The following is a 44821-nucleotide window of genomic DNA, read 5'->3' as shown; positions in this document are numbered from 1 at the left end:
TCGCAAGTCAGTCTCTGGCACCTGGGCACGTTGATCGTGCTGGCGGTGCTCACCTACCGCGCCCAGGGCAATGTGGCGCGCATCCTGAAGGTCGATTGATGTTCACCAATACCCAGCTCGCCTCGATCATGCAGTGCTCGGTCCAACGCGCTCAGCGCTGGCACGGCCCACTGCATGCCGCCGCCAACCGCTTCGGCATCACCACCAAGCGCCGCGCCGCGCACTGGCTCGGCCAGGTCGGTCACGAAAGTCTGAGCCTGTCGCGCATGGAAGAAGGGTTGACCTACACCACCAGCGCCCGGCTGCTGGAGGTGTTTGGCGCACGTGTCACGCCTGCCCAGGCACCCAAGTTCCTGCGCAACCCGGTCGGCCTGGCCAACTTCGTCTACGCCGACCGCCTGGGCAACGGCAACGCCGCCAGCGGCGACGGACACCGCTATCGTGGCCGTGGCCCGATGCAGCACACCTTCCGGGGCAACTACCGCCGCATCGGTGTGCTGATTGGCTTGCCGGTGGAAGATCAGCCAGATCTGCTGCTGCAGATCGAGCCGAGCGCCCTGGGCGCCGCAGCGTATTGGCAGGACAACGGCCTCAACGTGCTGGCCGATGCGGGCGATGTGCTCGGCCTGGGCCGCAAGATCAACCTGGGCAACGTACGCGCCAAGCGCTTGCCGGAAGGCTACAGCGATCGCGTCACGCGCACGCAGCGCGCCCTGCAGATCCTGGGCGTCAACTGATGGTCACGCGCCTGATCATCCTGCTGGCGCTGATCGCAGCGCTCGTTGGCGGCTGTGTGTGGCAGGAGCAGCGCGTCAGCGCCGCGGAGAAAGACCGCGATGCCGCGCTGCAGGCAAAGCGCCAGGCCGAGGCGGAACGCGACAGCGCCAAAGGCTCCACCACTGTCGTGACGCAATACGTCGACCGCGTGCAGATCGTGCGCGAAGCCGGCGCCACCATCACCCGCGAGGTCCCGATCTATGTCACCCAGAAAGCAGACGCTGCTTGCGTTATCCCTGCTGGCTTTGTGCGGCTGCACGACGCCGCCGCCACGGGCAACCCTGCCGGGCCGCCCGCCGGAGATCCTGATGCGCCGGCCGCCGGCATTACGCTCTCTGCCATCGCCGGTACCGTCGCCGACAACTACACCAGCTGCCACGCCACCGCCGCGCAGCTGAACGCGCTGCAGGACTGGATCGATCTGCACGCACAGGAGTCGGAGCCATGATCAAGCCCGCCAGCCTGCGCGCGCATCTGGTCGCCGCCTTGCCGGACCTGGCGCGTGACGCCGACCGGCTGCTGGTGTTCATTGATGCCGGCAGCCTGGTCAGCACGTTCCAGCCGGGGCTCTCGTTCGAGTACCAGTACACGCTCAACCTGATCTTGACCGACTACGCCGGCCACCCGGACAGCGTGATGCTGCCGCTACTGGAATGGGTGCAGGTCAATCAGTCCGAGCTGCTGTCCAATACATCGCGCCGTGGCGAGATTGCCTTCGAGGCCGATATCCTTGCCAACGATGCGGTGGACCTGTCGATCAAGTTGCCGCTGACCGAACGCGTGGTCGTGACCGCGAAGGACGGTGGCGGCTATGACATCACCCATGCACCCGAGCCGGCGATCGATCCGACATGGATGAGCTGATCGCAATGGAGAACTGGGCCGCGCCGTTGCTGGCCCGCCTGCAGCCGGGCGAATGCCGCACGCTGGCCAGGAAGATCGGAACGGAGCTGAGGCGCTCGCAGAGCCAGCGTATCGGTAAGCAGCAGGCGCCCGATGGCTCGACTTACGCACCACGCAAGCAGCAGCTGCGGCAAAAGGCCGGACGCGTCAAACGCGCAAAGATGTTTGCCAAGCTGCGCCAGGCCAAACACTTCAAGGTCAGCGCTAACCCCAACTCTGTGAGCGTTGGATTCGTGGGGCGCGTGTCGCGCATTGCCCGGGTGCATCAAGAAGGGCTGGCTGAGCGAGTGCGGCCCGGCGGCCCCAGGACCCGTTATGAAAAACGCGTGCTGCTAGGCCTTTCCGCTGAGGATCGACACATCGTACGCAATCAACTCCTGAATCACTTCGGAGAGTGAAGCAGCCAAGTCAGAAGCATGACAGCCCGTGCGAGATACGCGAGCGAAGATGACCATGCTCACACTAAAAGCGTCGGGTTTTTGACGCAGGAATGGAATGCGGGTAGTTTGCCCTTGGGGAGGCAACGGAATGCTGCAGCGACCCGGGGCTTTCCCATCCCCCGAAATCATGGAGTGATTTATGAAGCGTTTCTTTCATGGCAAGTCAGTAAGGCTGCTCCCCGAACTTCGCTACGCGTGTGCAGCTGTCGCGATATCAGCAGCCCTGACAATTGGCTCGCCGGTGCTCGCAAGCCCTGCGACCCCTAGCATGGCAAGCCTGACTACTCAACAAAAGGCAGACCTCAGTAAGATGCTGACGGCTGAACTTCAGCAGGTGGTCAACAAGCAAAAGAGGCTTCCAGGACAGAAAGTGCAGCCGATTGCCGTGCGACTTGATAGTCAGACCTCAGCTGTGATGATTGAGATGGGCCGCGATTTCATCCCGAAGGGCGACAAGTACATCTCAGGAGATGTGGAAGAACAGCTTCATCAACTCGAATTAGTGGCGTTCCAGATAGTGGGCGATTCCTTCGTCGTCGAAGGCATCACCTTTACCTTCGGCGGCGTGCCTGGGGACAAATTGTTCGCACCTACGGAATGGAAACCCAAACACCTGAGAAATAAAACAAGCGTAAACCCTTCTGCTGCTGCGGATAGCCCAGTGGTTGTCTCTGCTGGACACGGTCGAACCAAGGTAACCGGCGGATGGGGATGGCAGCGACCTGCAATGAACGGCTGGCATGAGGATGTCGACAACCCAACGCTAGCAACGAAGCTCGCGGAATTCCTTCGCACACGAGGCGCGGAAACGGTCGTATTCCCCCGATCCACATCATCAACCATAGAAGGGCAAACCAAGCTCCCGTGGTGGCAGCTTGCTGCCAAATACCATTTGGCACGGATTTTACCGGCAGAGACAGACATCTGGAACAGCACTTCAGTCACCTCAGAGAAGGACAAGGATATTCTCTCTCGTCCGAGATATGCACGCCACCTCAATGCAAAAGCGATCATAAGCTTGCACACTGATGCGACAGACGACACAACGGTAAGGGGAACCAGAGTCATTTACCAAACTGGCAGAGCAGCGAGCCAAGCTTTGGCGACAGCGATATCCTGTTCGATGAAAGAAATTATCAACGCTACTCCTGGTTATGAAACCTGGCGGGTCAACAATCCGACGGCGGGAAACTATGGAGAGAATAGAGAGGCTGTTGAGGTTCCAGCGACTCTTATTGAGGTTGGATTTCACTCAAATGTAGAGGATGCAGCAGCGTTCGTTGATCCTGTATTTCAGGATGCTGCAATGAAAGGCGTAGAAAAGGGCTACAGAGTAAACAGCAAAGGTAAGACCTGCACCCCACAGAAGATCTCTGTTGCTAACGCCTCGGCCGTGGTCAATGGCCCCAAGATTCAGATCGTAACTAATTTCGTTGGAAATCCTCAATTCCCCCTTTCCTTCGAACGTAAATTTACTACTTGCCCAACCGGCTGGACGTGTCCTCCTCGCACGGCCACTTATGCAACAGAGCAAGCCTCTCCATTGAAAGATGAGTGGTACTGCACTGGATCAAGCAGCACGAAGACAACGGCGTTTGAGATGCTTACAACGATCATTGATGCAGATGGGGTAAAGACAGAGGGCAAGAGCACCTTCACCTGCAAGGCTTCTGCATAGACCTGATAGGTCTGTAGCGTGTTTTTTTACGTATAGCACAGCTATGTCATGCCGCTCCAAGTGCGAACAATAGATCGTTCGCACTTGGAGTTTGCATGGCATCGTTTACTGCTGTCGACCTGTCCAAGCTACAGGCGCCAGATCTCATCGAAGTGCTGGACTTCGAGAAGATCTTCACCGAGGCACTTGCTCAGTTTCGCCGGCTGCTTCCAGAATTCTCAGCTATCACAGAAGCTGACCCGGTTTACAAGATCCTGCAGCTGTTCGCGGCCCGCGAGCTGCTGATCCGTCAGCGCGCCAACGACAAGGCGCAGCAGACCATGCTGGCCTTCGCGACCGGCACCAACCTCGACCACCTGGGCGCATTGTTTGGCGTCGCTCGCCTAGTGCTTAACCCCGGCCAACCTGATAACGGGATTACGCCGACCTACGAGTCGGACGTGGACTTCCGCCGACGCATCCAGCTGGCACCGGAGGGCTTCAGCGTTGCCGGCCCCGAGGGCGCGTACATCTATCACGCGCTCAGCGCGGCGGCCGATGTCATGGACGCCAGCGCCACCAGCCCCGCGCCTGGGCAAGTGCTTGTCACCGTGCAATCGCGCACCGGCGATGGTACCGCGCCGCAGGAACTGCTGGATGAAGTGGCCGCCGTCCTCACCGATGCCGACGTGCGCCCGTTGACCGACGAGGTAGCTGTCCAGAGCGCCGAGATCGTCCTGTACGCCATTCGTGGGCGCGTCTACACCTACGCTGGCCCCGACTCGGCGGTGGTCATGCGCGAGGCGATGCGCAGCCTTATGGCCTATCTCGCCGAGGCCCACCGCATCGGCCGCGACGTCCCCGAGTCCGCCATCAAGGCCAAGTTGTTTGTCGATGGCGTGCAGCGTGTTGAACTGGACTCGCCTGCAGCCGACATCCGGATCAGCCGCACGCAGGCCGCTTACTGCATCGCGATCGACATCGTGCACGCCGGCATCGATGAGTAGCCCTCTGCCGCCCAACGCCACGCCGATGGAGCGCGCCCTGGCGGCCGTCACCGCTCGCCTAGAAGCGATCCCGCTTCCGTACCCGGATCTGTGGAATCCGGACACATGCCCGGCCGGTCATCTGCCTTGGCTGGCCTGGACGCTATCGGTGGACGACTGGAAAGCCGACTGGAGCGATGCGGTCAAGCGCTCGCGCCTGCGTAGCGCCATGGCGATCCAGCGGCGCAAGGGCACTGCCAACAGCGTCCGCATGGTGGTCGAGTCGTTTGGCGGCGCTGTGGCCATCCGCGAGTGGTGGCAGACCGAGCCGCGCGGCCGGCCGCATACCTTCGAGCTCACGCTCACGCTGACCGGCACCGACGGCCAAACCGCCACCTCTCGCTTCGTCAATGAAGTCATTGCCGAAGTCGAGCGCACCAAGCCTGTCCGTTCCCACTTCACTTTCACCCAGGGATTCCAAGCAGAAGCCCGCATCGGCGTACTCGCCGTTGCGCGGCCAGCCGTCTATCGGCGGTTGCTGATGGACGCCCAGTAACTGGACACCGACATGCCCGGTCTCAAGCTCCAAGTCACCACCGCTGGCCGTGCCGCGCTGGTCAATGCTCCCAACACCGGCACCAATGCGGTGCTGATCAGCCATGTTGGCATCGCGAACGCGCCGTTTAGCGCCTCGGCCGCGTTGACCGCGTTACCTGGCGAAATCAAACGGGTTGCTGCAGTCGGCGGGACCATTACCGCCGACGACACCATCCACGTGTCCATCCGCGATGAGTCCGATGCCGTCTATGACTGCTACGGGTTCGGCCTGTACCTGTCCAACGGCACATTGTTCGCCGTTTACAGCCAGCCGGCGCTTCTACTGGGCAAGGCGGCCGCAGCCATGATGCTGCTCGCTCTCGATGCGGTGTTTGCTGACATCGACGTACAGCAAATCACATTCGGCGGCACCAACTTCACCGATCCGGCCGCCACGACTGAGGTCGCCGGGATCGTTGAGCTAGCGACAGAAGAAGAAGCCACTGAGGGTACCGACAAAATCCGTGTCATCACCGCATGGCTGTTGAAGAAGATCTTGGACGCACGGCTGGGTGCCGGTGCGCCATCTACGTTCATTCGTGGACTGCTGGGCGTAACAAGCGCCGCGCTGCTGCGCACCGCACTCGAATTGAAGGGCGCAGCCCTCAAGGACGAAGGTGCCGGCAACAATTTGGATGCCGACAAGCTCGATGGGCAGCATGGCGCTTACTACCGCGCGTGGGAGAACTTGACCGGCATCCCTACCACCGCGAGCACGTGGCCAACCTGGGAACAAGTTGGCAATAAGCCGCAAACCTTCACGCCTGCGGACCACTCACACGCCAACTACGTGGCTAAGTCAGGGGACACGATGACCGGACAGCTCACCGTCACGCGTTTGGGGATCAACATCAGCGGCGGCGCACAGGGGGCGTTTGACGCCGTCGTTTCTAGCGCCGGCCGCGTGCTCATGCGTGACTACGGTAACGGCACACCAGTGTTGGATTTCGTCAATACGGCGAATAACGCTTGGGTCGCGGGCCGTATTCGAACAGGCGCTAACCCGCTCTACCTCGAAACCACTCAAATCGCGGTCTCGGGGGCGGGCTCCTTTGCCGGATCGGTGCAAGCAGATAGTTTAGGCTCCGCATCGGGCTATTTCATCAGCAAAAGTAACCTCACTGTCCTCGGGGCCGAGGGCGGGGCGAGCATCTGTCTTCGTCCCAATGGCGCTTTCAACTCCACCGCAGAAGCAGTACTGAACACGGCAGGCACCCTATCACTGCGCTCGACCGTGAGCCAACCAGGCTACGGCGTCAACAGCTTTGCGTGCCTAAGCTCAGGCAGCTTTGGCGGTGGTTTTGGGCTGATCGATGGTGGTTACAACATCGGCTTTTGGAGCGAGAACGGTCATCTGCGTATCGGCATGGCGACTAACAACGGAGCCTTGCAGCAGCGCATGGGGTTGACTACCTCCGGCGCACTATCGGCCGTCGGGGGCTTTGACTTCGGCTCGTCTCGCAAGCTCAAAAACATCATTGGCGCGTTGCCCTATGGCTTGGCCGAGGTGGAACAAGTCACCACACTGCTTGGGCGCTACAAAGAACAGTACAACCCGGATGGACGGGTGCGCCTGTTCTTCGATGCAGAGCAGCTGCTGGAACTCATGCCCGAAACAGTGGACGCGCAGGGCGTGAGCTTTGACGGTGAACTGGTGCCATCGGTCCACATCGATCAGCTCCTGCCGATCGCATTTAACGCCATCAAACAACTGTCCACCGCCGTTCGGCGGCTGCAGGCAGACCTCGCTGACCTCCGACCCATCCACTGATTCATAGGCTTACCCCATGACCAATTCTCGAATTCGCACACTCGCACCAGGCGTTGACGTTGAGCGCATTGCGGTGGAGTCCCATTTCTTCTACGACCCGTTGACCGGCGTGGCAAACGTCGTTTTCCAAGGGATGGAGTTTCTGCTGCTCGATGGTGCTGTCAACAAGATGCTGGACGGCCGGGAGCCGCTTACCACCACCTCAGATGCCATCGCGACCCGCACATTTGCTGCTGGCCTCTCCGATCCTGTGACCGGCCAAGATCTGTCCAATGTCAGCGCCGCCGGCGTGGTCGTGTATCTGAAGGCCGTCTATGACCGCCTCCACAACGAGGCAGCTGCGGTCCAGCCACCGGCGGCCGCCTAGTCATGGCAACGGGCTACCGCTCAGGTGCAGGACTCGACTTCGACGATGTCTTTGACCTCTACGTGCAAGGCGATATTGGCGGCGTATCGGGCTACCGCTCCAGCGACGGCAACGATTTGCACCGCCGGTATGCGCCCTTGGCGTTTGGCAGCAGAGCGTCGGACGTCGGCTACCGCGACAATGCCGGTTCGGATCTCAGCAACCGTTGGGCGAGGAAGGGAAGCGCCGTCTATTCACTCTCCAACAACGGCGTCCGCTACTACGCGAGCAGCCAGGCACTCACGTCCGAAGGCGGTAGCCAGACGGCAAGCGTTTCGTTCTCTATTCGGGCAAATGGCACCTGGGCGATTGGCCTCTCTGGAAAAGCGGTGGGCGGCTCGCCAATCTCCGGAACTTGGCTACCCAACGGGCAACCGGCGAGCAACTATTCTGTGCAGCTAGATTTTGCCGTGTCCTGGCTGCGTGGCAACCGCAATGGATCGTCCTCCAACACGGCTGCGAACTACTCTGCGATGACCGGCGATTACAGTTGCAGCATCACGTCCACAGCGCTGTCAGGGTCTGGCAACGAGTGCTATGGAGAAGGCAAGCTGACGATTCGGATCCGCAACAATGCCACTGGCTATGTTTCTACCACTGCCATTTCCCTCGTCGCTGAAGCAGTAGGCTTCGCCTGACGCTTGGTCCAGCGCATACTGGATCGCAGAGTGCGGCGCGTGCCTTCGCTTGATTGGATGCACCCGACCGCGATCCGTGTAGGTACGCGTTGTACGCATCAATTCGAGTGCGCCACAGCACGCAGCCGCTGACCATGGCTGCATGGGCACCGCATCCTCCGCACTGAGTAACGCCATTCGCCTCGGCACTGTGGCCGAGGTGAATCTCGCCACGGCGCGATGCCGCGTGCAGGTCGGCGAGATGCTGACCGACTATCTGCCCTGGGTGGTCACGCTAGCCGGCACCACCATCGTTTGGTCGGCGCCGGCAATCGGCGAACAGGTCGTCGTGCTGTCGCCGGTCGGCGACCTGGCCGATGGCATGGTGCTACGCGGGCTGTATTCCGACCAATTCGCAGCGCCTGCCGCCTCCGACACACTGCACGTGTTGCGCTTTGCCGATGGCGCGCAGCTGCAGTACGACACCGACGCGCACGCACTGCAGGCCACGTTGCCCAGCGGCGGCACCGCCACGATCACCGCCGATGGCGGCATCACCCTCAACGGTCCGCTGACGGTCAACGGCAACACGCAGATCAACGGCGACGCCGGCATCACCGGCACGGCCACGGTCGACACGGACGTACTCGGCGGCGGGATCAGCCTCAAGAACCACAAGACTACCGGCGTGACTGCCGGCAGCGCTCTCAGTGGTGGCCCGCAGTGATCGGCGTCGATGCCTCTACCGGGCGCGTGATCGAGGGCGAGCAGCATCTGGCGCAGTCGATCGTCTGCATCCTCACCACACCCATCGGCACGCGCGAGCAGCGCCGCGACTTCGGCTCGCTGCTGCCCGAACTGATCGACCAGCCGTTCAACGGCGCCACCCGCACGCTGCTCTACGGCGCCACCGCCACCGCATTGATGCGCTGGGAACCTCGCCTGCGCCTGACCCACGTCGACCTGGTGCTCGGTGATGCGCCTGGCAGCTTCGTACTGACCATCGAAGGCGAACGCACCGACGTTGCCCCCGCCAATGCGCGCTCGCGCATGACCATCCCGCTCCGCTTCCGCTCGTCCTGATCGAGGAACCTATGTCCACTGCCTACCACCACGGCGTCCGCGTCATCGAAGTCAGCGCGGGCACGCGCACAATTCGCACCGTCTCCACTGCTGTCGTCGGCCTGGTCGCCACGGCATCCGACGCGGATGAGAAAGTCTTCCCACTGAACAAGGCGGTGCTGATCACCGATGTGCTCGGTGCGATCGCCAGCGCTGGCATCCAGGGCACCTTGCGCGCCACGCTGCAGGGCATCGCCGACCAGACCAACCCGGTCACCATCGTCGTACGTGTGGCCGAGGACGCGGATGCGGCCAAGACCACCAGCAACGTCATTGGCGAGGTCAAGTCCAGCGGCTACACCGGTCTGTATGCCTTGCTCGCCGCACAGGCACAGCTTGGCGTGCGCCCGCGCATCCTGGGCGCGCCGGGGCTGGACACACTGGAGGTGGCAAAGGCGCTGGCGACCATCGCCAAAAAGCTGCGCGCCATGGCATATGTGCGCCCTGTCGCCGATAACGTGGCCGATGCCATTACCTACCGCGGGCAGTTCGGCGATCGCGAGCTGATGATGATCTGGCCGGACTTCCTGGCCTTCGATACCGCCAGCAGCACCATGAAGGCGGCGTATGCCACCGCACGTGCGCTCGGCCTGCGCGCAAAGATCGACACTGAGCAGGGCTGGCACAAGAGTCTGTCCAACGTGCCGGTGGCGGGCGTCACCGGCATCTCCAAGGACGTGCACTGGGATCTTCAGGATCCGGCGACCGATGCGGGCGTGCTAAATGAGGGCGACATCACCACGTTGGTCACGTTCAACGGCCAGCGCTTCTGGGGATCGCGCACGTGCGCGGAAGACACGATGTTCGCCTTCGAGACGGCCACGCGCACCGCGCAGATCCTGGCGGACACCATCGCCGAGGGTGTGGCGTTCTACGTCGACAAGCCGATGCATCCCTCGCTGATCAAAGACCTGATCGAAACGATCAACGCCAAGTTCCGCGACCTGAAGGCGTCGGGCTATCTGATCGATGCCAACGCCTGGTACGACGGCACCGTCAACAGCGCAACCACGCTGGCCGATGGCGCGCTGCGCATCGACTACGACTACACCCCGGTACCGCCGCTGGAGAACCTGCAGCTCTACCAGAAGATCACCACCAGCTACCTGGCCGACTTCGCCGAACGCGTCAACGCATAACGCACCCGCCTTAGATACCGGAGAACCCCATGGCGTTGCCCAAGAAACTCAAAGCGCTCAACCTGTTCAACGACGGTGAGAGCTATCTCGGCCAAGTGGTCGAAGTGAAGCTGCCTACGCTGTCCCGCAAGATGGAGGAATACCGCGGCGGCGGCATGAATGGCCCGGTCGATATCGACTTCGGGCAGGAGAAGATCGAGCTCGAATGGAAGTGCGGCGGCCTGATGCGTGGTGTGCTGAACCAGTACGGCGCCACCACCCACAACGCCGTGCAGCTGCGCTTTGCCGGCGCCTACCAGCGCGATGACACCGCCGAGGTGGATGCGGTGGAAGTGGTCGTGCGCGGCCGCCACAGCGAGATCGACCCGGGCACCGGCAAGTCCGGCGATGACACCGAGTTTTCGGTCAAGACCTCGGCCAGCTATTACAAGCTGAGCATCAACGGCGCCACTGTGATCGAGATCGATTTCGTGAACATGACCGAGATCGTCAACGGCGTGGATCTGCTCGCCGCCCAACGCCGCGCCATTGGCGCCTGACCCTTCCGGCCTGGCGCCGCCAGGCCTTCGCCCTGAGACCTTTCGATGACCCCGACCTTTTCCCCAGCCATTTCCCTCGACCAGCCGATCACGCGCGGCGAACAGACCATCACCGACCTCAAGGTGCGCAAGCCTGGTGCGGGTGAGCTGCGCGGCCTCAAGCTCACCGACGTGCTGCAGCTGGATGTCACCGCGCTGGCGACGCTGCTGCCGCGAATCTCTTCGCCCACGCTGACCACCGCCGACGTCAATGCGATGGATCCGGCCGACCTGCTGGCGGTCGGCCAGGAGGTGCAGGTTTTTTTCTTGCCGAAGGCACAGAGGGAAGCGAACTTCCCGACTGCGTAGAGGATGCGATGGCCGACATCGCGGCCATTTTCCACTGGCCGCCGTCTGAAATGGACGGCTGGTCGCTGCACGAACTCACGGCGTGGCGCGAGCGTGCCCGCCTGCGAAGCGGAGCCGAATGATGCCCCACCCAACGCACCAGGCCGCCTAAATGGCGGCCTCCGACAATCTGCGCCTGCAGGTCATCCTGGCCGCCGTCGATCGCGCCACCGGCCCGTTCAAACGCGTGCTCAGTGGTAGCCGTGGCGTTGCCACCGCACTGCGCAACCAGCGCGATGCGCTGCGTCAGCTCAACAGCCAGCACCGCGATATCGGCGCCTACCGCGAACAGGTGGCGATGGCACAGCGTGCCAAGGTTGCGCTCGATGCGCAGCGGCAATCGGTGCGCACGCTTGCCCAACAGATCAAGGCCACCGGCACGCCCACCGCTGCCATGAATGCCGAATTCGAGCGCGCCGTGCGCACCGCACGCGAACTCAAGACCACGCACGGTGCGCAGGAGGCCGGCCTGCAGCGCCTGCGTGGTCGGCTCGAGACGGCCGGGATCAGTACGCGCGAGCTGGTCACGCATGAGCGCCGTTTGCGCAGCGAGATCGAGAGCACCAACACCGCGATGCGCGCACAGCAGCAGCGCCTGGTGGCGATCGACGCGGCACAGCGTCGCAGCGCCCGGATCCAAAGCGCCGGTCTGCAGGCGAGCGCCTACGGCGCCGGCATGGCCTTCGCCGGCCAGCGTGCTTTGGGCGCGTCTGTGCTGCCGATCAGCGATGCGATGGAATTCGAGTCAGCCATGGCCGATGTGCGCAAAGTCGTGGACTTCAAGACGCCGCAGCAGTTCGCGCAGATGGGCCGCGATGTCGAGAACCTCTCCATGCGCCTGCCCATGCTGCCGGCCGAGATTGCCAAGATCGTGGCGGCTGCCGGCCAGGCCGCCATCCCGCGCCAGGAGCTGGTCCGCTTTGCCGAGGACGCGGCCAAGATGGGCGTGGCCTTCGACAGCAGCGCCGAGGAAGCCGGCCAGACCATGGCCACCTGGCGCACCGCTTTCCGAATGGGCCAGGACGAGGTCGTCGTGTTGGCCGACAAGATCAACTATCTCGGCAACACTGGACCTGCCAGCGTCAACAAGATCAGCGCGGTGGTGAACCGCATTGGTGCCCTGGGCGAGGTCGCCGGCCTGCAGAGCGGGCCACTGGCAGCGCTGGGTACCACTGTCGCTGGCATGGGCATCGAGTCGGAAGTCTCGGCCACCGGCATCAAGAACATGCTGCTCACTCTGGCCTCGGGCGAGTCGGCCACCAAGAGCCAGCGCGAGGCCTTCGACAAGCTGGGCATCAAGGCCACGACCATGGCCCAGGTCATGCAGAAGGACGCCGGCGGGGCGATCATGTCGGTGCTGCAGAAGCTGCGCGCACTGCCCAAGGCCGAGCAGGCCGCGACCATGACGCAGCTGTTCGGCCGCGAGTCGATCGGTGCGATCGCGCCGCTGCTGACCAATCTGGAACTGCTGCAGGGCAACTTCGCCAAGGTCGCCGATGCGCAGCGCTACGGCGGCTCGATGTCGGCTGAGTACGCATCGCGAGTGGCCACCTCGGCCAACTCGCTGCAGCTGCTGAAAAACACCGCTGTGGTGGTGTCACAGTCGATCGGCCAGGTGCTGCTACCGCAGTTCAAGGAACTGACCGAGCGCACGGCTGCGGTAGTCGGCCAGGTCACGACGTGGATCCGCGCAAATCCGGTGCTGGTGGGTGCGATCGCCAAGACGGCGATCGTCGGCGCCGCGCTGGTCACGATCCTGGGCGGCCTGCTGGTCGCCGGGGGCGTGGCCGCGATGGCGTTTTCGCAGATCCACGGTGCCGTGGCGCTGCTGTCGGGCGGTGGCGGCTTCGGTGCGCTGCTGCGGCAGGGGCTGGCGTTCGGCGGCCGCGTGCTGCCCATGCTCGCCAATGGCGCGCGCCTGCTGCTACCGCTGCTCGGCGGCGTCAGCCTGCCGGTGCTGGCGATCGCTGCGGCCGTTGCGGCGGTCGCGCTGCTGGTGTGGAAGTACTGGGGGCCGATCAAGGCCTTCGCCATCGGCGTGTGGCAGGGCATCGTCGATGTCGCCGCGCCGGTGCTGGCCGAACTGCAGGCCGCACTCGCGCCGCTTGGGCCCGTGTGGGACACCGTGGCTGCGGCGATGGGCCAGGCTTGGGCGTGGGTGAAGCAGCTGCTGACGCCGTTCGAGGCCACCACGGAGCAGTTGCACGGCGCAACTGACGCCGGTCGCGGCTTTGGGCAGATCCTGGGCGCGGTGCTGGTCGCCCAGCTTCAGTTGGCAGTCAAGGCGATCGGCTGGCTGGTGCAGGCGTTCGTGGTCGTGTTGCCGGTGATCAAGCAGATCCTCGGCGGCGTGTGGCAAACCGTCCAGGGCACGTGGTCGCTCATCGTGGGCGTGTTCACCGGCAACGGCGATCGAATCCGCCAAGGGCTGCTGCAGCTGTGGGCCGGCATCAACCTGCAGCTGGCCAACTGGCCGGCCCGAATGCTGCAGGCCGGCGCGGACATGATCAGCGGCCTTGTCCAGGGCATCCGCTCCAAGCTCGGCGCCGCTGCCAATGCGATCGCCAGCGTCGGCACGGGTGTGGTCGATCGCTTCAAGGGCCTGCTGGGCATCCATAGCCCCTCGCGCGTGTTTGCACAGCTGGGCGACTTCACCATGCAGGGCCTCACCGTGGGCCTGCAGCGCGGCCAGGGCGCGCCTGTGCAGGCCATCACGGGGCTCGGCAACCGGATGCGGGCGATGGGGGCCGGACTGGCCTTGGCGACGGCTACGGCGCCGGTGGCGGCGATCGACAGCCGGGCGCCGCTGTCGGCGCCTGTGCGCGCAGCCAGCGCCCCTGCAGGCGGCAACAACTACGTCATTCACGTCCATGCCGCACCTGGCATGGACGCCAACGCACTGGCGCGCGAAGTCGCCCGCCAGATCGAAGACCGCGAACGGCGAACGATGGCCACCCGCCGCTCCAGCCTACGCGACGACTGAGGATCCGCCCCGATGATGATGTCTTACGGCACGTTCGTGTTTTCCCTCGACAGCGCCGCCTTCTTGCAGTTGCAGCGGCAGATGAGTTGGCGCCACGCCACCAGCGAGCGCGTCGGCGCGCGGCCGGCCAGCCAATTCCTCGGACCAGGCGATGACAGCATCGACATATCTGGTCTGATTGCTCCCGAACTCACTGGCACCCGCGCGTCGCTGGACACCTTGCGCGAACTTGCCGCAGATGGTGAGCCGCTACCGTTGGTCGATGGCGCAGGTGTGGTCTACGGGCCGTATCTGCTGCTGTCGATCAACGAGACAGCCTCGCTGTTCTTCGAGGACGGTACGCCGCGACGGATCGAGTTCCAACTGAGCCTGCGGCGTGCAGACGACTTCACCCCGGAGGCAGCTTCCGCATGAGCTACCCGACTCCGCAGTGGCGCGTGGTGCTCGATGGCATCGATCTCACCGAGCGCATCGCGCCGCGCCTGCGCGATCTCACCCTCACCGAATGCCGAGGTGGCGAAGCCGATCTACTAGACCTGAGTATCCACGACCACGACAGCAAGATGGCGCTGCCCAGACGCGGGGTGCGCCTAGCCGTTGCGCTGGGCTGGAAAGCCACGGGCCTGGTCGACAAAGGCACCTTCATCGTGGACGAGGTGGAGTACAGCGGTGCGCCGGACATCATCACCGTGCGCGCGCGCAGTGCGGATCTGACTGCAGATATGCGCACGCGCCGCGAACGCAGCTGGCACAACACCACGCTAGGCGCCGTGCTCAACGCGCTCGCCGGCGAGCATGGACTGACGCCGCGCGTGGCCGAGGCGCTGGCGCGCACCAAGCTGCCCCATCTCGACCAGGCCAACGAGAGCGATATGAATCTGCTCACCCGCCTGGGGCAGCGCTTCGATGCGGTAGCAACAGTGAAGGCAGGTGCTTTGGTTTTTGCGCCGATCGGCGCCGGCACCACCGCGACCGGCAAACCGCTGCCGACCGTCACCCTGACGCGGCGCGACGGCGACCAGCACCGCTACTCGGTGGCCGACCGCGATGCCTACACCGGCGTGCGCGCGTACTGGGTAGACAAAGGCAAGGCGCGGCGGCAGTCGGTGCTGGTGGGCACGGACGACAACGCCAAGCGCCTGCAAGAGTCGTATGCCGATGAGGCGACGGCACGCCAGCATGCACACGCTGAGCTGGAGCGGGTGAAGCGTGGCGTAGCGAAACTCGACTACACGCTGGCGATCGGCCGGGCGGATCTGTTCCCAGAACACATCGTCACGGTGAGCGGCTTCAAACCGGAGATTGATGGGCAACGTTGGTTGATTGCAAAGACCAACCACACGGTGAGCGGCTCCAGCGGCTTTAGCACGGCACTCGAACTGGAAGCCACGCCGTAAGCGCTCACGCCACGCTGCTTACCCGGCAGCGGCATCCCGTGAGTGACACACCAACAGCGAACCATTGCTCAGCACTCGATAGAGTCCCAGCTCACCTTCGGCATATGCGACAGCTTGTGCATACGTGCCATACCCTGAACTGGGCAACTGGTGCCGATGCAAGGTAAGGCCACCACTTTTTGATACCAGGATTTCCGGAAAGAACATGGCTCCGGACGCGGTGGCGTGCGCAGTCATTATGTAATCGCCAATCTGTCGAATCATTCAGGCATCCATGCGTAGTTGCTTCAATAGTTCGCGAATTCTAAGGTAGCGCACGCTCCCTCGCACCGGCGAATTCCTTACGCTATTTGTAGGGATTCCCTGATGGCTGACCGGATGTGGCTCGCGTAGTTTGTATCGTGGATGTCAGGTCATCTCGCGCTGCCAGGACGGCGGCGACTGGATCGCAAGGAGCTACGCGCCGACACCTTTAAAGCCGCCGGCACCACCGGCGGCTTTTTTTGTGCACACGATCTCGAATGCTTTCCTAGCTGCTAAACGTCAGCCAGCCGCTGCCGATAGCGCTCTCTTTTGCGAGGACCAGCTGTCCTATTTGGACGTTGATCACGATTTCTTTTTTTTGCGTCCGCCCACGTTGATCTGCATGTATCTCTGATCGATCGCGCCCGTCGTATTGAGCATTTGAGATACGTGGCTGTCGTCGTTGAACGTCACGACAGGCGCAACGCTCTCAGCAGAACCGCTTGCCGATCCAAGATTGGACAGCATTGCGGCGCGCACCTCATGCGATGCGGCACGAAACGCAGCCACCAACTCAGCCTCAGACGGGTCCAATTCCACCCGCTGTTCCAGAAGCACATACATGATATCCACGCCGCGAGCATGCGCGGCCAATAGGTAGGCTCCACCTGGCATGTTCTGGTCTTTTTCGAAGTAAAGCTGTGCCCACTTCGAAATGCCACAAGCGTCGGCCATCTCCTGCTGCGTAAGGCGCAGGCGCTTCCGTTCTTCCTTCAGGCGTTTCCCTACAGTCACTCAGGTTTTTCCTCATATTGACAAAATTGGTGTTAACACCAACAATTTCCAAAACCGCAGACGACCGCAACCGATGCCCCGCAACGTGCAAGCTCAGCAGCAGTTCCATCCCCGAAGCCCAGCACAAGCGCGGGAATGGTTGGTGTCCAACGGCATCACGGTCTCCGGATTCGCCCGGCAACTTGGGGTGAATCGCACGGTTATCGACGACCTACTCCGTGGGCGCTCGCAAGGCAAATACGGCGACGCGCACACGGCTGCAATCGCTCTTGGCCTCAAAGCACCGCCAGATTATGCCGCAAAAGTCCAAACTTCCAAGCGCTCTAGGGGGTGAGCATGTTCGGTCGGAAAAAGATCGTTTTTCGCTGCGAGGCATGCAGTGCAAGGCTCATCAAACGCACCAGCGTCCTTGCACATAAGTTCCTGCGGCACGACTCATATGTCTGTGAAAACCCCATGTGTGGCGCGACCTACACGGGCCATTCGGAGTTGACGGGAATTGCCAGCCCCAGCGGCGTACCCACCGCACATAGCGAGCTTCCACCAACACCTGCCTATCAGCGCGCCCAAGCGTTGCAGGCCTACCGCGAGTCGCTGGGCGATCGCCAGTTGGACTTGATCCCCATGGGCGGCGAGCCGTTCTTCCCTCACCTCTGAGGTAACCCGAATGCGAAAGACCATTGATTGGGCGGCACTGCCGCCCACGGCGAAGCTTTGCCTGGAAGTTGCGCGCATCCACGGCGGCCTGGTGAAGACCGAGCACGGCTACATCGGCCGCACTGCCGCACCTGACACAGATCAGCGCTTCGGCGCGGTTGTGGTTGCCGCGCTCATGCGTGATGGGCTTGCCACCTCTGACGCCTTCGACGATCGCCTGGTCGTGCTGACCGATGCCGCCACCGCTTTATTCGATTTCCAACACACAAACACCGAGGTCGGTTCGTGAGGCATGCCAACAGCTGGTTCACCGCACAGGAGCCGCGATTCGTGGATGCGGCCAGCAATGTGCCGCAGCGCGTCGCGCCGCACGCCAAGCACGAAGAGGCACGCCTGCTCGCTGCCGCCGTTGACGAACACCGCCGCGCCGGCGGTGCTTACGTCGTGATCGAAGCCGCCACATCTCCGCACGCGCCTCGGCGCCAGCTCGGCGTCTAAGGAAGGTCATGCAAGAGGATCTGCGGCAACAGGTGCTGTCCCGGCTGGAACGGGATTACGGACTCAAGCACCGGAGCGGTACCGAGTACATGCGCGGTGGCAAATGCCCGTCATGCAGCAAGAAGGAGCTGTACACCAACCATCTCAAACCTTGGGTAGTGAAGTGCGGCCGCCAATCCAAGTGTGGGCGCGAGCTGCACGTCAAGGATCTGTACGACGACCTGTTCGACGACTGGTCCAAGCGCTTCCAGCCAACGGCGGCGGCTCCCAATGCTGCGGCCGATGCCTACCTGCAGTTCTCCCGTGGCTTTGACCTGGCTCCGCTGAAAGGTCTCTACGCCCAGGACAGCCATTACGATCGCAAGATCAGCGCCGGCACCGCGACGGTACGTTTCCCGCTGGTCAAGGGCGGCTGGTGGGAACGCCTAATCGATCGGCCTCACCGCTTCGGCAAGCAGAAAGCGCGCTTTGCGCCAGGCCAGAGCTATGCGGGCGTCTGGTGGGCTCCGCCTGCCGCGCTCAAAGCCATGCAGACGGTGCGCGAGGTATGGATCGTCGAGGGCATCTTTGATGCGATCGCACTCCTACAGCACGGCATGTGCGCAGTGGCGGCCATGTCCTCCAACGCTTTTCCGGAAGAGTCGCTACGCGAGCTGGCAAGGGCACGCATGGCCGACCTTCCGACGCTCGTGTGGGCGCTAGACAACGAGCCGGGTGCCCGTGCGTACACGCACAAGCACATCAAGCGCGCAGCGGCGCTGGGCTTCGACTCGCGGGCCGCGCAGATCGTCCAGCGCGACGGCAAGAAGACCGACTGGAACGACCTGCATCTGCGCGCTATCGCGTCCGATGATCCCAAGCAATGGGACAACGACGTCAACGAAGCCCGCTACCAGGGCGACCTGCTTGTGGCTCGCTCGGCTGTGGACAAAGGCCTGCTGATGTTCGAACACGACGGCCGCAACGACTTCTGGCTGGACTACCGCTCTCGCCTGTACTGGTTCGACTTCGATACGCAGCGCTTCGACAAGCTGCGCAAGGAAAAGCTGGGCGACATCGATGCGGACGACGGCGACGAGGTTGCGGCCGAGGATCTGAAAAAGATCAAGCGCGCCGCGTGCTCCGTGCAGAAGATCGCCAACTGCTACCCGGAAGCCCTGTATTTCCAGCGCCAAGAGGTCACCGACGAAAGCTGGTACTACTTCCGCGTCGATTTCCCGCACGACGGCCCCAGCGTAAAGGGCACCTTTACAGGTGGTCACGTCGCCAGCGCTTCCGAGTTCAAGAAGCGCCTGATCTCCCTGGCCGCCGGCGCCATGTTCACCGGTACCGGCCACCAGCTGGACCGCCTGATCGAAGAGCAGACCGAGGCAATCAAGACAGTCGACGCGATCGACTTCGTGGGCTACAGCAAGGAACACCGCGCCTACCTGCTCGGCGATATGGCCGTGCGCGACGGCGAGCTGGTGACGGCCAACGAAGAGGACTACTTCGAGTTCGACAAGCTGCGCTTGAAGACCACGCAGAAGTCCATCCGTCTGGAGATCCAACGCGATGCCGAGGCGTTCCGTGTGGATTGGCTGCCGTGGCTGTGGCAGTGCTTCGGCACCCACGGCATGGTCGCCATGACGTTCTGGTTTGGCTCGTTGTTCGCCGAGCAGATCCGCACCGGCCACAAGAGCTTCCCATTCCTCGAAGCCACCGGTGAAGCCGGCGCCGGCAAGACCACGCTGCTGACGTTCCTGTGGAAGCTACTGGGCCGATCCGACTACGAGGGCTTCGACCCGGCCAAGTCGTCCAAGGCCGGCCGTGCACGCGCCATGGGCCAGGTGTCCGGCATGCCCGTGGTCCTGCTGGAAGCCGATCGCAGCGAGCCAGACAAGGCGCATTCAAAGACGTTTGAGTGGGATGAGCTGAAGGACTTCTTCGGCGGCGGCACGCTGGCAACACGCGGCGTGCGCAATGGCGGCAACGAGACCTACGAGCCGCCCTTTCGCGGCACGATCGTCATCACCCAGAACGCTGCAGTGGACGCCAGCGAGGCGATCCTCACGCGCATCGTCAAGCTGCATTTCAAGCGGCCCCAGGTCACCACCGAAAGCCGCATCGCGGCCGACAATCTCAACGCGCTGCAGGTCGAAGAAGTCAGCCACTTCCTCGTGCGTGCCATTCGCCAGGAGCGCGCCATCCTCGATCTGTTCGCCGAGCGGGTGAAGGTGTTTGAGGCCAAGCTGCGCGCGCAGCAGGATCTGCGCCTTGAACGCGTCATCAAGAACCACGCGCAGATGCTGGCGCTGTTCGACTGCCTGCGCCTGGTCATCAGCATCCCTGACGACATGGTCGAGCAGACGCGGCTCGCGTTGTTGGACATGGCCCTGGAACGACAGAAGGCGATCAGCGCCGACCACGCGATGGTCAACGAGTTCTGGGAGGTCTACGAATACCTCGAAGCCACCGGCCACGGTAAGGCCGTCGTCAACCATAGCCGCGACGCGCAGCGCATCGCGATCAACCTCAATCACTTCGCTGCGCGGGCCGCGCAGTTCAGTCAGTCCGTGCCCGATCTCAAGGTGCTGCGTGCGCTGCTCGGTGACTCGCGCCGGCACAAGTTCATCGGGGCGAACGTGGCCGTCAACAGCGCCGTCCTCAAGGACGATCTGACCGGCGTCGGCACCACCGTGAAGTGCTGGGTGTTCGCCAAATGAGCACGCTTTCTCATGTTGGAAATTTTAGGAAATTTTCGTTGACTTCTACCTGGCAGCGGAGCAACCATTACCGCGTCGCCGCACAATCGGCGACCGGGTTTAGCAGCCCGACTAGGAGGCGCACCAGCGCCTATCGATCGATGCAAGGCGCTTTTTTTATGCCCGCTGTATCGTCGTGGGCACGTGCCAGCCAGTTCTATGGCGGGCGGTGTGCGGAGGCCTTCGGGCCTGCCGGTGACTCCTACCGGTCTGCTAACCGCGCACCGTCCGCCACCTCGTTTAGCAGCGATGTGCCGGACTCCAACAACTTAGGAGCCTGCATGTCTTACGATGCCCAAGAAGCGCCGGCAAATGCCGCGCGTCAGATCGCCCATTACTTCGGCCTGATCGCCGACACCCTCGACTGGAACCACACCGCCTGGCTCGCCCTGCAGGCGAAGCTGCAGGCCATGGGCAAAGCGCCCGAGGCGCTGACCTTGGCCGATGTCGAGGCCGCCATTTCCAGCATCAATGCCGACCTGGCCGAGGTGCGCCAGTGAGCCGCCGCGACCTGCACAAAGCACTCCGCGTGGCTCCCGGCGTCTACCTGCTCCTGCAGATCCGGGCGACCGACGTGCTGGCCGAACTGTACGCCGACGGTCTGCATGATCGCGCGCCGGTCATGTTCGCCTGCAGCGCAATTAAAGACGCACGCGAGTTGTTCCCCGTCGACGATGGCACCGGCCTGGTCATCGGCTCGTTGCACGTGGTCATGCCGGAAGCCGAGGCCGCCGCGCTTCAGGAATGGGTCATCGAGCGCATGCCTGCATCGGAGGTGGCGTGATGGACGCCGCTCACCCGAACCCACAGCTGCCAGAGGACGCTGACTTCTCGATCAGTGAAGAAGATCAGTCCCGCCTTTGGCTCGCCTACCACGCGACCACATTGCTCGCAGCGCTGACCAACGATATCGCGATCGAGGCAGGCATCAATCACGACGGACCGGCGGCAGTGGCCGAGTACATCCGCCACGAACTGCTTGATGTCCTCAGCAGCGCGCAACGTCTGCGTGTGCCTGACCCCAGCATTCCGCCATCTGGCGCCGACCTGATCTAACCCCGCACCAGCGGGCCGGCGGGCGGTGCTGTAACACCGCCCCAAGGCCCTCCACCAACGCAACTCAGGAGAGTCGATATGCAACAGCACACTGGAACACGTCCAGCCACGGCAGCACGTCCGTTGGCTTTGAGCACCGGACCCGGCCCGGAGGCTACCACGCCGGCCGTCGCCGCCTACGACCGCAGCATGGGCGACTGCTCAGCGACCATCACCATGCACGTCACGCATGGTGCGGTCGTAGTCACCGCAACCCTGAACATGGGACCGCTACGCGAGGCTCGCCAAACGTGGGAGCGGCGGCGTGGCACCGGCACCGGCTGGAAACTCATCGACGGGCCTCGCCTGTGGACGACGGTGGAAGACCGCATCAGCACTGAGTTGGCCGAGTTCATGGACGGCCTAGATTTCCCTTTTGACCTGGCCAACATGCTGCCGCGCAGGCCGACTGCAGCTGCTGCAGCTGCGGTCGCGCAAGCCGCGCGGGAGGTGGCGCATGGTTGAGTTGCTCGCGCTTGTGGTGGTCCTGGCGCCGGCGGCCGGTGGCGCGCTGGTCTACAAGTTGTGGACGACGCGCCGTCCGCGCCTGACACAAACCGGCCTGGCCGTCGGACAGGTACCGCAGCGCCTTCGTCGCCGCACCCGCATGGCTGTGCGGCGGGAGGCTGCTCATGGCTGAGTCGGTCATTCTTCTCGGTCCGCAGGGCAGCTGCAAATCGCTCAACGCCGAGGCTCTGTGTCAAAAGCTCGGCCTGCAGGAGTTCATCGAGCTGGACGATCTGTTGTTCGCGTTCCGCGCTGATCGCCTGGAGTCTTCCGGGCAGCTGATCCTGACCTGCAACGAGCAGCAGGCCCGCACCTGGTCGGTACGCTGGGGCTTGCGCCTCATGCGTGTCGAGGAAGCACGTGCCCAGCTCGGCGACGCGTGGAGGACGCAGCCATGAACCTGCAGCGCACAATCGAGATTGCGCGCGCCGCAGCGCGTTTGGGAGAGCCTGGCCCCTTGTCCACCGGGGAGTCGCTCACAGCCGCTCTGGTGCTGAATCGCCACGACTGGCTGGCCGAAATGGGCTACACCATCGCCCAGGCGTTGGACCGGATCGACTCCGACACCGCGCAGCATCTGCGGGATGCCGAGCGCGCGTTGGGCCAGGAGGGGCTATGACGCAACGTCAGGTCAACCACGATAGTCCTTTGCCACCCTGCACGAACGGGCACTTGGCTCGCCATATGCTCGATGCCCGCCGCCCCGAGGCAGGCGGTGGGCACTTCATCGAGTGTGTGTGTGGGCGCACACAAAAGCACCCCAGCTTCGAGTTGGCCATGACCGAATGGCGGCGTGCGCATCGCATCCGCACCCCTCGTCAGCCACGTCCCTGCGCGCAGAACGTCGTGCAGCTGGGCCTGCGCTTCACCGGCACGCGTCAGCGATGATCGATGGCGCAAATGTGGAAGGATTCCGCAGGGCTTGCGAGGCACGTCACTGGCTGCGGCAGGGCTACACGGATGCAGCCAAGGTGCAAGAGCTGAGGCTTCGCATTGCCGCTCAGCGCGGCTACGCCGCTGCTGACTTGCTCGTCGTGGAAATGCGCGAGCAATGGAGACACAGGCGGGAGTGGATCGAGGGGAGAGGCGCGTGAGCAGTCCGGTGATCACGTTCGAGGATCTGCGTCGCCTCTGCGCGCCGGCCGGCCCTGCTCCCCGTGCATCGACAGTCATGCGATGGGCACGCGATCAGGGCATTCGCTACAGATACGACGGTCGCGGCGGCATTTGGACAACCGTGGACGCGCTTAACGCCGCGCTTGGCCTGCATACCGCCCAGGGAGAAACGACAAACACAATGGAGCTGATCTGATGGGACGCGGTAGAAAACGGAAGTTCAACCCGGCTATTCCAGCGCATATTGACCAAGCAGCCCTTCCCAAGGGTATCTATTGGGAAGACAACCGCTGGTATCTCTTAGAAGCTCATCCAGAAGGAGGCCGTCCGCGAAAGCGGACGGTCGCCCATGCTGATATCCGGCTTTCTGAGCTCCACAGCATTGCTGAAGCCGCAGCGGGCAATGAGGTCAGGGGCACATTGGCTTACCTCGCGGAACGCTTCGAGGCGTCCACTGAATTTGCAGAGCTGTCGAGGGACACACAGCGGGATTACCGCTGGTGCGCCGAGACAGCGACTGCGTATGTGCTCAAGGATGGCTCGCTGCTCGGCAAGATGCAGATTGCGCGCATCAACGTGCCGGCGATGCAGCGCTTGGTCGAAACACTCGCGGGAGGTCGGCCAGCAACCAAACTGCAGCCCGCAATCGAACCGCGCCCGAGCAAAGCCAACCATGTCTTGCGCTACCTGCGTCGCACCTTCGGCTGGGGCATTCGTATGGGCCTATGCGAGCACAATCCTGCCAAGGGGGTCCGCCAGGCGAAGGAGCGCGGTGAGCACAACATGCCCGAATCTGATGTATTCGCCACCGTGCTGGCCTTTGCGCTCGAACGCGGCAGCCTCAAGGCGCATACACGCGGCAGTGTGCCGCCCTATCTCCACGCGGTGATGTTGCTCGCCTACAACGTGCGCCTGCGCGGTGTTGAGGTCACAGACCTAACTGATGCGCACGCGGAGGCTGAGGGCATACGGAGCAGCCGGCGCAAAGGCTCTCGTGACACGGTTACTGCCTGGAACGATGACCTGCGCCACGCCTGGGCCTGGTTGGCGGCCTATCGGCAACGAACGATGAACGCCCATGGGCGCCCTCTGCATATGAAACCGGGACAGCGCCGGCTTCTGGTGAATCAATCGGGCACCCCCTTGAGCAAGTCAGCGCTCGACAGTGCTTGGCAACGAATGATCGCGCTCGCCATCAAGGATGGGGTCATCACAGCTGAACTGCGATTCAGCTTGCATGGACTGAAGCATCGGGGAATCACCGACACCGCCGGTACCCGCGCCGACAAGCAGGAGGCCGCCGGTCATGCGACGCAGCAGATGACCAACAGGTACACACATGACGTACCAGTGGTTCAGCCCCCCAGACGCAGGTAGCTCGTAGGCAATCGCCCTAAAGCCAACTTGGGCGATTTTCCCACCACCATTGATCGAGCCGGTTCAGGTGATCCCTGATTGTTCCAGCCTCGCCGGTGCGTACCGCCGTTGCCCACTCTTTTGCCAGTCGAGCTGAATCGTGTAGGTCAGCACATGCCTTCAGCATCTGCTTAGCAGTTACGGCGGGAGAAGGTCGATTGCCTGAATCGAAGCCCAACGATCCGTCTGAGAGCACCATCACATCGATGGCTGACTTGAGGCTGGTCATGTGGCTTAAGCAGTCTGCGAGCGCTTGCGTCAGCTGATGAGGAAGCTGCGAGAGTTGTGAGGCGTCTCTGCGCATCATTGGCAGGTCGAGCGCATCACGCCTTCCCTCCAAGAATGCGTCGTTACGGGGACCTAAAATTGATCCGCTAGATACATAGGACTTTGTCGCCACATAGTCGCTAACACTCTCTGCAACCCGACTGACGATTTGAAGCTCGAGCTCGACAACAGCAGCGAGCACACGTCCAGCTGCGCGCCGTGCGCGCCTTTGGGCGGCGACGTTCCAGAGGAAAACGAAGATGGCAAAGGCCACTGACAACGCCGTCCACTCGACGCCAGTTTTCGGTATCTGAACGATGATCGGCATGCAATTTTCCCGGCAATTTTCCCGGCACATAGAAAAACAGCCACTTGGCTTGCGCTAAGTGGCTGTTTTAATTGGTGGGCCGTCAAGGATTCGAACCTTGGACCTATTGATTAAGAGTCAACTGCTCTACCAACTGAGCTAACGGCCCTGAAACTGGTCGCACATTGTATGTGCATTTTTGCTTTGTTGCAACACCCTGTGACACATCGGGTCAAACATACCTGCAATTTCTCGTCATCAGTGGGGTGGCTGAGGGGACTCGAACCCCCGACATCTGGAATCACAATCCAGTACTCTAACCAGCTGAGCTACAGCCACCACTGAAAACCTGCTTCCTACCGTACCGCCGATGGCGCGCCCGACAGGACTCGAACCTGTAACCGCCGGCTTAGAAGGCCGGTGCTCTATCCGGTTGAGCTACGGGCGCCCGGACCGAACTTCGCATTCCCACGCCGTCGAAAGCTCGGAATGGTCGGGGTAGAGGGATTCGAACCCCCGACATCCTGCTCCCAAAGCAGGCGCGCTACCAGACTGCGCTATACCCCGGCGGGACCTTTCAATCCCGAAGGCTCGAAAGGTCGGCTATTTTGGGAACGATTGGCCTCGCTGTCAATCACCCTGTGCAACTTGACCGATCAGCTATCCTCGCAACAACGTTCGCCAGTAGGGTGAGCACTATTTTCATGGAGAACACGCATGCGTAGCGGTAACCCTGCCCTTCGGGAATCCACATTCCTCGACTCCGGCTCCGGCTCGGTCGTCACCCGCGACGGCCAGGCGATGACCCTCAACGGCACGGTCAACAAGACCGGCGCGTTGTTGCTGATGGCGGTGATCACGGCCGCCTTCGCCTGGTCGCAATCGATCGGCGCCGATGGCACGCCGCTGCCCGTCGCGCGTATCTACATGATCGCCGGCGCGATCGGCGGCCTGGTGTTCGCACTGGCCACCAGCCTCAAGCCGACCTGGGCACCGATTACGGCGCCGCTGTACGCACTGATCGAAGGCTTCTTCCTCGGCTCGATCTCGGCGGTGTACGAAGCACGCTTCAACGGCATCGTGTTCCAGGCCGTCCTGCTCACTTTCGGCACCCTGTTCGCGCTGCTGTTCGCGTACCGCAGCGGCATGATCAAGGCCACCGAGAACTTCAAGCTGGGTGTGGTCGCAGCCACTGGCGGCATCGCGCTGGTATATCTGGCGACCATCGTGCTCGGCTTGTTCGGTGTGCGCATCCCTTTCATCCACGACTCGGGCCTGATCGGCATTGGTTTTAGCCTGTTCGTGGTGGTGGTGGCGGCATTGAACCTGGTGCTGGACTTCGACTTCATCGAGAGCGGCGTCGAGCACGGAGCGCCCAAGCACATGGAGTGGTACGGCGCATTCGGCCTGATGGTGACGCTGGTGTGGCTGTACATCGAGTTCCTGCGCCTGCTGTCGAAGCTGCAGTCGCGCAATTGAGTGGGGAATTGGGAATTGGGAATTGGGAATCGCAAAAGCGTTTCCCTGCGCTCGATGGCCGAGGACGGCTCAAGACGAATCCCGAGAAAAAGAAAGGGCGCCTAGGCGCCCATTCTTTTTGTGCGATCACCCAGTGCGCTCAGAGGCGGCTGGCGATGGCCTTGGCGAAGCCCATGGTGTTGCCGGTGCCGCCCAGGTCGGGGGTCAGCGAATCCTTGGCTTCCAGGGTGGCGACGATGGCTTCGCGCAGGCGCTCGGCATTCTGCGGCTGACCGATGTGGTCCAGCATCTGCGCCGCGCCCAGCAGCAGCGCGCACGGGTTGGCCTTGCCCTGCCCTGCGATATCCGGCGCCGAGCCGTGCACGGCTTCGAAGATCGCCGCGTCCAGACCGATGTTGGCGCCCGGCGCCAGGCCCAGGCCGCCGACCAGACCGGCGCACAGGTCGGAGATGATGTCGCCGAACAGGTTGGTGGTCACGATGATGTCGAATTGCTCGGGACGCATCACCAGCTGCATGCAGGTGTTGTCGACGATCATTTCCTGGAATTCGATTTCCGGATACTGCGCGGCCACATCGCGTGCCACTTTCAGGAACAGGCCCGAAGTCGACTTGATGATGTTGGCCTTGTGCACGGCGGTGACCTTCTTGCGGCCGGTGCTCTTGGCCAGCTCGAAGGCGTAGCGCACGATGCGCTCGGAGCCCTTGCGGGTGATCCGGGTGCCGGAGAACGCGGTCTCGCCATCCTCGGACACCGTCTGGCCTTCGCTCAGATACGCACCTTCGGTGTTTTCGCGGACCGTGATCAGGTCAACGCCGTCGGCAAAACGCGACTTGGTGTTCGGGAACGACTTGGCCGGACGCACGTTGGCGTACAGGTCGAACTTGCGACGCATGGCGACGTTGATCGAGCTGAAACCCTCGCCGACCGGCGTGGTCAGCGGACTTTTCAGCGCCACCTTGTTCTTGGTGATCGACGCCAGAGTGGACTCGGGCAGCAGATCGCCGTGCTTTTCCAGCGCAACCAGGCCGGCGTCGGCGTATTCGTAGGTCAGGCCAGCCTGCAGCGCGTCGAGCACGAACAGCGTGGCATCCATGATCTCCGGGCCGATGCCGTCGCCGCGGATGACCGTGATTGTCTGCGTCATAACGTTGGGTTTCCGAACTTGAAGGGGGGAGCGCCAGCCGCAATACCCGGCAAAGCGGCGCAAGGAGGTTTCAGGGGCAATTATGCCCGATGCCGGTGAAGGCGCCCAAACCGACCTTGGTCTAAGAGTGCAAGTGCCCGAACGCACGCGCCGCCTCGGTGGGCGGCGCGTGCGTTACTGGCTTTGACGAACCCCGATCCACACGTGCGCGCCGCAGCAACACGCTCAGTCGTGTGCGTGCTGAGCCGGCGCCTGCGCGCCGCCTTCGAGCTGGTCCAGGAAATCCACCGCGCGGCGCAGATGCGGGATGACAATGGAGCCGCCGACCACCAGGCCGACCGAGAAGGTCTCGAAGAACTCTTCCCGGCTCACGCCGGCTTCCTTGCACTGAGCCACGTGATAGCTGATGCAATCGTCGCAGCGCAGCACCATCGAGGCGACCAGGCCGAGCAGTTCCTTGGTCTTCACGTCCAGCGCGCCGGCTTGGTAGGTCTGCGTGTCCAGCGCGAAGAACCGCCGCACCACCTGGTTCGGCTCGGCCAGGATGCGCTGGTTCATGCGCTGGCGGAATTGCGTGAACTCGCGCAGGCGGTCGGCGCTGCCCTCGTCGGAACCACTCATGCCTGGCCGCCCGCGCTGCCGGCCAGCAGCGGCTCGAGCTTGCCGGCACGATGCATGGCCATCATGTCGTCGTAGCCACCCACATGGACGTCGCCGACGAAGATCTGCGGCACGCTGGTGCGCTTGGCCAGGGCGACCATCTTGTCGCGCTCGGCCGGGTCCAGGTCGATCCGCACCTCGGTCCAGGTCTTGCCCTTGCTCTTGAGGAAGTTCTTGGCCGCCACGCAATACGGGCAGATGGCGGAGGAATACAGGGTGATCTGCGGGCCGGAGGCCGCGTCCTGATCGGTATGGTCTTGGCTCACGGGAAACTCCGTGGTTGGTGTGAGGTCTGACACATGGTACCGGGCGACTGGAATTTCCACGTCGTCACCGCAACACTGTGGGTTAACCGACGATTCACGCCTCTGCGCCGGGCTGCCCGCATGCTCCGCGCACCACCTGGGAGTTCCACTTGCGCCTGCTACCGCTCGCCACTGCGCTCACGCTGGCCGTTGCCATCGGTGTGGCACCTGCACAGGAAAGCCGCCTTCCCGACATCGGTTCGTCGGCCGGCGAGTTGCTGACCCCCGCCCGCCAGGCCGAATACGGCCGGATGATGCTGGCCGAGCTGCGCAACTACGACTACGTGCTGGACGACCCGCTGATCACCGATTGGCTGCAGACCATGGGCACCCGGCTGGGCGCCAACAGCGACCAACCGCAGCAACCGTTTACGTTCTTCATGCTGCGCGACCGCCAGATCAATGCATTCGCCACGTTGGGCGGCTACATCGCCGTCAATGCCGGGCTGGTGTTGACCGCCGAGCACGAGGACGAAGTGGCGGCGGTGCTGTCGCACGAAATCGCCCACGTCACCCAGCAGCACGTGCTGCGTGGAGTGGAGCGTGCGGAACGTGACCAGATTCCGATCCTGCTCGGCATGCTGGCGGCGGTGGTGGCAGCGCAGCAGGCCGGCGGCAACTCCAAGGGCGACGCCACCATGGCCACCATCACCAGCGCGATGGGGCTGATGCAGCAGCGCCAGATCGACTACACCCGCTCCAACGAATCCGAAGCCGACCGGCTGGGCATCCGCACGTTGGCGCGCAGCGGCTACGACGTGGATGCGATGGCCGGCTTCTTCGAGCGCATGTCGGTGGCGATGCGCGCCAACGAGGGTGGCTACAGCGCGCCGGATTTCCTGCAGACCCACCCGGTGACCGTCACCCGCATCAGCGAAGCCAAGTCGCGCGCCGAACAGATGAAGAAGAACACCGTGGTGCTGACGACCTCGGTGCCGGGCGGGACGCGCCAGGAGCGCGTAGACCCGGCCGACCCGTCGCTGTCGGAGCCGCTCAGCCGCAATGGCAACGCGCTGCTCCCTTACGCGCTGCGGTTGCCGGTGGATGCGCTCAGCCGCGGCGCCGACCAGCAGGGCTTCGATTGGGCCAAGGAGCGCCTGCGCGTGCTCAGCGCAGCCACGCCGGATGCGGCCATTCGCGAGTACGAAAACCTGCGTCGCAGCGCCAAACAAGGCTTGAGCGATCCGCAGCGCTATGGCCTGGCGCTGGCGCGGCTGCGCAACAGCGGCGGGCGGCCGGGCGAGCCGGTGGCCGAGCTGACCAGCCTGCTCGAGGCACATCCGGACAACTTATGGCTGGCGTTGGGCCTGAGCGAGGCGCAGGCGCGCATAGGTCCGCGAGAAGCGGCCAATGCCCGCTTCGATGCGCTGCTCAAGCAATTGCCGAACAACCGCGCGGTCGCGCTGACCTATGCCACTGCGCTCAACGAGCAGGCCAGCAAGGAGTCCGGCCAGCGCGCGCGCCAGGTGCTGGAGCCGTTGTTGCACCGGAGCAGCGACGACCCGCTGCTGCAACAGAGCTACGCCCGTGCTTGCGAGCTGTCCGGCGACCAATTGCGCGCCAGCGAGGCGTATGCGGAAGCGGCGTTCTTGAACGGTCGCGCCGAACAGGCGCTGATCCAGCTGGAAGCACTGAAAAAGAAAGATCTCGACTATGTGACACGGGCGCGCGTGGACGCGCGCATCGCCGCGATCACCCCAACCGTGCTGGAGCTGCGTCGCCAGGGCATCCGCGACCCGGATTTGTCCACGCGCTGATCGCTGACGCGTTGCCGGCTCTTCACGGCAGCAGGGTGTCGGACGGCCGCCTGCCGGTAACGAAACTGCGCAGACCGCTTCACGGGTCGTTGCCGCCGCGCAGGCGCCGCCGACGATGTCACATTAGAGTCACAAAACCGTAGTCTACTGGCGATCAACCAAAGCCAGACGGTAAGCCCCGCGTGCAGAAACGCATTCTGATCGTCGATGACGAACCCGCGATCCGCGACATGGTGGCGTTCGCGCTGCGCAAAGGCGAGTTCGAGCCCATCCATGCCGGCGATGCCCGCGAGGCGCAAACCGCCATCGCCGACCGCGTGCCGGACCTGATCTTGCTGGACTGGATGTTGCCAGGCACCAGCGGGCTGGACCTGGCAAGGCGCTGGCGCAAGGAGCAGCTGACCCGCGAGATTCCGATCATCATGCTCACCGCGCGCGGCGAAGAAAACGACCGCGTCGGCGGCCTGGAAGCCGGCGTCGACGATTATGTGGTCAAGCCGTTCTCGGCGCGCGAGCTGCTGGCACGCATCCGCGCGGTGATGCGGCGCACCCGCGAAGACGACGAAGACGGTAGCGTGGCGGTAGGCAAGCTGCGCATCGACGGCGCCGCGCACCGGGTGTTCGCTGGCGATGCACCGGTGCCGATCGGCCCGACCGAATATCGGCTGCTGCACTTTTTCATGACACACCCCGAGCGCGTGTATACGCGTACCCAGCTACTGGACCATGTCTGGGGCGGCAGCGTGTATGTGGAAGAGCGCACCATCGACGTGCATATCCGCCGCCTGCGCAAGACGCTGGAACCGTTCGGGCTGGAAAACATGGTGCAGACCGTACGTGGCTCCGGCTATCGTTTTTCTTCGGCGACCTGACGTGCCGCAAAGCCACCCGGCCACAGTCCGGCCGGGTGGCTGCCTACCTGACGCTTTGTGGTAACGCCTTCCATGCCTCAACACATCCGTTCCGCCTGGCTCAAGACGCTCGGCACCCTCGCGCTGTTGTTGGGCGCTGCCGTCGTCGCCGGCGTGCTGATCGGGCATGTGTGGATGGCGCTGACGCTCACCGCCCTGGGCGTGCTGGCCTGGCATTACTGGCGGCTGCGCCAGGTGCTGCGGCGGCTGACCGCACGCCAGCGTGCCGAGCCGGCGGCCGGGATCGGCGCCTGGAACGAACTGGACCGGCTGCTGTATCGCAGCCAGGCCGAAATGCGCGCGCGCAAGCGGCGCCTGATCGAAATGTTGCGCACCTACCGCGCGGCGGCGCAGGCGCTACCGGATGCGGTGGTGGTCGTGGATCGCAACAGCCAGCGCGTGCAGTGGTTCAACAAGGCGGCCGGCGGCTTGCTCGGCCTGCACCATCCCGGCGACATGGGCGTGTCGATCGTGGAGCGGCTGCAGCCGTTGCCGCTGGCGCATTGGCTGGCGGCCGGGCGCAATGCCGAGCCGATGCTGGATGCCGCCTCGCCGGCAGACCCGGATCTGCGCCTGAATCTGCGCCTGATTCCCTACTCCGACGACTACTGGCTGCTGGTGGCGCGCGATGTCAGCAAGCTGCTGCGGCTGGAACAGGTGCGCCGCGATTTCGTGGCCAACGTCTCGCATGAACTGCGCACCCCGCTGACGGTGGTGCACGGTTATCTGGACATGCTCGACCCGGAAGATTTCCCCGATTCGGGCCCGATGCTGGCGGAAATGCGCAAGCAATCCCAACGCATGGCGCAGCTGGTCGAAGACCTGTTGACGCTCTCGCGGCTGGAATCGCAGGAAGAACTCGGCGAAGAACACGTGGCGATGGCGCCGATGCTGTCGACCTTGCGCCGCGAGGCCGAGGCGCACAGCCAGGGCCGCCATACCGTGGAGGTGATCGACGAGGCCGGCGTGGACCTGCTCGGCTCCAACAAGGAGCTGCACAGTGCGTTTTCCAATCTGGTGACCAATGCGGTGCGCTACACGCCCGGCGGCGGCACGGTGACGATCCGTTTCGTGCGCGAAGGCGATGGTGCGGCGCTGGCAGTGCGCGACACCGGCTATGGCATTCCCGCCTCGCACCTGCCGCGCATCACCGAACGCTTCTACCGCGTCTCCAGCAGCCGCTCGCGCGAGAGCGGCGGCACCGGGCTGGGGCTGTCGATCGTCAAGCACATCCTGGGGCTGCATCAGGCGCGCCTGGACATCGAAAGCGAAGTGGGGCGCGGCAGCGAATTCTCGTGTCATTTCGTACCGGCGCGCGTCGTGCAGCGCGAGCAATCGGTGCCACTGTCACGCTCGGCGTGATATGTAGTCAGTGCGCGCCGCAGCGCGCTGCGATGGACGCGTCTGCCACGCGCCGCATTGCCTGCGTTGCGCGCACCAGGCAATTACACAACCCGTCTTGACGATCGATTCCATGGGCCACGCCAAAGAACTGCACGACATCACACCCGGCGACGACGTCGCCACCGATCCGTTGCGTGATCCGGCGCTGTACATCAACCGAGAGCTGTCGCAGCTGGACTTCAATTTCCGGGTGCTGGCGCAGGCGCTCGACGAGCAGGTGCCATTGCTGGAACGGCTGCGCTTCCTGTGCATCTCGTGCACCAACCTGGACGAGTTCTTCGAGATCCGCGCGGCCACCGTGCGGCACGCACAGGAGTTCGGACTGCCGCCGGCACCGGACGGGCTGAGCCCGACCGCCATCCTCAACGCGGTGCACGATCGCGCCGCCAAGTTGGTCGAGCAGCAATACCACGCGTGGAACGAGGTGCTGCGGCCGGCGATGGAAGACGCAGGCGTTGCGGTGCTCAGTCGCTCGGCATGGACGGCGCGCCAGAAACGTTGGCTGCGTGCGTATTTCCGCAACGAGATCATGCCGGTGCTGTCGCCGCTGGGCCTGGACCCGGCGCACCCGTTCCCGAAGATCCTCAACAAGACCTTGAACATCGTGGTGGTGCTGGAAGGCCAGGACGCGTTCGGTCGCGCCGGGCATCTGGCCATCGTGCGCGCGCCGCGTTCGCTGCCCCGCATCATCCAGCTGCCGGCAAGCCTGTCGCCGGAGGGCACGCAGAGCTTCGTGTTCCTGTCGTCGGTGTTGTCCGAATTCGTCGACGAGCTGTTCCCGGGCATGCAGGTGATGGGCTCGTACCAGTTCCGCGTCACCCGTAATTCCGAGCTGGTGGTGGACGAGGAAGAAGTCGAAAACCTGGCGCTGGCCCTGCGCGACGAATTGGTCACGCGCGGCTACCGGCCGGCGGTGCGGCTGGAGATCGCGCACGATTGCCCGGCACCGATCCTGCGCACCTTGTTGCAGAATTTCGGCCTGAACGAGAACGCGGTGTATCGCATCACTGGGCCAGTCAATCTGAGCCGCGTCACGCAGGTCTATGACCTGGTGCAGCGCCCCGAACTCAAGTACCCATCGTTCAATCCGCGCACCTTGCGCGACAGCGAGGGCATCTTCGAGATCGTCAAAAAAGGCGATGTGTTGCTGCATCACCCCTTCGATGCGTTTACCGCGGTGCTGGATGTCATCCGCCAGGCCGCAGTCGACCCGAACGTGCTGGCGATCAAGCAGACGCTGTATCGCACCGGCAAGGATTCGTTGATTGTCGATGCGCTGATTCTGGCCGCGCGCAACGGCAAGGACGTCACCGTGGTGGTGGAATTGCGTGCGCGCTTCGACGAAGAAGCCAACCTGGGCCTGGCCGACAAACTGCAGGAAGCCGGCGTGCAGGTGGTCTACGGCGTGGTCGGCTTCAAGACCCACGCCAAGATGCTGCTGATCGTGCGGCGCGAGGGCCGCAAGCTCAAACGCTACGTACACCTGGGCACCGGCAATTACCACAGCGGCACCGCGCGCCTGTATACCGACATCAGCCTGATCACCGCCGATGCCGAGATCGGCAACGATGTGCACATGCTGTTCCAGCAGTTGTCCGGGCTTGCGCCGCGCATGAAGCTGGACCAGTTGCTGCAGTCGCCATTTACGCTGCATGCGGGGGTGTTGAAGCGGATCGATCGGGAGACACGGTTGGCCCGCAAGGGTCGCCCGGGCCGCATCATCGCCAAGATGAACGCCCTCAACGAACCGCAGGTGGTGCGTGCGTTGTACACGGCGTCGCAGGCCGGGGTGCAGATCGATCTGATCGTGCGCGGGGCCTGCACGCTGCGTCCCGGGGTGCCAGGCGTGTCCGACAACATCCGCGTGCGTTCGATCGTGGGCCGCTTTCTGGAACATAGCCGCGTGTACTGGTTTGGCAACGACGGCGCTGCCGAGTTGTACTGCGCCAGTGCCGACTGGCTGGAACGCAATCTGCTGCGGCGGGTGGAGACCTGCTTCCCGATCCTGGAACCGGACCTGGCCAAGCGCGTCTACCGCGAAGTGCTGCAGAACTATCTGGACGACAACGTCAGCGCCTGGGAGCTGGACGCCGAGGGCGTGTACCACAAGCGCACTCCCGCCCCAGGCGAGCCGGCGCATTCGGCGCAGATGACCTTGCTCGAGCGGATCTGAGCGCTCACTGCAGCAACCAAGGTGGCAAGCCGCTTGCGCAGGCATGCGGCATGCCCATCACGGCGACCAGCCGTCCGCCCCCAGCGCTTCCAATACCGAGCGCGTGCGCCTGCAGCTGGGCGCACGCATGGCCTCTCACGTGGCCAACAGCCCATCGGCTACCATGCGGCCATGCCAATGCCCTCCCCCACGATTCCGCCCCTGCGCGATGGCGATTTTCTCGCCGCCATCGACCTAGGCTCCAACAGTTTCCACATGGTCATTGCGCGCTACCTGATGGGTCAGCTGCGTGTCGTCGATCGCCTGCGCGAGACCGTGCGCATGGCCGATGGCCTGGATGGCAAAGGTGGGCTCTCCAATGAAGCGCGTCAGCGCGCACTGGAATGCCTGGCGCGGTTTGGCCAGCGCATTCGCGACGTGCCTTCGCTACGCGTGCGTGCGCTAGCGACCAACACGGTGCGTCAGCTGCGTTCGCCGCAAGCGTTTTTGATGCCGGCCGAAACCGCGCTGGGTCATGCGATCGAAGTGGTCAGCGGGCGCGAGGAAGCACGCCTGATCTATCTGGGCGTGGCGCATGCGCAACCGCCCAAGCCCGACCAACGCCGGCTGGTGATCGACATCGGCGGCGGCTCGACCGAGTTCATCATCGGCCGCGGGTTTCAGACGCTGGAACGCGAGAGTCTGCAGGCCGGATGCATTGCCAGCACGCGGCGGTTTTTCCCGGGCGGCAAATTGTCGAAGAAGAAATGGAAGGACGCGCTGACCGAGATCGGCGCCGAGTTCCAGCAGTTCGCCGGTCAGTACAAGGCGCTGGGCTGGCATGAGGCGATCGGCTCGTCCGGCACGCACAAGGCCATCGGCGAGATGTGCGCTGCAATGAAGCTGACCAAGGGGGCGATCACGGCGCAGGCGCTGCCGGCGCTGCGCGAGGAGTTGCTCAAGGCCAAGCACATCGAAGACATCCAGCTGCCCGGTCTGGCCGCCGAACGGCGGCCCATCATCGCCGGTGGCATCTTGGTGCTGGAAGCTGCGTTCCAGGCGCTGGGGCTGGAGAAACTGATGGTCAGCAAGGCGGCGATGCGCGAAGGCATCCTGTACGACATGCTTGGCCGCGGCGGCGAAAACGACCCGCGCGACAGTTCGGTGACCTCGCTGATGCAACGCTACGGCATCGACGAAATACAGGCGCAGCGCGTGGAAGCCACCGCCTGCCGCCTGTTCGACCAGGTCTGCGAATCCTGGCAACTGGATGGCGACGACGCGCAGGTACTGCGCCGCGCCGCGCGACTGCACGAGCTGGGGCTGATCATTGCGCACAGCCAGTACCACGTGCACGGCAGCTACATCCTGGAACACTCGGATATCGCGGGTTTTTCGCGGCAGGAACAGCAGGTGCTGGCCTCGCTGGTGCGCACGCACCGGCGCAATGTGCCCAAGACCGCCTTCGATGCGCTGCCCGACCGCCTGCTGCTGCCGACCCGACGCAAGGCCGCACTGCTGCGACTGGCGGTGTTGCTGCACCGCGCGCATGAGTCCGACCCGATCCCGACCCTGGAACTCACCGCCGACGACACCCGGTTGTCGTTGATCCTGTCGCAAAGCTGGATCGACTCGCGCCCGCTGCTGCGCGCCGACCTGATCGGCGAAGTCGACAGCATGGCCGGGCTGGGAATTGCGTTCAAACCGTTTGTGACCTGAGGCCTGCGGCCTCAGGCGGGAATCGGAATCGGGAATAGCCCGCCACGGGGCTCTTAGAAGTTTCTGAGTGGTGTCGATGGCGCCGAACCGGTGCAACACGCTGCCTTTGCGATTCCCGATTCCCGATTCTCCATTCCCGTCACAGCTGTCACCGCCACGTCTTATCGGCGCAACATCAATGCCATCGCGCTCCCGGAAGCTAGTCAAAATGGGAGAACGGGCATGCGCTACGCGATCGTTACCGAAACCTATCCCCCCGAGGTCAACGGTGTTGCGTTGACCGTGCACGGTCTGGAAACCGGTCTGCGCGCGCGTGGACATCAGGTGGATGTGGTGCGGCCACGCCAGAGCGCCGATACCGCGCCGACCGATGCGCTGCTGGTGCGTGGCGCATCGCTGCCGCGCTACCCGGGATTGAAATTTGGCCTGCCGGCCACGCAACGCCTCCTCCGTCATTGGCGCAGTACGCAACCGGACGCGATCTATGTGGCCACGGAAGGCCCCCTGGGCTGGTCGGCAATGCGCGCAGCCCGCCGGCTTGGCATTCCGGTCGCCACCGGCTTCCACACCCGCTTCGACGAATACCTGCCCGATTACGGGGCTGCCTGGCTGCAGGGCACCGCGTTGCGCTGGATGCGGCGCTTCCACAACCAGGCCGACGCCACCCTGGTGCCCACGCGCGAGCTGCAGCAGTTCCTGCGCAATGATGGCTTCGAACGCGTGCAATTGCTGGCGCGCGCAGTGGACAGCCAGCAATTCGATCCGAACCGCCGCGATGTCGCATTGCGCGCCGATTGGGGCATCGAAGGCGAAGGCTTTGCCGCCATCTATGTGGGGCGCATCGCCAGCGAAAAGAATCTGCCGCTGGCCGTGCGCGCCTTTCGCAAACTGCAGCAGATCCGCCCCAAGGCACGCTTCGTATGGGTGGGCGATGGCCCGGCGCGCGAGAAGCTTGCGCACGACAATCCGGACTTCATTTTCTGCGGCGTCCAGCGTGGCGATGCCTTGGCGCGTCACTTCGCCAGCGGTGATCTGTTCCTGTTCCCCAGCCGCAGCGAAACCTTCGGCAATGTGACGCTGGAAGCGATGGCCAGCGGCGTGGCGACGGTCGCCTTCGATTACGGGGCGGCGCGCGAATATCTGCGCAACGGCCATACCGGCGCGGCGGTGGAAACCGATGAGGCCTTCATCCAGGCCGCCGTCGCGCTCACCGAAGACGACGCGTTGCGCCAGCGCATGGGCACGGCGGCGGCGCAGGCGATGAAGAAATTGCATCCAGACAATGTGGTCTCCGACTTCGAGGCCTTGTTGCTGGGAATCAGCGCTGCACGGGGGCGTTATGTCGTCAACGCGGCTTGAGGTCTTGCGCGGCCACGAAGCGCGCTGGTGCCGACGCGCCAATCTCTGGTGCCGACGCAACCCGGTACGACGCGTCTTCGCCACCATCAGCCGGCTGGGCGACGGCGTGTTCTGGTACGCCCTGATGGGGTTGTTGGTGGTGCTCGACGGCATGGACGGCGTGCGCGCATCGGCGCATATGGCCGCCACCGGCGTGCTTGCATTGACGTTGTACAAGGCGCTCAAACGCTGGACCCGCCGCCCGCGCCCGTATGCGGCGGACGTGCGTATTCGCGCATGGGTGGCGCCGCTGGACGAGTTCAGTTTCCCCTCCGGCCATACCTTGCACGCGGTGTCCTTCAGCATCGTGGCGCTGGCCTACTACCCCTGGCTGGCCCCCTTGCTGGTGCCGTTTTCGGCAGGCGTGGCGCTCTCGCGGGTGGTGCTGGGGCTGCATTATCCCAGCGACGTGCTGGCCGCCACGCTGATCGGCGTGCTGCTGGCCAGCCTGTCGTTGTGGGGGTTGCCGGTGGTGTTGGGGTAAGCGCTAGCCAATGGCGGAACGCGGCTTACGGACCGGCAGGCGGACAGACGGACGGACGAGCAACCGGGACGGAACCAAGCAGGCAGCAGCGCGGCTTCGCCTGACCCTTCTCCCAGCGGGACATTGTCCTCCGTCATGGGGGGAAGGTGCCCGCAGGGTCGGATGAGGGTACGACCAAGCCTCATGCACTTATCGTCGACTGTTTTTGCACGATCGACTGTTGCTGATAAAGAAACACACAGCGTGCCGCCTCAGCGTGTGGCTTCGCCGCGTATCCTCACCCCTCCCCCTCTCCGCAGGGAGAGGGGGCGCGCTGCGTTTTCGCTCTTGCATGAAAGCGGCTGCGCGTAACGCTCTGGCGCCGAGCAATGTTCACGAACGCCACGCCTGCATGATCTTTGAATCCTGACCCGAATCTCGCAACCCGAATTCCTGTCCCCGCCCCTGACCGCCCCGCGCTGCCGCCGTACAATGGCGCAATGACGACCCTGTTCATTTCCGACCTGCATCTGGATCCGGCCCGGCCGGCGATCACCGAGTTGTTCCTGGAATTCCTGCGCACGCAGGTCCCCGGTAGCGACGCGCTCTACATCCTGGGCGATCTGTTCGAAGCCTGGATCGGCGACGACACCCCGTCCACCGCCGCCGATGCAGTGGCGGTGGCCCTGCATGCAGTGGCGGATTCCGGCGTGCCGGTGTTCTTCATGGCCGGCAACCGCGACTTCCTGGTGGGCGAAACCTACGCGCAGCGGGCGGGCTTCCGGATCCTGCCCGACCCCACCGTGATCGATCTGTACGGGCACACCACGCTGCTGATGCACGGCGATTTGCTGTGCACCGACGACACGGCCTACCAGGCCTTCCGCGCGCAGACGCGCGACCCGGTGTTCCAGGCGCAATTCCTGGCCCAGCCGCTGGCCGCACGCGTCGCGTTCGCGCAGCAGGCGCGCGCGGCAAGCCAGGCGCGGCATGCAGAACTCAAGCAGGGCGACCAGTCGCGCTTCGAAACCGTCACCGACGTCTCGCCGGCCGAGGTGGAAGCCACCTTCGTGCGTTACGGCCTGGATCGGCTGATCCACGGCCACACCCATCGCCCTGCCATCCATACCTTGCAGGCCGGTGGTCACACCTGCACGCGCATCGTGCTGGGCGACTGGTACGAGCAAGGCTCGGTCTTGCGCGTGGATGCCGATGGCGTGTCGCTGGAGCAGTTGGCGCTGTAACGCGGCCGATCCCGTGCCTGCCATGGCAAGGCGCAGCGACGCAGTGCTGCACGCAAGGCGCACAGCAAGACCGAAAGCGCGCCTGAGGCCACAGACGCGCGGCTATGCAGCGATGGATCAACAGCGCTTGCCGATAGAGACGCGCAGCATCGTCAGGCGTGCCAATCAATCATGGTCGCGCCGCATTACTGCAGGCTTCGCGCACGCTCGGCGTAGTCGACAAAATCGGCATTCACCACGTCGTACCACAGCAGCGTGCCATCGGCCTGCACACGGAAACGGTCGCGTACCGGGCTGGTCTGCGGGTCGCCAGGGCAGCCGTCGCCATGGCGTTCGCGCACCGCAAAATCGAACGTGTCCGGCGCAGGCGCATCGTCGTCCTCGGCCATGATGCTGATGCAGTGATCCGGGTACGCGTTGTCGCCCTGCAAGCGGGCTTCGAGCGCCTGCAGCGCGCGGGCTTGCGCGTCGCCGCCGGGGGGCGGCGCCGGTGCGCTCACGGCAGGTTTGGGTTGCGTGGCGACAGGGTCGGCCGGTTGCTGCTTGCATCCGGCAACCGTCAGCGCGGCCAGGAACACAAGCGCATGACGCAGGGACATGGACATGAGAGCTCCGCTCGACAGGACAGGGCCGGCAGTCACCGGCGATGCGCCTAGTCTGCGCGATCCATGCGCGCAGGTGTAGCTAAAAAGCCCGGCACTTGCGGTGCCGGGCCGGGCTTGGATCGGTCAGCAACCACTCAACGGAAGGCGGCGATCGTGGCCTTGGTGTTGACCAGCACGCGTTGGTTGTCGGCGGTGCTGGCATTGCCCATGGGCACGCCGTTGTAGCTGATGTTCGGGTTGGACCAGTAGTTCAGGCGCGGGCAGCCGCTGGTGCAGTCGTAGGCCATGATGGTGCGCCAGCTGTTGCCGTAGCGGTAGCCGTGGCCATACGCGTACGGCGAGGTGCTCGGGTCGTTGGTGGCGTCGTGGCGTGCGCTTTGCAGATGCCCGATTTCATGGGCGAAGCTGTAGTAGCCGGTGGCGCAATCCCAGTACACCGACGCAAATGCGCTCGCGGCGTTCGAGCCGATACCCGACGCCAGGCCGCAGTAGCTGCTGTTGTCCAGCACGATGACTCCCACATCGGCCGTGTAGGTGTTGCGGCTGGTGTGGATGCTGTCCATGTAGCCGTCGTTGGTCACGCGGAAACGCTGCAGATCGGTCGTGAAGTTGCCGGTCTCGGTGTAGCTGGTGGTCTCGTAGCGCGCCAGCTGCAAGGTAATGCCGACATTGCTGTTGATGTAGCCCTGATTGGCTTCGGCCACCGCCAGTTGCACCAGCGATTGCATGTTGCCGCCGTAAGCGGTCACGGCCTTGTTGGTGGCCACCACCAGCACGCGAATGGTGGCCGGGCTACCTGATGAGGCGGCGGCAGCCGTCACGCGACAATGCCGGGCATGTCGAACTTCGGCAGCAGGCTGTAGTCGGCCGGATGCTCCTGCGGCATGCGTTGCTCATCCACCTGCACCAGCACGTGGCGGCCATCGGCCAGCGGACGCAGGCGGTAGAGCTTGCCGGCGTAGCGAATCGTGCCGGTCACGGTGTCGCCGCTGCGCACCAAGATGGCCGAGTTCAGCGGGTCTACGCCCGAGAGCGTGCGTGCGCGGGTGCCGGCACGCGGACCGAGATTGCCGTACCACACGCTGTCGCCATCCTCCAGGGCATCGACCTTGGCCTGGGTGGCGGTGATGGCTTGGCCATCCAGCTGCAGCTCCAGCAATTTTTCCGAGGCGGTCACCGCGGCGGCGTCGAGCTGAACCACCTGCGCGTTGGCCGTGGACGGGGCGCTCAACAGGCGTTGCAGCGAAGGTTCGGCTGCAGCGGTCGCGGTGGCACTGCGGCTCAGCGCAGGGCCGGTTTGATACAACGGCTTGCCGGCAGCGGCGGCCGAGCCGGCCAGGCACATGGCGATCAGACCCACCGTGGTGCACATCGACTTCGACTTCATCGTCTTTCTCTCCTAAGACATGAAAGTTACGGATGTGAAACACCGGGCCCCTGTCCCCGGGACGCCATTAGGGCGCGTTTAACTGTACCGAATGCAAGTTATTGCAACGGAAAATTATGTTTCTGTGATGTTTACCAATCCCTGGATGCGATTCCAGCAACTCTCGAACGGGAACCAGCGCACAGTCCTCCGGAGAGCGCGTTCGGAAGCAGCGTGTCACACCAGCACAGGTCACCTTCCCGGACAACGCGGCGATCCCGCGTCGTCATACAGATCGATGCGCATGGACGTGACTGCGTCCGCCACGCGATTGGCTGCGTCGATCCTCACCTGTGTTGCAGGACACCGTGCCGCGTCAGCGTCGGCGTCGGTGCCGGTGCAGATGGCGAGCGCCGCCACGTCGTCGTTCACGGCGCAGCGTGCATCGATGCCCGCCCTCATCGGCCATGGGCGTTGAGGTGCGCCCCGATCTGTGGAACGTGACGCGGCGTGGGTGGCGTCATTGAAATCTGCGCACGCATGCGTCAGGTAGATCCACGACACAGGCCACGAACGCAAGTTCGCAGCTCGCATGCAGGCCACGCTCAGCCAGCCTGCTCCACCAGGTCGGCTAGCTCGTCCTCGTCGAAACCGGCAAGCAGGCGCGCCTGCAGATTGAACGGCCCATGCAGATAGCCGCCGGCGTATTCGCGCAACAGAGCCTTGAACCGTGCGCGCGGCTCGACATCGGCCTGCTCGCAATACCAGCGGTACCAACGCGAGCCGGCGGCCACGTGCGCCACTTCTTCGCGCAGGATGGTTTCGAGTACCTCGGCAGTGGCAGCGTCGCCAAGCGAACGAAGTTTGACGATCATTCCCGGCGTTACGTCCAGGCCGCGCGCTTCGAGCACGCGCGGCACCAGGGCCATGCGCGCCAGGCCGTCGTGTGCAGTCTTCTCGCACATTTCCCACAACCCGTTATGCGCGGCGAAATCGCCGTAGTCGTGGTCGTGCGCCTGCAGTCGTGCGCGCAGCAGCATGAAGTGGCGCGATTCATCGTCGGCCACCGCGACCCAATCGGCATAGAACGCCGCAGGAAGCCCGCGAAAGCGATACACCGCATCCCAGGCCAGATCGATGGCGTTGAGCTCGATGTGCGCAATGGCGTGAATAAACGCAGCGCGCCCTTCCGGCGTGCCCAGTCCACGGCGCGGCAAGTCGCGCGGATGCACCAGCAGTGGCGTCGCCGGACGCCCCGGCATGCGGATCGGCGCAGGCGCAGGCGCCGACGGATCGAGCGTCAGGACGCCTTCGCGAAAGGCGGCTGCGTAGTGCTGGGTCAGCGCGACTTTCTGTCGCGGGTCGGCCTGGTCCAGGCACAGGCGCGCAGCGTCGAACAGATCCGCGCTTGCGAACGGATCGCTGCTCATGCCGTTGGCCGTACGGAGCAATGGCGCGCTGCAGAAACGGACTGCGCTTGCACGCGTTCGGTCGCAGGTACCTGCCCGTTGCGCAGGCGCGCGTCATCGAGCGTGTCGATGACTGCAGTGTTTTGTTCGCCACTGGCTGCCGACGCCATCCGCATGCCAACCAGGGCGGCCAATCGGCCACCCTGGTTCGGTGACTCAGGCGCGGCGACGCTTCTTGGCATCGTCCGAGCGCAGCTGCTGGATGCGTTCGAAATACCCCGGTTCGATACCGGTGATGTACTCGCCGTTGAAGCACGAAGAATCGAACTGCTTGATGTCCGGATTACCTTCGCGCACCGCCACTTCCAGGTCTTCCAGATCCTGGTAGATCAGCCAGTCGCAGCCCAGGAACTCCTGGATTTCCAGCTCGCTGCGGCCATGCGCGATGAGCTCTTCGGCGGCCGGCATGTCGATGCCGTAGATGTTGGGGTAGCGCACCGGCGGCGCAGCCGAGGCCAGGTACACCTTGCGCGCACCGGCATCGCGCGCCATCTGCACGATCTGCCGGCTGGTGGTGCCGCGCACGATGGAATCGTCCACCAGCAGCACCACGCGGTTGCGGAATTCCAGATGGATCGGGTTGAGCTTGCGGCGTACCGATTTCTGCCGTTCGCCCTGCCCCGGCATGATGAAGGTGCGGCCCACGTAGCGATTCTTGACGAAGCCCTCGCGGTACTTCACGCCGAGCACGTTGGACATCTCCAACGCCACATCGCGCGAGGTGTCCGGGATCGGAATGATGGTGTCGATGTCATGGTCCGGGCGCAGGCGCAGGATCTTTTCGCCCAGCTTCAGGCCCATGCGCATGCGCGCCTTGTGCACCGAGATGTTGTCGATCATCGAATCGGGGCGCGCGAAATACACGTACTCGAAAATGCACGGCGCGTTGTTGGTCGGCGCCGCGCAGACTTCCGAGAACAGTTCGCCGCGCGCGGTGATCACCAGCGCTTCGCCCGGGCGCACGTCGCGCACGCGCTGGTAGCCGAGGATATCCAGCGCTGCCGATTCGGAGGACACGATGTATTCGGTGCCTTCGGCATGCTCGCGCTTGCCCAGCACCAGCGGGCGGATGCCGTGCGGGTCGCGGAACGCCACCAGGCCCAGGCCCAGCACCACGCTGACCACCGCGTAGCCGCCCTTGCAACGGCGGTGCACGCCGGCCACCGCGCGGATCGCCGCTTCGGGGGTGAGCATGCGCTGCGCGTCCAGCTCGTAGGCGAACACGTTCAACAGCACTTCGCTGTCCGAATCGGTATTGATATTGCGGCGGTCGGCTTCGAACACCTGTTGGCGCAAGGCCTCGGTGTTGATCAGGTTGCCGTTGTGCGCCAGCGCGATGCCGTAGGGCGAGTTGACGTAGAACGGCTGCGCCTCGT

53 protein-coding genes, 4 tRNA genes and 1 pseudogene (1 of these 58 cut by a window edge) are annotated in these 44821 nt (G+C 63.8%); 44 read left to right on the top strand and 14 right to left on the bottom strand.

Annotated elements, in window-relative coordinates; all coding sequences use genetic code 11:
* The 20 genes from EO156_RS21490 to EO156_RS21395 all read left to right on the top strand — a co-directional run.
* A partial coding sequence (locus EO156_RS21490; RefSeq protein WP_164735863.1) for a phage holin family protein occupies positions 1-99 on the top strand: 99 nt, incomplete at its 5' end.
* Complete coding sequence (locus EO156_RS21485; RefSeq protein ID WP_029828241.1) at positions 99-737, top strand: glycoside hydrolase family 19 protein; 639 nt, start codon at positions 99-101, stop codon at positions 735-737. The genes EO156_RS21490 and EO156_RS21485, both read left to right, overlap by 1 nt.
* A complete protein-coding gene (locus tag EO156_RS21480) occupies positions 737-1225 on the top strand; it encodes a hypothetical protein (RefSeq protein ID WP_016851162.1) in 489 nt (162 codons plus the stop codon). Before EO156_RS21485 ends, EO156_RS21480 begins: the two co-directional genes overlap by 1 nt.
* Positions 1222-1641 (top strand): phage tail protein, encoded by a 420-nt coding sequence (locus EO156_RS21475; RefSeq protein ID WP_016851161.1) that lies wholly within the window; start codon positions 1222-1224, stop codon positions 1639-1641. Before EO156_RS21480 ends, EO156_RS21475 begins: the two co-directional genes overlap by 4 nt.
* Positions 1629-2078 (top strand): phage virion morphogenesis protein, encoded by a 450-nt coding sequence (locus EO156_RS21470; protein ID WP_016851160.1) that lies wholly within the window; start codon positions 1629-1631, stop codon positions 2076-2078. Before EO156_RS21475 ends, EO156_RS21470 begins: the two co-directional genes overlap by 13 nt.
* Positions 2079-2259: 181 nt before the next feature.
* Positions 2260-3798: an N-acetylmuramoyl-L-alanine amidase gene (locus EO156_RS21465; protein ID WP_078585788.1), complete on the top strand. Its 1539-nt coding sequence runs from the start codon at positions 2260-2262 to the stop codon at positions 3796-3798.
* 95 nt (positions 3799-3893) lie between these two features.
* Positions 3894-4784, top strand: coding sequence for a baseplate J/gp47 family protein (locus EO156_RS21460; protein ID WP_016851159.1), 891 nt, complete (start codon positions 3894-3896; stop codon positions 4782-4784).
* On the top strand, positions 4777-5319 hold the full coding sequence (locus tag EO156_RS21455; RefSeq protein ID WP_029828239.1) for a phage tail protein I: 543 nt from the start codon (positions 4777-4779) through the stop codon (positions 5317-5319). The genes EO156_RS21460 and EO156_RS21455 overlap by 8 nt, the downstream gene beginning before the upstream one ends.
* Before the next feature lie 12 nt (positions 5320-5331).
* Positions 5332-7131 (top strand): hypothetical protein, encoded by a 1800-nt coding sequence (locus EO156_RS21450; RefSeq protein ID WP_016850456.1) that lies wholly within the window; start codon positions 5332-5334, stop codon positions 7129-7131.
* 73 nt (positions 7132-7204) lie between these two features.
* Positions 7205-7498, top strand: a complete 294-nt coding sequence (locus EO156_RS21445; RefSeq protein ID WP_016850455.1) for a hypothetical protein — start codon at positions 7205-7207, stop codon at positions 7496-7498.
* Between the two features lie 2 nt (positions 7499-7500).
* The gene (locus EO156_RS21440) at positions 7501-8175 is read left to right on the top strand and encodes a hypothetical protein (RefSeq protein WP_016850454.1); all 675 of its coding nucleotides are present in this window, start codon (positions 7501-7503) and stop codon (positions 8173-8175) included.
* A 142-nt stretch (positions 8176-8317) separates the two neighbouring features.
* Positions 8318-8881, top strand: a complete 564-nt coding sequence (locus tag EO156_RS21435) for a phage baseplate assembly protein V (protein ID WP_016850453.1) — start codon at positions 8318-8320, stop codon at positions 8879-8881.
* Complete coding sequence (locus tag EO156_RS21430; RefSeq protein WP_016850452.1) at positions 8878-9237, top strand: GPW/gp25 family protein; 360 nt, start codon at positions 8878-8880, stop codon at positions 9235-9237. The genes EO156_RS21435 and EO156_RS21430 overlap by 4 nt, the downstream gene beginning before the upstream one ends.
* An 11-nt stretch (positions 9238-9248) precedes the next feature.
* The gene (locus EO156_RS21425) at positions 9249-10415 is read left to right on the top strand and encodes a phage tail sheath protein (RefSeq protein WP_029828235.1); all 1167 of its coding nucleotides are present in this window, start codon (positions 9249-9251) and stop codon (positions 10413-10415) included.
* 29 nt (positions 10416-10444) lie between these two features.
* Entirely contained in the window at positions 10445-10954 is a 510-nt protein-coding gene (locus EO156_RS21420) for a phage major tail tube protein (RefSeq protein WP_016850450.1), read from the top strand.
* Positions 10955-10999: 45 nt separating this feature from the next.
* Positions 11000-11302 carry a phage tail assembly protein gene (locus EO156_RS21415; protein WP_029828232.1) on the top strand — a complete coding sequence of 101 codons (303 nt, stop codon included), beginning with the start codon at positions 11000-11002 and terminating at the stop codon, positions 11300-11302.
* An 8-nt stretch (positions 11303-11310) separates the two neighbouring features.
* Positions 11311-11424: a GpE family phage tail protein gene (locus EO156_RS21410; protein ID WP_005922203.1), complete on the top strand. Its 114-nt coding sequence runs from the start codon at positions 11311-11313 to the stop codon at positions 11422-11424.
* Between the two features lie 29 nt (positions 11425-11453).
* The gene (locus EO156_RS21405) at positions 11454-14324 is read left to right on the top strand and encodes a phage tail tape measure protein (RefSeq protein WP_029828231.1); all 2871 of its coding nucleotides are present in this window, start codon (positions 11454-11456) and stop codon (positions 14322-14324) included.
* 12 nt (positions 14325-14336) lie between these two features.
* On the top strand, positions 14337-14738 hold the full coding sequence (locus EO156_RS21400) for a phage tail protein (RefSeq protein WP_016851032.1): 402 nt from the start codon (positions 14337-14339) through the stop codon (positions 14736-14738).
* Entirely contained in the window at positions 14735-15721 is a 987-nt protein-coding gene (locus EO156_RS21395) for a phage late control D family protein (RefSeq protein WP_016851031.1), read from the top strand. Before EO156_RS21400 ends, EO156_RS21395 begins: the two co-directional genes overlap by 4 nt.
* Before the next feature lie 606 nt (positions 15722-16327).
* Here the strand turns inward: EO156_RS21395 and EO156_RS21385 are convergent.
* Positions 16328-16759, bottom strand: a complete 432-nt coding sequence (locus EO156_RS21385) for a transcriptional regulator (RefSeq protein ID WP_029828228.1) — start codon at positions 16757-16759, stop codon at positions 16328-16330.
* On the opposite strand from EO156_RS21385, the gene EO156_RS24640 reads away from it, so the two are divergent.
* The 15 genes from EO156_RS24640 to EO156_RS21305 all read left to right on the top strand — a co-directional run bounded on the left by EO156_RS24640 (position 16680) and on the right by EO156_RS21305 (position 24753).
* Positions 16680-17093: a hypothetical protein gene (locus EO156_RS24640; RefSeq protein ID WP_313905536.1), complete on the top strand. Its 414-nt coding sequence runs from the start codon at positions 16680-16682 to the stop codon at positions 17091-17093. The genes EO156_RS21385 and EO156_RS24640 overlap by 80 nt on opposite strands.
* Positions 17094-17095: 2 nt before the next feature.
* Positions 17096-17416 (top strand): ogr/Delta-like zinc finger family protein, encoded by a 321-nt coding sequence (locus EO156_RS21375; protein WP_008572766.1) that lies wholly within the window; start codon positions 17096-17098, stop codon positions 17414-17416.
* A 10-nt stretch (positions 17417-17426) separates the two neighbouring features.
* Entirely contained in the window at positions 17427-17705 is a 279-nt protein-coding gene (locus tag EO156_RS21370) for a hypothetical protein (protein WP_016851009.1), read from the top strand.
* Positions 17702-17914, top strand: a complete 213-nt coding sequence (locus EO156_RS21365) for a hypothetical protein (protein WP_016851008.1) — start codon at positions 17702-17704, stop codon at positions 17912-17914. Before EO156_RS21370 ends, EO156_RS21365 begins: the two co-directional genes overlap by 4 nt.
* Before the next feature lie 8 nt (positions 17915-17922).
* Complete coding sequence (locus EO156_RS21360; protein WP_029828224.1) at positions 17923-20619, top strand: toprim domain-containing protein; 2697 nt, start codon at positions 17923-17925, stop codon at positions 20617-20619.
* A gap of 320 nt (positions 20620-20939) precedes the next feature.
* On the top strand, positions 20940-21158 hold the full coding sequence (locus EO156_RS21355; protein ID WP_015472861.1) for a hypothetical protein: 219 nt from the start codon (positions 20940-20942) through the stop codon (positions 21156-21158).
* Positions 21155-21442: a hypothetical protein gene (locus EO156_RS21350; RefSeq protein ID WP_016849269.1), complete on the top strand. Its 288-nt coding sequence runs from the start codon at positions 21155-21157 to the stop codon at positions 21440-21442. The genes EO156_RS21355 and EO156_RS21350 overlap by 4 nt, the downstream gene beginning before the upstream one ends.
* Positions 21442-21714: a hypothetical protein gene (locus EO156_RS21345; RefSeq protein ID WP_016849270.1), complete on the top strand. Its 273-nt coding sequence runs from the start codon at positions 21442-21444 to the stop codon at positions 21712-21714. The genes EO156_RS21350 and EO156_RS21345 overlap by 1 nt, the downstream gene beginning before the upstream one ends.
* 78 nt (positions 21715-21792) lie before the next feature.
* Positions 21793-22218, top strand: a complete 426-nt coding sequence (locus EO156_RS21340) for a hypothetical protein (protein WP_026007203.1) — start codon at positions 21793-21795, stop codon at positions 22216-22218.
* On the top strand, positions 22211-22393 hold the full coding sequence (locus EO156_RS21335; RefSeq protein ID WP_014091203.1) for a hypothetical protein: 183 nt from the start codon (positions 22211-22213) through the stop codon (positions 22391-22393). Before EO156_RS21340 ends, EO156_RS21335 begins: the two co-directional genes overlap by 8 nt.
* Positions 22386-22658, top strand: a complete 273-nt coding sequence (locus EO156_RS21330; protein ID WP_016851002.1) for a hypothetical protein — start codon at positions 22386-22388, stop codon at positions 22656-22658. Before EO156_RS21335 ends, EO156_RS21330 begins: the two co-directional genes overlap by 8 nt.
* On the top strand, positions 22655-22879 hold the full coding sequence (locus tag EO156_RS21325; RefSeq protein WP_016851001.1) for a hypothetical protein: 225 nt from the start codon (positions 22655-22657) through the stop codon (positions 22877-22879). The genes EO156_RS21330 and EO156_RS21325 overlap by 4 nt, the downstream gene beginning before the upstream one ends.
* 265 nt (positions 22880-23144) lie before the next feature.
* Positions 23145-23354: a hypothetical protein gene (locus EO156_RS24480; protein ID WP_016850999.1), complete on the top strand. Its 210-nt coding sequence runs from the start codon at positions 23145-23147 to the stop codon at positions 23352-23354.
* Entirely contained in the window at positions 23351-23572 is a 222-nt protein-coding gene (locus EO156_RS21310; protein WP_078585787.1) for a hypothetical protein, read from the top strand. The genes EO156_RS24480 and EO156_RS21310 overlap by 4 nt, the downstream gene beginning before the upstream one ends.
* Positions 23572-24753, top strand: coding sequence for an integrase (locus EO156_RS21305; protein WP_026007201.1), 1182 nt, complete (start codon positions 23572-23574; stop codon positions 24751-24753). The genes EO156_RS21310 and EO156_RS21305 overlap by 1 nt, the downstream gene beginning before the upstream one ends.
* 16 nt (positions 24754-24769) lie before the next feature.
* Here the strand turns inward: EO156_RS21305 and EO156_RS21300 are convergent, their stop codons facing one another.
* From EO156_RS21300 to EO156_RS21280, 5 genes are all read right to left on the bottom strand, one after another.
* Complete coding sequence (locus tag EO156_RS21300) at positions 24770-25387, bottom strand: hypothetical protein (protein WP_016850997.1); 618 nt, start codon at positions 25385-25387, stop codon at positions 24770-24772.
* Between the two features lie 72 nt (positions 25388-25459).
* Positions 25460-25535: transfer RNA gene (locus tag EO156_RS21295), tRNA-Lys, on the bottom strand.
* Positions 25536-25628: 93 nt separating this feature from the next.
* Positions 25629-25705 (bottom strand) — tRNA-His (locus EO156_RS21290).
* Between the two features lie 32 nt (positions 25706-25737).
* A tRNA-Arg gene (locus EO156_RS21285) sits at positions 25738-25814 on the bottom strand.
* 42 nt (positions 25815-25856) lie between these two features.
* Positions 25857-25933: transfer RNA gene (locus tag EO156_RS21280), tRNA-Pro, on the bottom strand.
* A gap of 150 nt (positions 25934-26083) precedes the next feature.
* Here EO156_RS21280 and EO156_RS21275 point away from each other — a divergent pair.
* Entirely contained in the window at positions 26084-26845 is a 762-nt protein-coding gene (locus EO156_RS21275) for a Bax inhibitor-1/YccA family protein (RefSeq protein ID WP_016850996.1), read from the top strand.
* 139 nt (positions 26846-26984) lie between these two features.
* Here EO156_RS21275 and EO156_RS21270 read toward each other — a convergent pair whose 3' ends face one another.
* The 3 genes from EO156_RS21270 to grxC form a co-directional block, all read right to left on the bottom strand.
* Entirely contained in the window at positions 26985-27992 is a 1008-nt protein-coding gene (locus tag EO156_RS21270) for an isocitrate dehydrogenase (RefSeq protein ID WP_003483762.1), read from the bottom strand.
* 225 nt (positions 27993-28217) lie between these two features.
* Positions 28218-28613, bottom strand: coding sequence for a carboxymuconolactone decarboxylase family protein (locus EO156_RS21265; protein ID WP_003483760.1), 396 nt, complete (start codon positions 28611-28613; stop codon positions 28218-28220).
* Positions 28610-28918 carry a glutaredoxin 3 gene (gene grxC, locus EO156_RS21260; RefSeq protein ID WP_005915911.1) on the bottom strand — a complete coding sequence of 103 codons (309 nt, stop codon included), beginning with the start codon at positions 28916-28918 and terminating at the stop codon, positions 28610-28612. Before grxC ends, EO156_RS21265 begins: the two co-directional genes overlap by 4 nt.
* Before the next feature lie 149 nt (positions 28919-29067).
* Between grxC and EO156_RS21255 the strand changes: the two genes are divergently transcribed.
* The 8 genes from EO156_RS21255 to lpxH all read left to right on the top strand — a co-directional run bounded on the left by EO156_RS21255 (position 29068) and on the right by lpxH (position 40005).
* Positions 29068-30714 (top strand): M48 family metalloprotease, encoded by a 1647-nt coding sequence (locus EO156_RS21255; protein ID WP_033482899.1) that lies wholly within the window; start codon positions 29068-29070, stop codon positions 30712-30714.
* Between the two features lie 182 nt (positions 30715-30896).
* Positions 30897-31586 carry a phosphate regulon transcriptional regulator PhoB gene (phoB, locus tag EO156_RS21250; protein ID WP_003483753.1) on the top strand — a complete coding sequence of 230 codons (690 nt, stop codon included), beginning with the start codon at positions 30897-30899 and terminating at the stop codon, positions 31584-31586.
* A gap of 72 nt (positions 31587-31658) precedes the next feature.
* The gene (phoR, locus tag EO156_RS21245; RefSeq protein ID WP_005915906.1) at positions 31659-32987 is read left to right on the top strand and encodes a phosphate regulon sensor histidine kinase PhoR; all 1329 of its coding nucleotides are present in this window, start codon (positions 31659-31661) and stop codon (positions 32985-32987) included.
* 112 nt (positions 32988-33099) lie between these two features.
* Positions 33100-35202 (top strand): polyphosphate kinase 1, encoded by a 2103-nt coding sequence (gene ppk1 / locus EO156_RS21240; RefSeq protein ID WP_003483747.1) that lies wholly within the window; start codon positions 33100-33102, stop codon positions 35200-35202.
* A 177-nt stretch (positions 35203-35379) separates the two neighbouring features.
* Positions 35380-36900, top strand: a complete 1521-nt coding sequence (gene ppx / locus EO156_RS21235; protein WP_016849992.1) for an exopolyphosphatase — start codon at positions 35380-35382, stop codon at positions 36898-36900.
* 222 nt (positions 36901-37122) lie between these two features.
* Positions 37123-38259: a glycosyltransferase family 1 protein gene (locus EO156_RS21230; RefSeq protein ID WP_016849993.1), complete on the top strand. Its 1137-nt coding sequence runs from the start codon at positions 37123-37125 to the stop codon at positions 38257-38259.
* Positions 38240-38782, top strand: coding sequence for a phosphatase PAP2 family protein (locus tag EO156_RS21225; RefSeq protein ID WP_011050667.1), 543 nt, complete (start codon positions 38240-38242; stop codon positions 38780-38782). Before EO156_RS21230 ends, EO156_RS21225 begins: the two co-directional genes overlap by 20 nt.
* A 479-nt stretch (positions 38783-39261) precedes the next feature.
* Positions 39262-40005 (top strand): UDP-2,3-diacylglucosamine diphosphatase, encoded by a 744-nt coding sequence (gene lpxH, locus EO156_RS21220; RefSeq protein ID WP_016849994.1) that lies wholly within the window; start codon positions 39262-39264, stop codon positions 40003-40005.
* Between the two features lie 185 nt (positions 40006-40190).
* Here the strand turns inward: lpxH and EO156_RS21215 are convergent, their stop codons facing one another.
* The 5 genes and pseudogenes from EO156_RS21215 to purF form a co-directional block, all read right to left on the bottom strand.
* Positions 40191-40610, bottom strand: coding sequence for a hypothetical protein (locus tag EO156_RS21215; RefSeq protein WP_029828209.1), 420 nt, complete (start codon positions 40608-40610; stop codon positions 40191-40193).
* A gap of 134 nt (positions 40611-40744) precedes the next feature.
* Positions 40745-41997: pseudogene (locus EO156_RS21210) on the bottom strand (zinc-dependent metalloprotease).
* Positions 41998-42228: 231 nt separating this feature from the next.
* Positions 42229-42408, bottom strand: coding sequence for a hypothetical protein (locus EO156_RS21205; protein ID WP_230577993.1), 180 nt, complete (start codon positions 42406-42408; stop codon positions 42229-42231).
* Positions 42409-42581: 173 nt separating this feature from the next.
* Positions 42582-43427: a ferritin-like domain-containing protein gene (locus EO156_RS21200; RefSeq protein WP_016850316.1), complete on the bottom strand. Its 846-nt coding sequence runs from the start codon at positions 43425-43427 to the stop codon at positions 42582-42584.
* A gap of 174 nt (positions 43428-43601) precedes the next feature.
* On the bottom strand, positions 43602-44821 hold the 3' portion of the coding sequence (gene purF, locus EO156_RS21195) for an amidophosphoribosyltransferase (RefSeq protein WP_003483730.1). The gene runs 247 nt beyond the window's last position; the window shows 1220 of its 1467 coding nt (coding positions 248-1467); the start codon falls outside the window, past its right edge; the stop codon is at positions 43602-43604.

This window comes from Xanthomonas sp. DAR33341 (genome assembly GCF_003992815.1).
GTDB classification, from domain to species: domain Bacteria; phylum Pseudomonadota; class Gammaproteobacteria; order Xanthomonadales; family Xanthomonadaceae; genus Xanthomonas; species Xanthomonas cissicola.
The sequence above is the reverse complement of the archived record's forward strand: the minus strand, read 5'-3'. Positions and strand labels throughout refer to the sequence as shown.

Bases quoted from the DNA above. Each gene is read 5' to 3' on its own strand.
- EO156_RS21340 (WP_026007203.1), top strand. From the start codon at position 21,793: ATGCAACAGCACACTGGAACACGTCCAGCCACGGCAGCACGTCCGTTG.
- EO156_RS21440 (WP_016850454.1), top strand. From the start codon at position 7,501: ATGGCAACGGGCTACCGCTCAGGTGCAGGACTCGACTTCGACGATGTC.
- phoR (WP_005915906.1), top strand. From the start codon at position 31,659: ATGCCTCAACACATCCGTTCCGCCTGGCTCAAGACGCTCGGCACCCTC.
- EO156_RS21395 (WP_016851031.1), top strand. From the start codon at position 14,735: ATGAGCTACCCGACTCCGCAGTGGCGCGTGGTGCTCGATGGCATCGAT.
- ppx (WP_016849992.1), top strand. From the start codon at position 35,380: ATGCCCTCCCCCACGATTCCGCCCCTGCGCGATGGCGATTTTCTCGCC.
- EO156_RS21270 (WP_003483762.1), bottom strand. From the start codon at position 27,992: ATGACGCAGACAATCACGGTCATCCGCGGCGACGGCATCGGCCCGGAG.
- ppk1 (WP_003483747.1), top strand. From the start codon at position 33,100: ATGGGCCACGCCAAAGAACTGCACGACATCACACCCGGCGACGACGTC.
- EO156_RS21265 (WP_003483760.1), bottom strand. From the start codon at position 28,613: ATGAGTGGTTCCGACGAGGGCAGCGCCGACCGCCTGCGCGAGTTCACG.
- EO156_RS21405 (WP_029828231.1), top strand. From the start codon at position 11,454: ATGGCGGCCTCCGACAATCTGCGCCTGCAGGTCATCCTGGCCGCCGTC.
- EO156_RS21465 (WP_078585788.1), top strand. From the start codon at position 2,260: ATGAAGCGTTTCTTTCATGGCAAGTCAGTAAGGCTGCTCCCCGAACTT.
- EO156_RS21450 (WP_016850456.1), top strand. From the start codon at position 5,332: ATGCCCGGTCTCAAGCTCCAAGTCACCACCGCTGGCCGTGCCGCGCTG.
- EO156_RS21485 (WP_029828241.1), top strand. From the start codon at position 99: ATGTTCACCAATACCCAGCTCGCCTCGATCATGCAGTGCTCGGTCCAA.
- EO156_RS24480 (WP_016850999.1), top strand. From the start codon at position 23,145: ATGATCGATGGCGCAAATGTGGAAGGATTCCGCAGGGCTTGCGAGGCA.
- EO156_RS21300 (WP_016850997.1), bottom strand. From the start codon at position 25,387: ATGCCGATCATCGTTCAGATACCGAAAACTGGCGTCGAGTGGACGGCG.
- EO156_RS21335 (WP_014091203.1), top strand. From the start codon at position 22,211: ATGGTTGAGTTGCTCGCGCTTGTGGTGGTCCTGGCGCCGGCGGCCGGT.
- EO156_RS21435 (WP_016850453.1), top strand. From the start codon at position 8,318: ATGGGCACCGCATCCTCCGCACTGAGTAACGCCATTCGCCTCGGCACT.
- EO156_RS21400 (WP_016851032.1), top strand. From the start codon at position 14,337: ATGATGATGTCTTACGGCACGTTCGTGTTTTCCCTCGACAGCGCCGCC.
- EO156_RS21470 (WP_016851160.1), top strand. From the start codon at position 1,629: ATGGATGAGCTGATCGCAATGGAGAACTGGGCCGCGCCGTTGCTGGCC.
- EO156_RS21325 (WP_016851001.1), top strand. From the start codon at position 22,655: ATGAACCTGCAGCGCACAATCGAGATTGCGCGCGCCGCAGCGCGTTTG.
- EO156_RS21215 (WP_029828209.1), bottom strand. From the start codon at position 40,610: ATGTCCATGTCCCTGCGTCATGCGCTTGTGTTCCTGGCCGCGCTGACG.
- EO156_RS21375 (WP_008572766.1), top strand. From the start codon at position 17,096: ATGTTCGGTCGGAAAAAGATCGTTTTTCGCTGCGAGGCATGCAGTGCA.
- EO156_RS21305 (WP_026007201.1), top strand. From the start codon at position 23,572: ATGGGACGCGGTAGAAAACGGAAGTTCAACCCGGCTATTCCAGCGCAT.
- EO156_RS21480 (WP_016851162.1), top strand. From the start codon at position 737: ATGGTCACGCGCCTGATCATCCTGCTGGCGCTGATCGCAGCGCTCGTT.
- EO156_RS21355 (WP_015472861.1), top strand. From the start codon at position 20,940: ATGTCTTACGATGCCCAAGAAGCGCCGGCAAATGCCGCGCGTCAGATC.
- lpxH (WP_016849994.1), top strand. From the start codon at position 39,262: ATGACGACCCTGTTCATTTCCGACCTGCATCTGGATCCGGCCCGGCCG.
- EO156_RS21475 (WP_016851161.1), top strand. From the start codon at position 1,222: ATGATCAAGCCCGCCAGCCTGCGCGCGCATCTGGTCGCCGCCTTGCCG.
- EO156_RS21230 (WP_016849993.1), top strand. From the start codon at position 37,123: ATGCGCTACGCGATCGTTACCGAAACCTATCCCCCCGAGGTCAACGGT.
- EO156_RS21225 (WP_011050667.1), top strand. From the start codon at position 38,240: ATGTCGTCAACGCGGCTTGAGGTCTTGCGCGGCCACGAAGCGCGCTGG.
- EO156_RS21410 (WP_005922203.1), top strand. From the start codon at position 11,311: ATGGCCGACATCGCGGCCATTTTCCACTGGCCGCCGTCTGAAATGGAC.
- EO156_RS21420 (WP_016850450.1), top strand. From the start codon at position 10,445: ATGGCGTTGCCCAAGAAACTCAAAGCGCTCAACCTGTTCAACGACGGT.
- EO156_RS21360 (WP_029828224.1), top strand. From the start codon at position 17,923: ATGCAAGAGGATCTGCGGCAACAGGTGCTGTCCCGGCTGGAACGGGAT.
- EO156_RS21455 (WP_029828239.1), top strand. From the start codon at position 4,777: ATGAGTAGCCCTCTGCCGCCCAACGCCACGCCGATGGAGCGCGCCCTG.
- EO156_RS21425 (WP_029828235.1), top strand. From the start codon at position 9,249: ATGTCCACTGCCTACCACCACGGCGTCCGCGTCATCGAAGTCAGCGCG.
- EO156_RS21370 (WP_016851009.1), top strand. From the start codon at position 17,427: ATGCGAAAGACCATTGATTGGGCGGCACTGCCGCCCACGGCGAAGCTT.
- EO156_RS24640 (WP_313905536.1), top strand. From the start codon at position 16,680: ATGCCACAAGCGTCGGCCATCTCCTGCTGCGTAAGGCGCAGGCGCTTC.
- EO156_RS21415 (WP_029828232.1), top strand. From the start codon at position 11,000: ATGACCCCGACCTTTTCCCCAGCCATTTCCCTCGACCAGCCGATCACG.
- EO156_RS21330 (WP_016851002.1), top strand. From the start codon at position 22,386: ATGGCTGAGTCGGTCATTCTTCTCGGTCCGCAGGGCAGCTGCAAATCG.
- EO156_RS21275 (WP_016850996.1), top strand. From the start codon at position 26,084: ATGCGTAGCGGTAACCCTGCCCTTCGGGAATCCACATTCCTCGACTCC.
- EO156_RS21460 (WP_016851159.1), top strand. From the start codon at position 3,894: ATGGCATCGTTTACTGCTGTCGACCTGTCCAAGCTACAGGCGCCAGAT.
- EO156_RS21345 (WP_016849270.1), top strand. From the start codon at position 21,442: ATGGACGCCGCTCACCCGAACCCACAGCTGCCAGAGGACGCTGACTTC.